Source organism: Hylemonella sp. GW821-FHT10B10 (genome assembly GCF_059415585.1).
On record NZ_JBWKNN010000002.1, the window covers coordinates 442,579 to 499,263 of the forward strand.

At 65.7% G+C, this 56,685-nt stretch carries 54 protein-coding genes (2 of these 54 cut by a window edge); 22 read left to right on the forward strand and 32 right to left on the reverse strand.

Annotated features, from left to right (window positions below; translation table 11 throughout):
• A protein-coding gene (locus AC07NT_RS12310; protein WP_498598757.1) for a formate dehydrogenase subunit alpha crosses the window boundary here: on the reverse strand, positions 1 to 693 show its 5' portion. It extends 2,268 nt beyond the left edge of the window; the window shows 693 of its 2,961 coding nt (coding positions 1–693); its start codon is at positions 691 to 693; its stop codon lies off the left edge, out of view.
• 26 nt (positions 694 to 719) lie between these two features.
• Positions 720 to 926: a formate dehydrogenase gene (locus tag AC07NT_RS12315; RefSeq protein WP_498598756.1), complete on the reverse strand. Its 207-nt coding sequence runs from the start codon at positions 924 to 926 to the stop codon at positions 720 to 722.
• Between the two features lie 429 nt (positions 927 to 1,355).
• Between AC07NT_RS12315 and AC07NT_RS12320 the strand changes: the two genes are divergently transcribed.
• Both AC07NT_RS12320 and AC07NT_RS12325 read left to right on the forward strand, forming a co-directional pair.
• On the forward strand, positions 1,356 to 2,741 hold the full coding sequence (locus AC07NT_RS12320; RefSeq protein ID WP_498598755.1) for a sigma-54-dependent transcriptional regulator: 1,386 nt from the start codon (positions 1,356 to 1,358) through the stop codon (positions 2,739 to 2,741).
• Entirely contained in the window at positions 2,738 to 4,849 is a 2,112-nt protein-coding gene (locus AC07NT_RS12325; RefSeq protein ID WP_498598754.1) for a sensor histidine kinase, read from the forward strand. The genes AC07NT_RS12320 and AC07NT_RS12325 overlap by 4 nt, the downstream gene beginning before the upstream one ends.
• Positions 4,850 to 4,853: 4 nt before the next feature.
• Here the strand turns inward: AC07NT_RS12325 and AC07NT_RS12330 are convergent, their stop codons facing one another.
• From AC07NT_RS12330 to AC07NT_RS12360, 7 genes are all read right to left on the reverse strand, one after another.
• A complete protein-coding gene (locus AC07NT_RS12330; protein WP_498598753.1) occupies positions 4,854 to 5,492 on the reverse strand; it encodes a TorD/DmsD family molecular chaperone in 639 nt (212 codons plus the stop codon).
• A gap of 12 nt (positions 5,493 to 5,504) precedes the next feature.
• Positions 5,505 to 7,601 (reverse strand): 4Fe-4S binding protein, encoded by a 2,097-nt coding sequence (locus AC07NT_RS12335; protein WP_498598752.1) that lies wholly within the window; start codon positions 7,599 to 7,601, stop codon positions 5,505 to 5,507.
• Complete coding sequence (locus AC07NT_RS12340; RefSeq protein ID WP_498598751.1) at positions 7,528 to 8,157, reverse strand: DUF3306 domain-containing protein; 630 nt, start codon at positions 8,155 to 8,157, stop codon at positions 7,528 to 7,530. The genes AC07NT_RS12335 and AC07NT_RS12340 overlap by 74 nt, the downstream gene beginning before the upstream one ends.
• A complete protein-coding gene (locus AC07NT_RS12345) occupies positions 8,150 to 8,710 on the reverse strand; it encodes a DUF3305 domain-containing protein (protein WP_498598750.1) in 561 nt (186 codons plus the stop codon). The genes AC07NT_RS12340 and AC07NT_RS12345 overlap by 8 nt, the downstream gene beginning before the upstream one ends.
• Before the next feature lie 159 nt (positions 8,711 to 8,869).
• Entirely contained in the window at positions 8,870 to 11,758 is a 2,889-nt protein-coding gene (gene fdhF, locus AC07NT_RS12350; RefSeq protein WP_498598749.1) for a formate dehydrogenase subunit alpha, read from the reverse strand.
• Positions 11,759 to 13,567, reverse strand: a complete 1,809-nt coding sequence (locus tag AC07NT_RS12355) for an NADH-ubiquinone oxidoreductase-F iron-sulfur binding region domain-containing protein (RefSeq protein WP_498598748.1) — start codon at positions 13,565 to 13,567, stop codon at positions 11,759 to 11,761. It abuts the gene before it with no gap.
• Between the two features lie 162 nt (positions 13,568 to 13,729).
• Positions 13,730 to 14,677 (reverse strand): LysR family transcriptional regulator, encoded by a 948-nt coding sequence (locus tag AC07NT_RS12360; protein ID WP_498598747.1) that lies wholly within the window; start codon positions 14,675 to 14,677, stop codon positions 13,730 to 13,732.
• Between the two features lie 178 nt (positions 14,678 to 14,855).
• Here AC07NT_RS12360 and AC07NT_RS12365 point away from each other — a divergent pair, with 178 nt between their 5' ends.
• The gene (locus AC07NT_RS12365) at positions 14,856 to 15,986 is read left to right on the forward strand and encodes an ABC transporter substrate-binding protein (protein WP_498598746.1); all 1,131 of its coding nucleotides are present in this window, start codon (positions 14,856 to 14,858) and stop codon (positions 15,984 to 15,986) included.
• Positions 15,987 to 16,014: 28 nt separating this feature from the next.
• Here AC07NT_RS12365 and apbC read toward each other — a convergent pair whose 3' ends face one another.
• Positions 16,015 to 17,106, reverse strand: a complete 1,092-nt coding sequence (gene apbC / locus AC07NT_RS12370; RefSeq protein WP_498598745.1) for an iron-sulfur cluster carrier protein ApbC — start codon at positions 17,104 to 17,106, stop codon at positions 16,015 to 16,017.
• 135 nt (positions 17,107 to 17,241) lie between these two features.
• On the opposite strand from apbC, the gene AC07NT_RS12375 reads away from it, so the two are divergent.
• On the forward strand, positions 17,242 to 18,516 hold the full coding sequence (locus AC07NT_RS12375; protein ID WP_498598744.1) for a patatin-like phospholipase family protein: 1,275 nt from the start codon (positions 17,242 to 17,244) through the stop codon (positions 18,514 to 18,516).
• 64 nt (positions 18,517 to 18,580) lie between these two features.
• A complete protein-coding gene (gene metG / locus AC07NT_RS12380; protein ID WP_498598743.1) occupies positions 18,581 to 20,644 on the forward strand; it encodes a methionine--tRNA ligase in 2,064 nt (687 codons plus the stop codon).
• Positions 20,645 to 20,650: 6 nt separating this feature from the next.
• Here the strand turns inward: metG and AC07NT_RS12385 are convergent, their stop codons facing one another.
• A complete protein-coding gene (locus AC07NT_RS12385) occupies positions 20,651 to 21,814 on the reverse strand; it encodes a GGDEF domain-containing protein (protein WP_498598742.1) in 1,164 nt (387 codons plus the stop codon).
• Between the two features lie 221 nt (positions 21,815 to 22,035).
• Here AC07NT_RS12385 and AC07NT_RS12390 point away from each other — a divergent pair, with 221 nt between their 5' ends.
• From AC07NT_RS12390 to panC, 9 genes are read left to right on the forward strand one after another with little or no spacing between them, the layout of a single operon-like run.
• Positions 22,036 to 22,809 carry a YoaK family protein gene (locus AC07NT_RS12390; protein ID WP_498598741.1) on the forward strand — a complete coding sequence of 258 codons (774 nt, stop codon included), beginning with the start codon at positions 22,036 to 22,038 and terminating at the stop codon, positions 22,807 to 22,809.
• Between the two features lie 42 nt (positions 22,810 to 22,851).
• Positions 22,852 to 24,546, forward strand: a complete 1,695-nt coding sequence (locus AC07NT_RS12395) for a SulP family inorganic anion transporter (RefSeq protein WP_498598740.1) — start codon at positions 22,852 to 22,854, stop codon at positions 24,544 to 24,546.
• A 59-nt stretch (positions 24,547 to 24,605) separates the two neighbouring features.
• Positions 24,606 to 24,815: a DUF3460 family protein gene (locus tag AC07NT_RS12400; RefSeq protein ID WP_498598739.1), complete on the forward strand. Its 210-nt coding sequence runs from the start codon at positions 24,606 to 24,608 to the stop codon at positions 24,813 to 24,815.
• Between the two features lie 33 nt (positions 24,816 to 24,848).
• Complete coding sequence (locus tag AC07NT_RS12405; RefSeq protein WP_498598738.1) at positions 24,849 to 25,706, forward strand: segregation and condensation protein A; 858 nt, start codon at positions 24,849 to 24,851, stop codon at positions 25,704 to 25,706.
• Positions 25,707 to 25,732: 26 nt separating this feature from the next.
• Positions 25,733 to 27,316, forward strand: a complete 1,584-nt coding sequence (gene nadB / locus AC07NT_RS12410) for an L-aspartate oxidase (protein ID WP_498598737.1) — start codon at positions 25,733 to 25,735, stop codon at positions 27,314 to 27,316.
• Positions 27,317 to 27,327: 11 nt separating this feature from the next.
• Positions 27,328 to 27,750 (forward strand): aspartate 1-decarboxylase, encoded by a 423-nt coding sequence (gene panD, locus AC07NT_RS12415; protein WP_498598736.1) that lies wholly within the window; start codon positions 27,328 to 27,330, stop codon positions 27,748 to 27,750.
• Between the two features lie 21 nt (positions 27,751 to 27,771).
• On the forward strand, positions 27,772 to 28,782 hold the full coding sequence (gene bioB, locus AC07NT_RS12420) for a biotin synthase BioB (RefSeq protein WP_498598735.1): 1,011 nt from the start codon (positions 27,772 to 27,774) through the stop codon (positions 28,780 to 28,782).
• A 34-nt stretch (positions 28,783 to 28,816) separates the two neighbouring features.
• The gene (gene panB, locus AC07NT_RS12425) at positions 28,817 to 29,707 is read left to right on the forward strand and encodes a 3-methyl-2-oxobutanoate hydroxymethyltransferase (RefSeq protein WP_498598734.1); all 891 of its coding nucleotides are present in this window, start codon (positions 28,817 to 28,819) and stop codon (positions 29,705 to 29,707) included.
• 10 nt (positions 29,708 to 29,717) lie between these two features.
• Entirely contained in the window at positions 29,718 to 30,557 is an 840-nt protein-coding gene (gene panC / locus AC07NT_RS12430) for a pantoate--beta-alanine ligase (RefSeq protein ID WP_498598733.1), read from the forward strand.
• 97 nt (positions 30,558 to 30,654) lie between these two features.
• Here panC and AC07NT_RS12435 read toward each other — a convergent pair whose 3' ends face one another.
• The 10 genes from AC07NT_RS12435 to AC07NT_RS12480 form a co-directional block, all read right to left on the reverse strand.
• A complete protein-coding gene (locus tag AC07NT_RS12435) occupies positions 30,655 to 31,596 on the reverse strand; it encodes an alpha/beta fold hydrolase (protein ID WP_498598732.1) in 942 nt (313 codons plus the stop codon).
• Between the two features lie 64 nt (positions 31,597 to 31,660).
• Positions 31,661 to 32,200, reverse strand: a complete 540-nt coding sequence (locus tag AC07NT_RS12440; protein WP_498598731.1) for a DUF1697 domain-containing protein — start codon at positions 32,198 to 32,200, stop codon at positions 31,661 to 31,663.
• Between the two features lie 12 nt (positions 32,201 to 32,212).
• Positions 32,213 to 32,602 (reverse strand): DUF488 domain-containing protein, encoded by a 390-nt coding sequence (locus tag AC07NT_RS12445; RefSeq protein WP_498598730.1) that lies wholly within the window; start codon positions 32,600 to 32,602, stop codon positions 32,213 to 32,215.
• Between the two features lie 42 nt (positions 32,603 to 32,644).
• On the reverse strand, positions 32,645 to 33,124 hold the full coding sequence (locus AC07NT_RS12450) for a cupin domain-containing protein (RefSeq protein WP_498598729.1): 480 nt from the start codon (positions 33,122 to 33,124) through the stop codon (positions 32,645 to 32,647).
• Positions 33,121 to 33,549: a hypothetical protein gene (locus AC07NT_RS12455; RefSeq protein ID WP_498598728.1), complete on the reverse strand. Its 429-nt coding sequence runs from the start codon at positions 33,547 to 33,549 to the stop codon at positions 33,121 to 33,123. Before AC07NT_RS12455 ends, AC07NT_RS12450 begins: the two co-directional genes overlap by 4 nt.
• Before the next feature lie 25 nt (positions 33,550 to 33,574).
• Positions 33,575 to 34,183, reverse strand: coding sequence for a GyrI-like domain-containing protein (locus AC07NT_RS12460; protein WP_498598727.1), 609 nt, complete (start codon positions 34,181 to 34,183; stop codon positions 33,575 to 33,577).
• 40 nt (positions 34,184 to 34,223) lie between these two features.
• Entirely contained in the window at positions 34,224 to 34,676 is a 453-nt protein-coding gene (locus AC07NT_RS12465; protein WP_498598726.1) for a YiiD C-terminal domain-containing protein, read from the reverse strand.
• 11 nt (positions 34,677 to 34,687) lie between these two features.
• Positions 34,688 to 35,302 (reverse strand): 16S rRNA (guanine(966)-N(2))-methyltransferase RsmD, encoded by a 615-nt coding sequence (rsmD, locus tag AC07NT_RS12470; protein WP_498598725.1) that lies wholly within the window; start codon positions 35,300 to 35,302, stop codon positions 34,688 to 34,690.
• Entirely contained in the window at positions 35,292 to 36,623 is a 1,332-nt protein-coding gene (locus AC07NT_RS12475; protein WP_498598724.1) for a M16 family metallopeptidase, read from the reverse strand. Before AC07NT_RS12475 ends, rsmD begins: the two co-directional genes overlap by 11 nt.
• Before the next feature lie 22 nt (positions 36,624 to 36,645).
• Entirely contained in the window at positions 36,646 to 38,031 is a 1,386-nt protein-coding gene (locus AC07NT_RS12480; protein ID WP_498598723.1) for a M16 family metallopeptidase, read from the reverse strand.
• Between the two features lie 29 nt (positions 38,032 to 38,060).
• On the opposite strand from AC07NT_RS12480, the gene ftsY reads away from it, so the two are divergent.
• On the forward strand, positions 38,061 to 39,020 hold the full coding sequence (ftsY, locus tag AC07NT_RS12485; RefSeq protein WP_498598722.1) for a signal recognition particle-docking protein FtsY: 960 nt from the start codon (positions 38,061 to 38,063) through the stop codon (positions 39,018 to 39,020).
• 98 nt (positions 39,021 to 39,118) lie between these two features.
• Positions 39,119 to 41,377 (forward strand): putative bifunctional diguanylate cyclase/phosphodiesterase, encoded by a 2,259-nt coding sequence (locus AC07NT_RS12490; protein WP_498598721.1) that lies wholly within the window; start codon positions 39,119 to 39,121, stop codon positions 41,375 to 41,377.
• Here AC07NT_RS12490 and selD read toward each other — a convergent pair.
• Genes selD through egtD form a run of 3 tightly spaced genes read right to left on the reverse strand, consistent with a single transcriptional unit; the run spans position 41,374 to position 44,363 of the window.
• Positions 41,374 to 42,435: a selenide, water dikinase SelD gene (selD, locus tag AC07NT_RS12495; RefSeq protein WP_498598720.1), complete on the reverse strand. Its 1,062-nt coding sequence runs from the start codon at positions 42,433 to 42,435 to the stop codon at positions 41,374 to 41,376. The two genes, AC07NT_RS12490 and selD, sit on opposite strands and share 4 nt — an antisense overlap.
• Complete coding sequence (gene senB, locus AC07NT_RS12500) at positions 42,432 to 43,394, reverse strand: selenoneine biosynthesis selenosugar synthase SenB (protein WP_498598719.1); 963 nt, start codon at positions 43,392 to 43,394, stop codon at positions 42,432 to 42,434. The genes selD and senB overlap by 4 nt, the downstream gene beginning before the upstream one ends.
• Before the next feature lie 3 nt (positions 43,395 to 43,397).
• Complete coding sequence (gene egtD, locus AC07NT_RS12505; protein ID WP_498598718.1) at positions 43,398 to 44,363, reverse strand: L-histidine N(alpha)-methyltransferase; 966 nt, start codon at positions 44,361 to 44,363, stop codon at positions 43,398 to 43,400.
• Between the two features lie 176 nt (positions 44,364 to 44,539).
• Here egtD and AC07NT_RS12510 point away from each other — a divergent pair, with 176 nt between their 5' ends.
• Both AC07NT_RS12510 and AC07NT_RS12515 read left to right on the forward strand, forming a co-directional pair.
• Positions 44,540 to 45,505 carry a Bug family tripartite tricarboxylate transporter substrate binding protein gene (locus tag AC07NT_RS12510; RefSeq protein ID WP_498598717.1) on the forward strand — a complete coding sequence of 322 codons (966 nt, stop codon included), beginning with the start codon at positions 44,540 to 44,542 and terminating at the stop codon, positions 45,503 to 45,505.
• A gap of 66 nt (positions 45,506 to 45,571) precedes the next feature.
• The gene (locus AC07NT_RS12515; protein ID WP_498598716.1) at positions 45,572 to 46,942 is read left to right on the forward strand and encodes an MmgE/PrpD family protein; all 1,371 of its coding nucleotides are present in this window, start codon (positions 45,572 to 45,574) and stop codon (positions 46,940 to 46,942) included.
• 13 nt (positions 46,943 to 46,955) lie between these two features.
• On the opposite strand, the gene AC07NT_RS12520 is transcribed toward AC07NT_RS12515, so the two are convergent.
• From AC07NT_RS12520 to AC07NT_RS12535, 4 genes are all read right to left on the reverse strand, one after another.
• A complete protein-coding gene (locus AC07NT_RS12520) occupies positions 46,956 to 47,444 on the reverse strand; it encodes a hypothetical protein (RefSeq protein WP_498598715.1) in 489 nt (162 codons plus the stop codon).
• 22 nt (positions 47,445 to 47,466) lie between these two features.
• Positions 47,467 to 47,895, reverse strand: coding sequence for a DUF2750 domain-containing protein (locus AC07NT_RS12525; protein ID WP_498598714.1), 429 nt, complete (start codon positions 47,893 to 47,895; stop codon positions 47,467 to 47,469).
• A gap of 210 nt (positions 47,896 to 48,105) precedes the next feature.
• Positions 48,106 to 48,429, reverse strand: a complete 324-nt coding sequence (locus tag AC07NT_RS12530; protein WP_498598713.1) for a VF530 family protein — start codon at positions 48,427 to 48,429, stop codon at positions 48,106 to 48,108.
• Positions 48,368 to 49,084: a ProQ/FINO family protein gene (locus AC07NT_RS12535; protein WP_498598712.1), complete on the reverse strand. Its 717-nt coding sequence runs from the start codon at positions 49,082 to 49,084 to the stop codon at positions 48,368 to 48,370. Before AC07NT_RS12535 ends, AC07NT_RS12530 begins: the two co-directional genes overlap by 62 nt.
• 80 nt (positions 49,085 to 49,164) lie before the next feature.
• On the opposite strand from AC07NT_RS12535, the gene AC07NT_RS12540 reads away from it, so the two are divergent.
• On the forward strand, positions 49,165 to 49,995 hold the full coding sequence (locus AC07NT_RS12540; RefSeq protein WP_498598711.1) for an urease accessory protein UreD: 831 nt from the start codon (positions 49,165 to 49,167) through the stop codon (positions 49,993 to 49,995).
• Positions 49,996 to 50,004: 9 nt separating this feature from the next.
• Here the strand turns inward: AC07NT_RS12540 and AC07NT_RS12545 are convergent, their stop codons facing one another.
• Entirely contained in the window at positions 50,005 to 50,901 is an 897-nt protein-coding gene (locus AC07NT_RS12545; RefSeq protein WP_498598710.1) for a LysR family transcriptional regulator, read from the reverse strand.
• Between the two features lie 136 nt (positions 50,902 to 51,037).
• Between AC07NT_RS12545 and ypfH the strand changes: the two genes are divergently transcribed.
• Entirely contained in the window at positions 51,038 to 51,727 is a 690-nt protein-coding gene (ypfH, locus tag AC07NT_RS12550; protein ID WP_498598709.1) for an esterase, read from the forward strand.
• Positions 51,724 to 52,506 (forward strand): dioxygenase family protein, encoded by a 783-nt coding sequence (locus AC07NT_RS12555; RefSeq protein ID WP_498598708.1) that lies wholly within the window; start codon positions 51,724 to 51,726, stop codon positions 52,504 to 52,506. Before ypfH ends, AC07NT_RS12555 begins: the two co-directional genes overlap by 4 nt.
• A gap of 24 nt (positions 52,507 to 52,530) precedes the next feature.
• Here AC07NT_RS12555 and AC07NT_RS12560 read toward each other — a convergent pair whose 3' ends face one another.
• The 3 genes from AC07NT_RS12560 to AC07NT_RS12570 form a co-directional block, all read right to left on the reverse strand.
• Positions 52,531 to 53,562 (reverse strand): hypothetical protein, encoded by a 1,032-nt coding sequence (locus tag AC07NT_RS12560; protein WP_498598707.1) that lies wholly within the window; start codon positions 53,560 to 53,562, stop codon positions 52,531 to 52,533.
• 95 nt (positions 53,563 to 53,657) lie between these two features.
• On the reverse strand, positions 53,658 to 55,109 hold the full coding sequence (locus AC07NT_RS12565; RefSeq protein WP_498598706.1) for a hypothetical protein: 1,452 nt from the start codon (positions 55,107 to 55,109) through the stop codon (positions 53,658 to 53,660).
• A gap of 219 nt (positions 55,110 to 55,328) precedes the next feature.
• Positions 55,329 to 55,469, reverse strand: a complete 141-nt coding sequence (locus AC07NT_RS12570; RefSeq protein WP_498598705.1) for a hypothetical protein — start codon at positions 55,467 to 55,469, stop codon at positions 55,329 to 55,331.
• Between the two features lie 151 nt (positions 55,470 to 55,620).
• On the opposite strand from AC07NT_RS12570, the gene AC07NT_RS12575 reads away from it, so the two are divergent.
• Positions 55,621 to 56,685, forward strand: partial view of a diguanylate cyclase domain-containing protein gene (locus AC07NT_RS12575; RefSeq protein WP_498598704.1) — the 5' portion only. Its footprint extends 774 nt past the window's final position; 1,065 of the gene's 1,839 nt are visible here — the first part of the coding sequence; it begins with the start codon at positions 55,621 to 55,623; its stop codon lies beyond the right edge, outside the window.

Genomic DNA, 56,685 nt, shown 5'->3' on the forward strand with positions numbered 1-56,685 from the left:
CTGCATGTCGTTGTACGAGTTGGTCATCGCACCATAGCCCCAGGTGTTGGCCACGCCGGCCACCGTGGTGGAGTGGCAGATGCGCGCCTGGTGGTCACAGTTGTTGGTGCCCCAGAAGCTGACGAACTTGCGCATCAGGTAGGCCTGTTCGTTGCTGTGCTTGGACGAGCCGACAAAGTAGACGCTGTCCGGGCCGCTGGCCTTGCGCAGCTCCATCATGCGGGCGGTGATCTCGTTGAGGGCCGTATCCCAGCTGATGCGCTCATACTTGCCATTCACGAGCTTCATCGGATAGCGCAGGCGGTACTCACCATGGCCGTGCTCACGGATGGAAGCGCCCTTGGCGCAGTGCGCACCCAGGTTGATCGGGGAATCGAACACCGGCTCCTGCCGCGTCCACACACCGTTTTCCACCACGGCGTCGATGGCGCAGCCGACCGAGCAGTGCGTGCAGACGGTGCGCTTGACTTCGATCTTGCCATCGCCCACGGCCACCTTGTCGGCAGCCCTGGCCTTCTTCACCAGGGTCAGCTGCGAGGCTGCGAGACCGACGCCCAGGCCCAGGCCCGAACGGCGCAGGAAGGCGCGGCGATCCATGGTGGGCAGGGCCTGCGACAGGCCGCGGCGCAGGCTGTGCACAAAAGGCGAGCGAGCGGTGGTCTCGGTCGCCGGGGATTTCTTGGTGAGCAACATGTCTCTCTCCAGCTTGGTTCTTCGATTCAGAGGCGAGTGGTCTGGTAGTACTGCTTGACGTGTTCCGTCAGCTGGTAGCCGCCACCTTTTTCAGGAGCGGGCTTGAGTTCCGGGGCGGCCTGCTCGGCCGGCTTGGGGACCGACATCAGGCCGGCCACCGCGGCCACGGCACCTGCGGTGCCCGCGCCTGCAAAGAGGGTGCGACGTGACAATTTCCCTTGGGGTTGACTCATGCTGGGTCTCCTGGATGGTTCCACATAGGAACTTAAATACATAACAAGCCTGCGCAGAATTTAGCAACGTGCATGGGTTTCAGCAAGGGAGACATCCCTCGGGCGGCAAAGGCACCGTGTCCGCAGTGTTGGATGCCACGCCCTTAATTCAGGCTTCACTGATATAAATGTGATGCGCTCTCACGCATCACATCAGGGCTCCGTCCGCATGGATCATGGGTTTGCACCATTGCTGCTGTGCAATAAGCCTCATGGGCCGGACAGCTTGACGCCAAGCCCGCGACAAGTTGTCGCACAGCGCACCCAGGCAGATAAGAATGCGTCCCAATACGAGAGTGGCCAACCTGTTGTGCCAGGGTCAAATCCAGTATTCCCGAGGAAATCACTCAAGCGCGATCGATAGAATCGGCGCAACCTTCATCGCACAACGTGACCCAGACGCAGCATTCTCCCGACGGCGGCAAGACAGCCGAGGGCTGGCCCTACTGGTCCATCCTGGTGGTCGACGACGAACCGGGCATGCGCAACTTCCTGGTCAAGACCCTGGCGCCACGCTGCCAGACCGTGATGGAAGCCGGCAGCGCCGAGGACGGCGCAGAACTGCTGCGCAACAACCACGTCGACCTCATCATCCTGGACATCGCCTTGCCTGGCCGCAACGGCGTGGAATGGCTCAAGGACCTGCGCGAACATGGCTACACCGGCCAGGTCATCCTGATCACCGCCTTCGCCGACCTGGACACCGCCATCGAGGCGCTGCGCGCCGGCGCCTCGGACTTCATCCTCAAGCCCTTTCGCGTACCGCAGATCCTCAACGCGGTGCGCCGCTGCTTCGAGAGCGCGCGCCTGTCACGGGAGAACTTCGTGCTGCGCCATGCGCTCTCACGCAGTCAGTTCGCCGACAACGGACTGGTCGGCAGTTCGGCGCAGATCGCCGAACTTTCACAGTCCGTGCGGCGCGTGGCCACCGTCAACAGCACCGTGCTGCTGCAGGGCGAATCGGGCACCGGCAAGGAACTGGTGGCGCGCGCCCTGCACGCCCTGAGCCCGCGCGCGCAAGGCCCCTTTGTGCCGGTGAACTGCGCCTCGGTCTCGCCCGAACTCATGGAAAGCGAGCTCTTCGGCCATGCCAAGGGCGCTTTTGCCGGCGCCACGCGCGCGCGCGACGGTCTCTTCTATTACGCCCAGGGCGGCACGCTCTTCCTGGACGAAGTGGCCGAGCTGCCGCTGCCGCTGCAGGCCACGCTGCTGCGCGCGCTGGAGGACCTCACGATCCGGCCCGTGGGCAGCCAGCAGTTGCTGCCGGTCAACGTGCGCATCATTGCAGCCACCAACCGCTCGCTGCAGCAGGAAGTGGCCGAAGGGCGCTTTCGCAAGGACCTGTACTACCGCCTGCAGGTGGTGGAGATGTCGCTGCCGCCGCTGCGCGAGCACAAGCAGGACATCCCCGAACTCGTGCAACATTTCATCGAACGCCTGGCCCCGCTGCTGGGCGCCCCACCGCTGCAGATCACGCCGGCCGAGATGGACTACCTGATGCAGTACGACTGGCCCGGCAATGTGCGCGAGCTGCGCAACCTGGTTGAACGCTCGCTGATCCTGGGCACGCTCAACGTCTCCGCGCTCTACGCCATGGACAAACGACGCAGCGCCGCCAGCAACACCGCCCTGCCCACCGACCTGCACGCCCTGGAAAAGCAGCACATCCTCTCCGTGCTCGACTCGGTGCAGGGCGACAAGACCCAGGCTGCCCAGTTGCTGGGCATCTCACGCCGCACGCTGGAGCGGCGTTGCGCCGAGTGGGCCCTGTCGTGAACCTGCCGCGCGTGTCCACGGCGGCGCTCGCACCGCGCTGGCTCACGCATTCCATCCGCAACAAGCTGCTGGCCATGGCCCTGCTTCCCTTGCTGGTGGTGCTACCCCTGCTCGTGGGTGCGCTGCTGCTCTGGGGGAATGCCGCCTACGACCGCCTGCTCATCACCAAGGTGCGCAGCGACCTGGCAGTGGCGCGGGGTTATTTCGAACAGGTGCTCGCCGAGGTCGGCTCGGGCACACACGCCGTGGCAGCCTCGCACGCCCTCTACCTGCCCCTGCAGCGGCGGGACAGGGTGGCGGTCCAGGCCCTGCTGGCACGTGAAAGCCAGCGTCTGGGCTTTGATTTCATCAACCTCTACCAGCTCGACGGCCGGCTCATCACGGCCGACTGGCTGCCCGCGGCCATTCCGTCGACCACCATCCGCGCACCGGCCAGCGGCGTCGCCGCCATCAGCGCCCGCGTCAGCACCGACCAGGCTAGTCTGGCACGGCTGGAGCCCACTGAACTGCTGGCCCTGGCACCGCACCTGGCCCCGCGCATCCACATCCCGCTGATCCCCACCCGCGGCGCCAGCCCCACCACGCGCAACGTGGAAGACCGTGCCCTGGTCATGCTGGCAACCACACCCGTGCGCGATGCCGACGGCACCATAGTGGCCCTGCTGCGCGGCGGTGTGCTGCTCAACCAGAACCTGCCTTTCATCGACCACATCAACCGCATCGTCTACCCCGAAGGCTCCCTGCCCTTCGGCAGCCACGGCACGGCCACGCTGTTCATGGACGACGTGCGCATCACCACCAATGTGCGCCTGTTCCAGGACGAACGTGCCATCGGCACACGCGTCTCGCAGGCCGTGCGCGAGGCTGTGCTCACGCATGGTGAAACCTGGCTGGACCGCGCCTTTGTGGTCAACGACTGGTACGTCTCGGCCTACGAGCCGCTGCTGGACGCGGCGGGCGAGCGCACGGGCATGCTCTACGTGGGTTACCTGGAAGAGCCCTTCCGCTACGTCAAGTACGGCATGCTGGCCTTGATCGTCGGCATCTTTGGGGTGGTGATGGTGCTGGCCGCCCTGTTCTCGCTGCGCTGGGCGCGCAGCATCTTCCGACCGCTGGAGCAGATGAACCTGACCATGCAGCGCGTGGAAGAGGGCGACACGGGCGCGCGCGTGGGGCCCGTGTCCGCGCGCGACGAGATCGGCGCGCTGGCCGGCCATCTGGACCAGCTGCTGGACGTGATCGACGACAAGACCCGCGCGCTGCAGCGCTGGGCCCAGGAACTGGATGCCAAGGTGATTGCCCGCACGCAGGAACTGGCGCAGAGCAACGCCTCGCTGCAGCAGGCGCAGCAGCAACTGGTCAAGTCGGAAAAACTGGCCGCCATCGGCCAGCTGACTGCCAGCGTGGCGCACGAGATCAACAACCCCATCGCCGTGATCCAGGGCAACCTGGACCTGATGCGCGAGACCCTGGGCGCGCAGGCCACGCCGGTGCAGGCCGAACTGCAGTTGCTGGACCAGCAGGTCGAGCGCATGCGCCTGATCGTCACCCAACTGCTGCAGTACGCACGGCCCACCGAATACGCCGGGTACGTGGAAGCCGTGGATGTGAACCAGACGCTGGAAAACTCGCTGGTGCTCGTGGCCCACCTGCTGGCGCGCACGCGCATCGAGGTGGAGCGGGACCTGTTGGCCACCGCACGCGCCGGCGTGAACCGCCAAGAATTGCAGCAGGTGGTGATCAACCTCCTGATCAACGCCCTCCAGGCCATGCCCGAAGGCGGGCGCCTGCGCCTGCGCACTCGCAACCGCGAGGACGGCAGGACCGGTGTGCTGCTGGAGATCAGCGACAGCGGGCCGGGCCTGAGCGAACGTGTCAAGGAACGCCTGTTCCGCCCCTTCTTCACCACCAAGAACGACGGCAACGGCCTGGGCCTGTGGATCAGTGTGGGCCTGGTAGAGCGTTACGGTGGCAGCATCGAGGGCCTGAACCGCCGCGAGCTGGGCGAGGACGTGGCGGGCGCGACCTTCCGTGTCTGGTTGCTGACCGAGCCATTGGCCCCGCAGGACGACGGCCCGACGGGCCCCATGGAAGCGCGCCGGGCTTAGCGCTCTAAGCCAGCATGTCGAAACCCTGCATTTCGACGCTGACGAAAGCGCGTGTGAATTCCGCCAGCCCCGCATAGAAGCGCGCCCGCGGGTGGGCCGCAATGGCATCGCACATGAGGTTGGCCCAGGGCTGGAGGTGGGCGGCGAAGAACTCGCGTTGTTTCGTCAGGTTGGCCACGGCCACGTCATCACCGGCGATCAGGTAACGCATGACCTCGCAGAGGTAGGCCATGTGGTCCTCGGTCTCGGGCATGGTCTCGTCGCGCGCCAGACCCATGGCCGCCAGATCGTCACGCAGCTTGGCCAGGGGTTTCTCGTTGAGGAAGCCGCTGAGGTAGTGCGACCCGAAAAGATAGATCTCAGGCTTGCCCACGCCGCCGAAAAGCGCGTTGTATTCCGTAGTGACAGTCTGCAGGTCCAGATCGCGCGCCGCACTGACCAGGCCGCGCCAGGGCTCTTCAAGAAAGCCGCCTTCGGCCGGCGCTTCGGTAGCGGCCACACGCAGCTGTTCGAACAATTCCTCACCGGGTGGTGCGTAATACAGCGCGGCCAGCAGGCCGTAGACCTCGGCGCGTGCGGTTTCCTCGTCAAGTGTGCCGCCTTGCGCCAGTTGAGCTTCGTTGGATTCAGTTTGGGTGCTCATGCGGGGCTCCACTCAGAGGTCGGTGATCTTCGATTCGTTCGGGTTGCTGTAGATGTCGATCACACGGCAGTCGCCGCACATCTTCAGCCGTTCCAGCGCTTCGCCCTGGAACATGGAGTGCCCTGCCAGCTTGCCCAGCATGCCCTCGATGGCCTTGAGCGTGCCGAAGGGCTTGCCGCAGCGCACGCAGGCATAGGGCTGCATCTCGTTGATGACCACGGGGTCCTTGCGTTGCGGCGTCAGACGCAGCTGCGGAAGCAGCGACAGCGCCTGTTCCGGGCAGGTCTTCACGCAAAGGCCGCACTGCACACAGTTTTTCTCGATGAACTTCAGCTGCGGCGCGTTGGGGTTGTCCTGCAACGCGCTGGCCGGACAGGCATTAACGCAGCTCAGGCACATGGTGCAGGTGTCTTTGTTGATGGCCAACGCACCCAGGGGCGAGCCCTGGGCGGGCAGGGCAATCACTTCCGGCTTGGGCTCGGCCAGCGGCGCGTGGGTCAGCAGGTGGTCCAGCGCCAGTTCCAGGGTGGCGCGTTTGTCGGCCTGCACGGCAAAACCGGCGGGTTTGGCCACGCCCTGTGCAGCGGGGGCCTGCAGTTCGGTGTCCAGTTCGCTCAGGTCGCGCGCATCGCGCGCGCGCAGGATGCGGAAATGTTCGCCTGTGTAACCCAGGCCGTTCAGGATGGCCTGCGCCACATCCATCTGCGCGCGCACCGCTTCCCGGTACTGCGGCGCTTCCTCGCCCGTCATCAGCACCCAGACATTGCTGGCACCGTAGGCCACGGCCGAGAGCCAGACGTCCACGCCCAGCGAAGCGGTGTGCCAGACCGCCACCGGCAACACACGGGCGGGCACGCCCAGCACATCCTGGTCCACACGCGCAGCGCGGCCCAGGTCGCCGATCAGCCGGGTGCCGGCCTGCTGGCTGTGCAACAGCAGCGCGGGCTGCTTGCCGCCTGCGCGCAGGTAGGTGGAAATCAGAGTCTTGAATTTCACGCCCTGTTCGCTGGCACGCGGGTAGGCAAAGGTCAGCGCGCCGCTGGGGCAGACCGTCGTGCAGGCACCGCACCCCACGCAGAGATTGGGATTCACCTTGATCTGCTGACGTTCGTAGTCGCTGCTGACAGCCGAAGCCGAGCAGACGTCGATGCAGGCATTGCAGCCCACCTTCTCGTTGCGGCTGTGCGCGCAGAGTTTCTGCTTGTAGACGAAGAACTTGGGTTTCTCGAACTCGCCCACCAGGCCGCGCAGATCAATCAGGGTGCGCTGGTTCTGTCCATCCCAGGGGAAATACCCCTGGGGCTTGGCGTGCTGCGTGAAGGCCGGTGCAGCGCGCAAATCCAGTACCAGGTCGTAGGTCTCGCTGTCGGCCTGCGGCTCGCGCGTGAAGTCGATCGCCCCGGCCACGCCACAGGCCTTGACGCAGGCGCGGTGCGATTTACACAGATTGCTATCAATTTGATAGTCGAAGCCGATGGCGCTCTCGGGACAGGCGTCAATGCAGGCATTGCAGCGCGTGCACAGGTCCAGGTCGATGGGGTTGGTCCGCTGCCACTTGAATTCGAAGGCGCCGAGCCAGCCCGTGAGCTGCTCGATCCTGCCGGTCATCACGGGGTAACGCCGCTCCTGCATACCACCGTCCGTTCCGGGGCCGGTGCTGAAAAGACTGACGTCCAGGGTATCGGCCAGCAGATCGGCGGCACGCTCGGCCGCATCCAGCGGGCCGATGATGAGCAGGCGCCCGGCGCTCTTGTAGGTGACGGTGGGCACGGGCTCCGGATCGGGCAGGCGCGCTGCGGCCAGCAGGGCGGCCATCTTGGGCATGGCCTTGGCGGCGTCCTTGCTCCAGCCCCCGGTCTCACGGATATTGACAAAACGGATCGGCACCGCCCTGGCACCTTCGGTCTGCCCGGCGATCTCGCCGAAGAGACGGGCCTCCTGCGTGCAGGCCACCACCACGTCATCGCCCTGGCCCAGCGCCTGCTGGAAGGCGCCGGCCTCGCGCCGGCACAGGGTGCTGTGCAGCGTCAGGTTTTCATTGAGGACCGCCCCCAGACCCTTGGGGTCCAGCGGCATGGTCTTGTTGCAATCGCAAATCAGGGTCGACATGGTCTTGATCGTTCAGGTGGGCCAACGCAGCTGGGTTTGGCGACTCGGCAGGCGCCACAGCCTTTGCGGGATTATCGGTTTGCACAGCAGGCGCCGGGCTAGGGGTCAGCCCTGCCCCGGGCTTGCGGTCTTTCTCTTCCTCGTCGTCGAAGAGGTTCAGGAATTTCGCGCTGGCCATCTGGCGCAGCATGGATTCCGGCAGGGGATCGGGCAGGGAATAGTCATCGATGTAGATGTCCAGCCGGTCCATCACGTTGAAGTGCGGGTCGGTGAACAGCTTCTTCATGGCCGCGTTCTTGACCTCGGGGTCCACGTCAGACACCATGAAGCGCTTGAAATCGGACTGCGGCGTCAGGGATTGCGTGTCCTGCAGCGTGGGCGGCGCTGGCGGCACTTCCTTCGCCGGTGTCGCCACCGGCACAGTGACGTCCGCTTCGCTGCGCGCGGACGCCGGCGAAGCGGGTGCCGTCACTGGCGCCACCGGCTCCTCGATGGCCTTGCCCTCGCGCACCGCCTGCTTGCGCTGCGCCCAGCGGCCCAGGAAGCCGTCAGCCATGTTCGCCTCCGCCGTATTTCTTCTGCGTGCTCACCGAGGCCGGATTGCCGAAGCGGTCCGTCAGCGGCTTGAAACTGTCAGGCCGCTTGCGCTTTTTGGGCTCGATCACGTAGTGTTCGTCGGCATAGGCCTGGAACCAGGCCACCACATCAAGCGGCGCCGGCACCTGCTCGACCGTCTCCTGCGCGTCGAGCCAGCGTCCGGCATCGTGGTAACTCACGGACACGGCGGCCGGGCGCGGGATGGGCTCGTCGGACACCGTGGCCTCTTCCTCCATGCGCCAGAGCACGAACCAGCAGGGCGCCGGCGTGGTGGCGTTGAGGTAATAGCCCTCGGCATCATCGCGGAACAGCTCCACCGTGAAGTTCGGATGCAGCCAGTGCTCGCCGTCTTCGTCCTTGCGCAACAGGCGGGGCGACTCGCCAAAGGCGGGCTCGTGCGCCACCACGTCGGCCAGCTCCCAGCGCCAGGTCTGCCAGCGGCTCATGGGGCCCTCGATGCGCACCTTACGCATGATGACGGCCACCTGGGTGGAAGGTTGTTGGGTACCCATACATCCGTCACTGTAGCGGATAGGAAAGCCCCTGCATCAGAGTGTGTTGCGACAATTTGTCGCAACTGCATTCCGCAAGCGCCAAAGAAAAAGGCCTTGCGATCACTCGCAAGGCCCTTGAGCTCATCCCGCTGGAAGCGGAAGAAGATCTGCCGCCGTTCAGCCCAGCATGGCCTCCGCCGCGCCAAAGCCCTGCGTCTTCGCAGGCTTGCCACCACGACGGATAGACACCGCGCAGTACTTGAACTCCGGGATCTTGCCCACGGGGTCCAGCGCCGCATTGGTGATCAGGTTGGCAGCCGCCTCATAGTAGGCGAAGGGGATGAAGACGGCGCCGCGTGGCGTGCCGTCATCACGGCGCAGGTGGATGGCCACCTGGCCGCGGCGCGAGGCCACGGTCACCACATCGCCGGGCTTCAGGCCCAGCTCGGTCATGTCGTCACCGCACATGGAGGCGGTGGCGATGGGCTCGATGGCATCGAGCACACCCGAGCGACGCGTCATGCTGCCCGTGTGCCAGTGTTCGAGCTGGCGGCCCGTGATGAGCACGAAGGGGAACTCGGCATCCGGACGCTCGTTGGCCGGGATGATGTCGGCCGGCACGAGCCTGACCTTGCCGTCCTTGGTATCGAACTTGTCGATGAAAACGGTGGGTTGGCCCGGGTCTTCAGCGCTCAGGCAGGGATAGGTCACGCTGGATTCCTTCTCCAGGCGCTCCCAGGTGATGCCCGAGATGACGGCGTGCATGGCCTGGCGCATTTCCTCGTACACCGCAGCCACGCCGGCGTGCTCGCCGGGGTAGTTCCAGTTCAGACCCATGCGCTTGGCGATCTGCTGGATGATCCAGAGGTCGGGCTTGGCCTCGCCGGGCGGCGTGACGGCCTGTTTGCCCATCTGCACCATGCGGTCGGTGTTGCTGACGGTACCGGTCTTCTCGGGCCAGGCGGTAGCGGGCAGGATCACGTCGGCCAGCCAGGCGGTCTCGGTCATGAAGATGTCCTGCACCACCAGATGCTTGAGCTCGGCCAACGCATGGCGGGCATGGTTCAGGTCCGGGTCGCTCATGGCGGGGTTCTCGCCCTCGACGTACATGCCATGGATCTTGTGCGGATCGCTGTCGTCGACCAAGGCCTTGTGCATGATCTCCACCACGGTATAGCCGGGCTTGTCGTCGAGCTTGCTGCCCCAGAACTTCTCGAACCACTGGTGCACTTCCTTGTTGTCCACGCGCTGGTAGTTCGGGAACATCATGGGAATCAGGCCGGCGTCGCTGGCGCCCTGCACATTGTTCTGGCCGCGCAGCGGGTGCAGGCCGGAACCGGGCTTGCCGATCTGGCCCGTCACCGCGCACAGCGCGATCAGGCAACGTGCATTGTCGGTGCCGTGCACGTGCTGGCTCACGCCCATGCCCCACAGGATCATGGAGGCCTTGGAGGTGGCGAACTCGCGCGCCACTTCCCGCAGCTGGGCCGCAGGAATGCCGCAGATGGGTTCCATGGCTTCGGGGCTGTAACCCTTGACGTTGGCCTTCAGGGCCTCGAAGTTGCTCGCGCGCTTCTTCAGGAACTCCTTGTCGACCAGGCCTTCCTCGATCACCGTGTAGATCATGGCGTTCAGCATGGCCACGTCGGTATCAGGCTTGAACTGCAGGGTGCGCCAAGCGTGCTTGCCGATGTCGGTGATGCGCGGGTCGGCCAGCACGATCTTGGTGCCGTTCTTCGCAGCGTTCTTGAACCAGGTCGCTGCCACCGGGTGGTTGGCCGTGGGATTGGAGCCGATCAGCAGGATCAGGCCCGAGTTCTCCACGTCATTGACCTGGTTGGACACGGCGCCCGAGCCCACGCCCTCTAGCAGGGCCGACACGCTGGAGGCATGGCACAGACGCGTGCAATGGTCCACGTTGTTGCTGCCGAAGCCGGTGCGCACCAGCTTCTGGAAGAGGTAGGCCTCTTCGTTGCTGCCCTTGGCCGAGCCGAAACCGGCCAGGGCCTTGAGGCCGTATTTGTCGCGCAGGCCCTTGAGGCCGCCACCGGCCATGTCCAGCGCCTCGTCCCAGCTGGCTTCGCGGAACATGCTCAGGATGACCGATGGATCCTCGCTCATCTGGCGGTTCAGCTCGTCGATGGCCTCCGGGTCCTTGGGCACGCCGGCCTTGCGGATCAGGGGTTTGGTCAGACGCTGCGGGTTGTGTGCATAGTCGAAACCGAAGCGGCCCTTGACGCACAGGCGGCTGTGGTTGGCCGGGCCGTCGCGCCCGTCCACGCTGATGATCTTGTTGTCCTTGACGTTGTAGGTCAGCAGGCAACCGACGCCGCAGAAGGGGCAGACCGAGTCGACCTTCTTGTCGACCTGCTGCGAACCCACACGGCTCTTGGGCATGAGCGCGCCGGTCGGGCAGGCCTGAACGCATTCGCCGCAGGCCACGCAGGTGCTGTCGCCCATGGAGTCACCCAGGTCGAACACGATCTCACTGTGGCTGCCACGCATGGCGTAGCCGATCACGTCGTTCACCTGTTCTTCGCGGCAGGCGCGCACGCAGCGGTTGCACTGGATGCAGGCGTCGAGGTTGACGGCCATGGCCGGGTGCGAGATGTCAGCCACCGGCTGCTCGCGGCGCAAGGCCTTGAGCGCGGGGCGCACGGTCACGCCCGCCTGGTCAGCCCACTGCGAGAGCTCACCGTGCTGCAGGGATTCGTCCTGCTCGTCCCATTTGTAACCCGTATCGGGCATGTCGGACAGCAGCATCTCGAGCACCATCTTCTGGCTCTTGACGGCGCGTTCGCTCTTGCTCTGCACCTCCATGCCGGCGGTGGCGCTGCGGCAGCAGCTGGGAGCCAGGGTGCGCTCGCCCTTGACTTCGACCACGCAGGCGCGGCAGTTGCCGTCCGGGCGCATGCCCTCCTTGTAGCAAAGGTGCGGAATCTCCATGCCCATGCGCTTGGCCACGGTCAGGATGGTTTCGCCGCCGTAGGCCTGGGCCTTTTTGCCATCGAGGGTGAACTCGACAACCTGGGGGGCGAGTTCGTTGAGCTTGGCAGGTGCGTTCATTTATGCGAGCTCCTGGGGGAAGTATTTCTGGACAGAGCGGATGGGATTCGGTGCAGCCTGACCCAGGCCGCAGATGGAGGCGTCGGCCATGACCTGGCACAGGTCTTCCAGCGTCTCGTTGTCCCACTTGGCGGATTCCATGAGCTTGACGGCCTTGGCCGTGCCCACGCGGCAGGGTGTGCACTGACCACAGCTCTCGTCCGCGAAGAAGCGCATCATGTTCACGGCGGCTTCGCGCGCCGTGTCCTTCTGGCTCAGCACGATGACGGCGGCCGAGCCGATGAAACATCCGTAGGGCTGCAGGGTGTCGAAGTCCAGCGGGATGTCGCCCATGCTGGCCGGCAGGATGCCGCCCGAGGCGCCACCCGGCAGGTAGGCGTAGAGCTCATGGCCGTCGAGCATGCCACCGCAATACTGGTCCACCAGTTCGCGGATGGTGATGCCGGCCGGCGCCAGCTTGACGCCCGGGTGCTTGACCCGGCCACTGACACTGAAGGAACGCAGGCCCTTGCGGCCGTTGGCGCCGAAGCTGCTGAACCACTGCGGCCCCTTCTGCACGATATCGCGCACCCAGTAGAGCGTCTCGAAGTTGTGCTCCAGTGTGGGACGGCCGAACAGGCCGACCTGGGCGATGTAGGGCGGACGCATGCGGGGTTCGCCGCGCTTGCCTTCGATGCTTTCGATCATCGCGGACTCTTCGCCGCAGATGTAGGCACCGGCACCGCGACGCAGCTCGATCAGGGGCAGCGGACAGGGCGGGTTGGCCTGCAGGGCAGCCAGTTCGGCCTCCAGCAAGGCACGCGCGCCGTGGTATTCATCACGCAGGTAGATATAACAGGCACCCACACCCACGGCGTAGGCCGCGACCAGCAGGCCTTCGAGGAAACGGTGGGGATCGCGTTCCAGGTAGGTACGGTCCTTGAAGGTACCGGGTTCGCCTTCGTCGATGTTCACGGCCATCAGCTTGGGGGCAGGCTGGTCGCGCACGATGCGCCACTTGCGGCCAGCCGGGAAGCCGGCGCCGCCCAGGCCGCGCAGGCCCGAGTCTTCCATGGCCTTGATGACCGGTTCAACTTCCTGCTTGCCGCTGAGCAGCTCGGCCGCCAGCTTGTAGCCACCCTTGGCCTTGTAGGCCTCGTAGCCCACGTAATCAGGCGAAACCTGCTGCTGCGAGGGTGCGGGGGAGATGGATTTGAGCGCCAGGGCCGCCGGGTCGAAGACGGCCTTGCCGGAGGACTTGGGCTGCGTGCTGATGCCGGACTTCACGGCCTTGGCCACGGATTCGGGCGTGGCGCGCAGCACAGGGTTCTGGTGCACCACGGCCACCGGGGCCTGCTCGCAACGACCCACGCAGGGCGCGTGGAGCACACGCACGTCGCCACCCAGGGTGGTCTGCAGCTTGCTCATGAGGCTCTGGGCACCATGCATCTCGCAGCTCAGGCCGTCGCAGACGCGCACGGTCAGGCCAGGGGCTTTCTCATCACCCTTGACCACTTCGAAGTGGTGATAGAAGGTAGCGACTTCATAGACTTCGGCCATGGGAATGTTCATTTCCTTGGCCAGGGCCACCAGGTGCCGGTCGTGCAGGCAGCGGTAGGCGTCGTTGAGCTTGTGCAGGTATTCGATGAGCAAGTCGCGGCGATGGCCATTGGCCGGCTTGGCACCGATCAGGGTGATCACTTCGGTCAGAGACTTGTCGTCGGCCTGACGGCCCTTGAGCTTGCTCTTGCGGCGGATGCGCTCCCGCAGGTCGTCGACCGTAGCGACGACGACGGCCTGGATTTCGCCTTTGCGGCCGGGATGGTTCATGGGTATGTCCCTCGGTTCATAACTATGCGCGCAGTGTCGGCCCGAGCCCCAAACCGGTCAAATTGGATCGGGACATGTCATCATTCAAAAAATAAATGATGCACTGCGGTAGATAACAGCGATTCTTATTGAACTAGGCCGATTGCTGGCCCCAGCCGGGGCTCAGGCGTGCAACAGACCGCTGTGGGCAGCTGCGTGGCGCAGCCAGGCCGCGTCCTGCGCCAGGGTCAGGGCCGCCTCGAGGGGGCGGGAGTGCCGCTCGGTCGTCTGCACCATGAAACCGATGGGAGTACGCACTTCAGGGCCGCTCAGCGGCCGGGCTTCGAGTTCGCGGTAGGCACGCACAGCACCGACCAGGGCACCGGGCATGACGCAGCAAACCGCCCCGCCTACGGCGCTGAGCGCCAGGGTCAGCAGGGAATTGGTTTCCAGCACGGGCCGCACCTTGGCACCAGCCTCGATGAAGGCACCGTCCACGATGTGGCGGTTGTACATCTCGGACGTCATCAGGCACAGGGGCAACTGAGCCGCATCCAGCCAGGTCATGGGTGGACCGAAATGCATGCCCTGCGCTTGGGGCGCCAGCGGCTGTGTGGCCTTGCGCACCAGGAAATAGTGCTCGGTGTACTGCGGCAGGGTCTGCAGGGACCCGGCGCGCACGCGCTCGGTGAAACCCAGGCCCATGTCCAGCGTGAGCTCCTCCAGCCCGGCCTCGATCTCCTGCGAACTCATGGAGCGCACCACGGGTGTGATGCCCGGGTGGCGCGCCTGCAGCATGGCCGCGAAACGCGCGGCCACCGGCTCGGCAGAGGGAACGACGCCGATGCCCAGACGCCCCTGGGGCTGGCCTCCCACGCTGCTGAGGTCCTGCTTGAGCAGTTGTTCTTCGCGCAGCATGAGACGCGCGCTCTCCAGCAGGCGCTCGCCCTCGGGCGTGAAACCCACGAAGGTGCGCCCACGCTTGACGATCGAGGAGCCGAACTCCTCCTCCAGCGCTCGCAGGGCGTTGGAAAGCGCAGGCTGCGTGACGAAGCAGGCCTGCGCGGCGCGCGCGAAGTGCTTGTGCTCGTCGAGTGCGACGAGGTAACGCATGGACACCAGGAGATTCATCGGACCGCCATCTTGCCAGAACGTGAACTTATGCACGCGCAGGCCAATGTCCTAGGGGAAACCACCAAAGCAGAAATTCAATTGATTCATTCAAATAACTATATTGAATAACTAAATAAGAGCATGAAGGCCACCGACGGCCTCTTGCACGACAGGGAGGACTCTTCAGGAGACCCATATGTTTCGACCCCTCGTACTGGCTATAGGATTGATGATGGGCGGCCTGGCCGCCGCGGGAGACCGCGGTGTCACACCCACGGAAATACGCCTGGGAGCCTCTGCCGTGCTGAGCGGACCGCTCGGTCCGCAGACGCTGGAATTCGGCGAAGGTTCGCGTCTGTACTTTGACGCAGTGAATGCAGCGGGCGGCGTGCACGGGCGCAAGATCGTCTACAGCACGCTCGATGACGGCTTCGACGTGAAGCGCGCCGTCGAAAACACCCGCAGGCTGATCGACGAACAGGGCGTGTTCATGATCTACAACAACACGGGCACGGCCCAGACCGGGGCCATCCTGCCCCTGGCGGAAGAAAGCCGCACGCTCATCTTCGGTCCGGTCACCGGCGCCACGGTCTTTCGCAACAAGGTCAACCCCTACCTCTTCCATGTGAGGGCGAGTTATGCCGACGAGGCACGTCGCATCGTGGCGCATCTGCAGGAAACCGGCATCAGCCGCGTCGCCGTGGTGTACCAGGACGACGGCCTGGGCAAGACTCTGCTGGCCGAGCTGCAGCAGGCCGCGGCGGCAGCCAAGATCCGGTTCGACACTGAGGTGAAGCTTGACCCCAAGGCCCCGGACTATCCAGCGGCGGCCGCAGCCACCGAACGGGCCCAGCCCCAGGCCGTGCTGCTAGGTACCGCCGGTGGCACGATGACGAACTACATCAAGGCAACGCTCCAGACCAGCTTGCGCCCCACCTTCTACGGATTTTCGGTCGCCAACGTCGACCTGATCCGGCGCGACCTGAAGGAACAGGCGCGAGGCATCGTGCTGGCGCAGGTCATGCCCCCGCTACGCAACACGACGATCCCGGTGGTGGCTGAATACCACCGGATCCTGCGTGAGAGGAACCCGTCGGTGGCCCCGTCGGCCTTCCAGCTCGAAGGTTTCGTCCATGCCAAGCTGCTGGTCGAGGGCCTGCGCCGTACTGGACGCAATCTGAGCACCGCATCGTTCATCAAGACCATGGAAGACGCGGGCGAAATCAGCTTTGGCCGCTTCGCAGCGAAGTACTCACCCAGCTCCCACAACGGATCGACCTACGTCGAACTGGCCATCATCGACAACGCCGGCCAGCTGCGCTACTAGGCCGCCCCACTCATCGGGCCGACACGGTTCAGGTCTCTTTCGAGATCTTGATGCTCGGGAATTTGCCGGAGAAGTCCTTGTTCTTGGCCGCGATGGACACGGCCACCTGGCGCGCCACAGCCTTGTAGATGCCAGCAACCTCGCCGTCCGGATCGGCGACCACGGTGGGTTTGCCGTTATCGGCCTGAACGCGGATCTGCATATTGAGCGGCAGAGCACCCAGGTAGTCCATGCCGTACTCGGCTGCCATCTTCTTGCCGCCGTCAGCGCCGAAGATGTGTTCGATGTGGCCGCAGTTGCTGCACACATGCACCGCCATGTTCTCCACGATGCCCAGGATGGGCACGCCCACCTTCTCGAACATCTTGATGCCCTTCTTGGCGTCCAGCAGGGCGATGTCCTGCGGCGTGGTGACGATGACCGCGCCCGTCATGGGCACACGCTGGCTCAGCGTGAGCTGGATGTCACCGGTGCCCGGGGGCATATCGACGATCAGGTAGTCCAGGTCCTTCCAGTTGGTCTGGCGCAGCAGCTGCTCCAGCGCCTGGGTGGCCATGGGGCCGCGCCAGATCATGGCCTCGTCCTGGGCAACCAGGAAACCGATGGACATGACCTGCACGCCATAGTTCTCCAGCGGCTCCATGGTCTTGCCGTCGTCACTCTCGGGCCGGCCGTCAATGCCCATCATCATGGGCTGGCTGGGGCCGTAGATGTCGGCGTCCAGGATGCCCACGCTGGCGCCTTCGGCGGCCAGGGCCAGGGCCAGGTTGACGGCCGTGGTGCTCTTGCCCACGCCACCCTTGCCCGAGGCCACGGCCACAATGTTCTTGACCTTGGGCAACAGGGCCACGCCGCGCTGCACGGCGTGTGCGACGATCTTGCTTGTGATGTTGATCGAAACGTTGTTGACGCCGGCCACACCTTTGGCGGCGGCGATCAGCGACTTGCGAAATCCGGGGATCTGGCTCTTGGCCGGGTAGCCGAGTTCGACGTCGAAAGACACGTCGCCGTCCTGGATGACCAAGCTTTTGATGGACTTGGTACTCACAAAATCCTTGCCCGTGTTCGGGTCCACCACCGCCTTGAGCGCCTCCATCAAGGCCTGTTCTGTCACTGCCATTCATTACTCCTGAAGTGCGCATAGTCTAGCGGCCGGCGTGAAAACCCCGCGGGTGTGGGCAAATTGCATAAGTACTGACTTTTTCTGCGCCACTCCCGGGTGACGTCAGCACTCACCCCGCCACATAATGGCCGCATGGTCAACGATGCCCCCACCGACACGAGCCCGCCGCGCATCGGCCTGCTGCTGACCGGCGGCGGCGCACGCGCGGCCTACCAGGTGGGCGTGCTCCAGGCCCTGGCCGAGTTGCGCCGCGCCCGCGCGCCCGGGGCGCCGGCCTCCAGCCCCTTCACCATCATCACCGGCACCTCCGCCGGCGCCATCAACGCCGCCTCGCTGGCCTGCGGCGCCGACGACTTCGACCTTGCGGTGCAACGCATCGTCTCGGTCTGGCAGAACTTCGAGGCCGGCCAGGTCTACGAAGCCGACCTGCTGAGCGTGCTGCGCAGCGGCGCGCGCTGGATGAGCCTGCTGTCCCTGGGCTGGCTGATCGCGCGCTGGCGCCGCATCAAGCCCCGCTCGCTGCTGGACAACTCGCCGCTCGACGAACTGCTGCACAGGATGGTGCCTCTGGAACGCCTGCCCCAGCTGATCGCCCAGGGCCACCTGCACGCCCTCGCCATCACGGCCTCCAGCTATAGCTCGGGCCACCATGTCACCTTCTTCGAAGGCAGCGAAGAACTGCAGCCCTGGGTGCGCTCGCAGCGCCTGGCGGTACGCGACCACATCAGCCACGAACACCTGCTGGCCTCCTCGGCCATCCCCTTCGTCTTCCCAGCCAAGGCCCTGGCCATCAACGATGGCGTTGAGTACTTCGGCGACGGCTCCATGCGCCAGACCGCACCGGTGGCACCGGCCATCCACCTGGGGGCCGAGCGCATCGTGGTGGTGGGTGCCGGCCGCATGAGCGAACCGCGCGACACCCTGCTGCGCGCCGCCCCCACCACCTACCCCTCGCTGGCGCAGATCGCCGGCCACGCCATGTCCAGCATCTTCCTGGACGCACTGGCGGTGGACATCGAACGCATACGCCGCATCAACCAGACGCTCAACCTGATCCCGCGTGAAGCCCGTCAGGCCAGCGCGCTCAAGCCGGTGGAATTGCTGGTGATCTCGCCCTCCGAGCGCATCGATCAGATTGCCGCCAAGCACGCAGGTGCCCTGCCGCACGCTGTGCGCGCGCTGCTGGGCGGCCTGGGCGTGTCGTCCAGCCAGGCCGACGTCAAGGGCGGTGCGCTGGCCAGCTACCTGCTGTTCGAAGCCGCCTACACCCGCGAACTCATGGCCATGGGCCACGCTGACACTCTGCGCCAGGAAGACGAGGTCTGCCGCTTCTTCAGCTGGAACGGGGCAGCAGCCACGCCCCCTTCTCGCCCGCAGGTCGAGCGGCGCAGCGTCGCGCGTGCCTGAGCCCGCCTGCGGCGCATGGGCCGGGGCGACTAAAATCGCGGGTTCCCCTGCGAAAGTGCCCCTCATGACCCGCAAGCTCTTTGTCACCACCGCCCTGCCCTACGCCAACGGCAACTTCCACATCGGCCACATCATGGAGTACATCCAGGCCGATATCTGGGTGCGTCTGCAGCGCATGCTGGGCCATGAGGTGAACTTTGTCGGGGCCGACGACACCCACGGCGCGCCCATCATGATCGCGGCCGAGAAGGCCGGCAAGACACCACAAGCTTTCGTGGCCGACATTGCCGCCGGCCGCAAACCCTATCTGGACGGTTTCCACATCGCCTTCGACAACTGGAGCTCGACCGACAGCCCCGAAAACCACCAGCTCGCCAAGGCCATCTACCTGGACCTCAAGGCCAATGGCCTGATCTCCAGCAAGGTGGTTGAACAATTCTTCGACCCCGAGAAGAAGATGTTCCTGCCGGACCGCTACATCAAGGGCGAATGCCCCAAGTGCCACGCCAAGGACCAGTACGGGGACAACTGCGAGGTCTGCGGCTCGGTCTACGCGCCCACGGACCTGATCAACCCCTACTCGACCCTGTCCGGCGCCAAGCCGGTGCTCAAGAGCTCCGAGCACTTCTTCTTCCAGCTGTCCGACCCGCGCTGCGTGGCTTTCCTTGAAGAATGGACACAGGACGGGCGCCTGCAACCCGAGGTGGCCAACAAGATCAAGGAATGGTTCGCCGTGCGCACCAACCCGGACGGCAGCAAAAGCGAAGGCCTGGGCGACTGGGACATTTCACGGGACGCGCCCTATTTCGGCATCGAGATCCCCGATGCACCGGGCAAGTACTTCTACGTTTGGCTGGACGCGCCCGTGGGTTACCTGGCCTCACTCAAGAACCTGCTGGACAAGCGCGGCCAGAATTACGAAACCTACATCGCAGATCCGAAGCTGGAGCAGTACCACTTCATCGGCAAGGACATCGTGACCTTCCACACCCTGTTCTGGCCGGCCATGCTGAAGTTCAGCGGCCGCAAGACGCCGGACAAGGTTTTCGTGCACGGCTTCCTCACCGTGAACAACGGCGAGAAGATGAGCAAGAGTCGCGGCACCGGACTGGACCCGCTCAAGTACCTCGCCCTGGGCATGAACCCGGAGTGGCTGCGTTATTACCTGGCTGCCAAACTCAGCGCACGCAACGAGGACATCGACTTCAACGCCGACGACTTCATGGCGCGTGTCAACAGCGACTTGGTGGGCAAGTACATCAACATCGCCTCGCGCGCGGCCGGCTTCATCGCCAAACGCTTCGGCGGCAAGCTCGGGGAGTACTCGGGCGACGGCGATGCCCTGCTGGAGCATCTGCGTGACGGCGCCGCCGGCCTGGCCGAATTGATGGCCGAACGCGAGTACGGCAAGGCCCTGCGTGAAGTCATGCTGCTGGCCGACCGTGTCAACGCTTATGTGGACCAGAACAAGCCCTGGGAACTGGCCAAGCAGGAGGGCATGGACAGCCGTCTGCACGACGTCTGCACCGTCTGCATCGAAGCCTTCCGCCTGCTGACCCTGTACCTGAAACCCGTGCTGCCGGCCCTGGCCGCACAGGTCGAAGCCTTCCTCAAGGTCGATCCCCTGCAGTGGAGCGACGCGGCCCGCGCACTGGGCGCTGGCCACGTCATCGGCGAGTACAAGCACCTGATGCAACGCGTGGACATCAAGCAGCTGGAAGCGCTGTTCGAAGCCCCTGCTGCGCCGGAGCCCGAGAAAGTGCTGCCGGGTGGTGAGGAGTTGGCTCCGACGATCAGCATCGACGATTTCGCCAAAATCGACCTGCGCATTGCCCAGATCGTCAACTGCGAAGCGGTGGACGGCTCGACCAAGCTGCTGCGCCTCACGCTGGACGTGGGCGAAGGCAAGACACGCAACGTCTTCTCTGGCATCGCCAGCGCCTACAAACCCGAAGAGCTGGTGGGCAAGCTCACCGTGATGGTGGCCAACCTGGCTCCGCGCAAGATGAAATTCGGCATCAGCGAAGGCATGGTGCTCGCCGCCAGCCACGCCGACGAGAAAGCCGAACCCGGCATCTATGTGCTCAACCCCTGGCCCGGTGCGCAACCCGGCATGCGGGTCAGATAATCTGGGTTACGCGGGACAGGGGGCAACGATGTAATGCGCCCGCCCGCTGCTCTTGACGCGGTACAGTGCCTCGTCGGCGCAGCGCACCAGGCTCTCGGGCACCAGCTCCTGCACGGCCACCACGGTGGCCACGCCGATGCTGACCGTCAGGTAATCCGCCACGGGTGAATCCTCATGCGGCATACGGGCCTGGACGATCTCGTCCATGCAGCGCTGCGCCACTGTCATGGCCACGTCGCCATCGGCACCGGGCAGCAGCAACGCAAACTCTTCGCCGCCATAACGCGCCACCAGTTCACCCGACCGCTGCGCGCAGTCATAGAGGATGGAGGCCACCTGGCGCAGGCAGGCGTCGCCGGCCAGGTGGCCATATCGGTCGTTGTAGCGCTTGAAGTGGTCGATGTCGAGCAGCAGCAGCGAGATGGGCTGGTTACTGCGCATGCTGCGCTGCCATTCGGTATAGAGGTGCTGGTCGAACTGGCGGCGGTTGGCCAAGCCGGTCAGGCCGTCGGTGGCCGAGAGCTGTTCCAGCTGCTGGTTGCTGCGCTCCAGTGCCATGCTCTTCTGCACCAGTTCGGTGACGTCCAGGCGCGCCATGACCAGGCAGCCCGAGGGCGTACTGATTTCATACAGGTGGGCCCAGCGACCATCGGGACGGGGCCGCAGCAGGGGCCGGTTGAGCTTGCCGCGCGCAGCCAGGCGCTCGCGCAGCCAGTCTTCTTCGCGACCCAGGGCGTCGGGGATGGCGCCGCGCTCCAGGGCACGGCGAAGTATGGATTCGAAGGACTGGCCGATGAGTTCACCGCCGTAGCGGTAGGGAGCCATTTCGGCCGCCGGGCGGTTGAAGAGCACCAGCCGGTCGTGCTGGTCATAGATGGCCACACCCAGGGGCAGGGCCTGGATGGCTTCCTGCAGACACTGGTGGTTCATTTCCAGGGCCTGGCGTTCGTATTCGCCGTTGAGCACATGGCGAACCACGGCCCGGCACAACACCATCAGGCCCAGGAGGAGCACCAGACCCATCCCGATGGCCATCCCGGTGGGCAGGCCGGGCGGTGCCAGCAGGATCACACTGCCGGTGAGGCCGGTGGCGGCCAGCAGGACGAGCAGGGCCAGCGACGTCAGCCAGCGATGGCCCGTCATGTCCACGAAATCCGCCAGATGCTTCACCGGGAACCTGATGAGTAAAGGGACTTGCGGCCCCAAAAAAGCCTGCGGGGCACACCGGCCATCTCATTACCGGTGTGCCCCTTGCCTGATGGCTGTGACAGCAGCCCCTCCAATGTAGGCAAGCCTGCGGGCGCTGCCTATCCCCCAAAAGGGTCATAGGGCAACACATTTCATCTCGCCAGGCGAAAAACTCACCCTTGGGCTGCCGCTAAACTGGACACATGCCCAGTCCCCGGCCGCCCTCCCACCCCCATTGGTGGGCCGACGTCCACCGCTCCCCGGTGGCCAACTTGCGCCTGGGCATCTGCCTGAGCTTCATTGCCGGGGCCACGAACGCCGGCGGCTTCCTGGCCATCGGCCAGTACACCTCCCACATGACGGGCCTGCTGTCCTCGGTGGCCGACCACCTGGTGCTGGGCCAGTTCGCGCTGGTCGCGGCCAGCCTGGCGGCCATCGCCGCCTTCGTGGGCGGGGCTATGACCACGGCCCTGATGGTCAACTGGGGCCAACGACGCCAGCTGCGCAGCGCCTTTGCCCGGCCGCTGGCGCTGGAGACCAGTCTGCTGTTGGTCTTCGGCCTGTCCGGTGCCGCCATCAATCTGCACGCCGAACTGTTCGCGCCGCTGACCGTGCTGCTGCTGTGCTACATCATGGGCCTGCAGAACGCAGTGATCACCAAGGTGTCGAACGCCGAGATCCGCACCACCCACGTGACGGGACTGGTCACCGACATCGGCATCGAGCTGGGCAAGCTGGTCTATTTCAACCGCTCGCCCGCGCCGGCCAAGGTGGTGGCCAACCGGCGCAAGCTGCGCATCCACCTCGCGCTGGTGGCGGCCTTCTTCGCCGGCGGCCTGCTGGGCGCCCTGGGCTTCAAGCTCTGGGGCTACCTCACCACCCTGCCGCTGGCCGCCCTGCTCGGCCTGCTGGTTTCAGGGCCGCTGCTGTACGACCTGCGCCACGGGCGCCTGGCGCCACCCGCCACACCGGGCTGAAAAAGGCCTCGACGCCGCGATGCGGGAGTAAACTGACCCGCCATGCGCGCTGCCGAATCCGTTCGAACACTGGCCGCCTTCCGCCCCAAGCTGTTCGACACCCTGCCCGGTTACTCACGCACGCATTTCGCCCGCGACCTAGGCGCCGGCCTCACCGTAGGGGTGGTGGCCCTGCCGCTGGCCATGGCCTTTGCCATCGCCTCCGGGCTCAAGCCCGAGGCCGGCCTGTTCACCGCCATCATCGCCGGCTTCATCATCTCAGCCCTGGGCGGCAGCCGGGTGCAGATCGGCGGGCCGGCCGGCGCCTTCATCGTCATCGTCTACGGCATCCTGGAGCGCTACGGCCTGGCCAACCTGATCATCGCCACGGCCATGTCGGGCGTGCTGCTCTTCCTCATGGGCCTGTTCCGCCTGGGTACGCTGATCCGCTTCATTCCCGTGGCCGTGGTAATTGGCTTCACCAACGGCATCGCGGTGCTCATCCTGTTGTCCCAGGTCAAGGATTTCCTGGGCCTGGAACTGACCAGCGTGCCGTCCAGCTTCTTCGCCCTGCTCAGCGCCCTGGGCCACGCCCTGCACACCACCAACCCCGCCGCCCTGGGCGTCGCCCTGGGCTCCCTGTTGCTGGTAGTGGCCTGGCAGCAAGCCATGCCGCGCCTGGGACCCGCCAAGCTGCCCTTCACAGGCAAGCTCACCGTGGTGCCCGGCTCCATCGTCGCGCTGCTGGCCGCCACGCTGCTGAGCCGGCTGCTGGACCTGCAAGTCGAGACCATAGGCAGCAAGTTCGGCGGCATCCCGGCCGCCCTGCCCGCCTTCGCCTGGCCGGACTTCAGCTGGAGCACGGCGCGTTTCCTGCTGATGCCCGCGCTCACCTTGGCCCTGCTGGGCGCCATCGAATCCCTGCTGTGCGCACGCATCGCCGACGGCCTGACCGAAGACCGCCATAACCCCAACCAGGAGCTCATGGCGCAGGGCCTGGCCAATTTCGTCACGCCCTTCTTCGGCGGCATGCCGGCCACGGGCACCATCGCCCGCACTGTCACCAACGCCAAGAGCGGGGCCTGCAGCCCAGTCGCAGGCATGGTGCATGCGCTCACTTTGCTGGCCGTGGTCCTGGTGGCGGCGCCCCTGGCCAGCCACATCCCGCTGGCGGCGCTGGCCGGCATCCTGGTCTACGTGGCCTGGAACATGGGCGAATGGCGGGCCTTCGCGCAACTGCGCCAGTACCGCTTGCCCTACCGCATCACCCTGCTGGCGGTCTTCGGCCTGACCGTCGTGGTGGACCTGACCGTGGCGGTGGAGGTGGGCCTGATCGCCGCCTGCCTGACCTTTATCTACCGCATCTCCAGCCTGACACGGGCCGAAGCGGTCAGTGCCCAGGACCAGCCCCTGCTGGCCGGCCAGGACGGCCAGGTGCGGGCCTGGCGGCTCTATGGCGCCCTGTTCTTCGGGGCGGTCAAGCTGGTTGAAGACATGGAACGCCAGCTCCCCGCGCGCGCGCTGGTGCTGGACCTGAAGAACCTGATCTATGTGGATTCCTCGGGCGCCGACACTCTGATGGACCTGGCGCGCAGCTGCCAGCGACACGGGGTGCGCCTGATCCTCTGCGGCCTCGCGCACCAACCCCTGGACATCGCCCGGCGCAGCGGCCTGCTGGAACAGTTGCCCTTGCAGGATGTCTGCCCCGACCTGGCCCGGGGGCTGGCGGCTGCGGCCGCCCCGGCTTCAGCCCACTGAACCGGCCCTCCCCAGGGACTGGCTAAAATGGCCGGTTCCTGTCGACAAGGTTTAGCCCCATGCATCTCTTCCGCCGCCCTGACTACCAGTCCGACGCCACCCAGTTCATCAACCAGCTCAAGACCGCCAAGCCGGATCTGGAAGCCCGCCAGCGCCAGGGCCGCGAGCTGCTCTGGGACAAGGCCGTGGACCGCCAGGCGCAGGAGGGCTACCAGTCCGCCCGCGTGGCGCAGACGCCCTACGTCTACCAGACCAGCGGCACCAAGTAATCGACGGGCCCCGCCCGCGAACCAGCCTTCTTGATGAGCGACCCCCACGACAGCGCCGGCCTGCCCGCCGCCGAGGCCCCGCACGCCGCGGTCATGCCCCAGGTGGTGGACCACGTGGCTGTGGCACGCCTGTATGGCGAGCCGCTGTTTGCCATGCCGCAGGATCTGTACATCCCGCCGGATGCGCTGGAGGTTTTCCTCGAAGCCTTCGAAGGCCCGCTGGACCTGCTGCTCTACCTGATCCGCAAGCAGAACTTCAACATCCTCGACATCCCCATGGCCGCGGTCACGCGCCAGTACCTGACCTATGTGGACCAGGTCCGCGACCGCAACCTGGAACTGGCCGCCGAGTACCTGTTGATGGCCGCCATGCTGATCGAGATCAAGTCGCGCATGCTGCTGCCGCCCAAGAAGGCGGCGGAGGGCGAAGAGGCCGAGGACCCGCGCGCCGAGCTGGTGCGTCGCCTGCTCGAATACGAGCAGATCAAGATCGCCGCCGCACAGCTGGGCAACCTGCCGCAGTACGGGCGTGACTTCCTCAAAGCCCAGGTCTACATCGAGCAGTCGCTGCAGCCGCGTTTCCCCGACGTGCACGTGGTGGACCTGCAGGAGGCCTGGGCCGACATCCTCAAGCGCGCCAAGCTCGTGCAGCACCACAAGATCTCCCGCGAGGAGTTGTCGGTGCGCGAACACATGAGCATCGTGCTGCGCCAGCTGCAGGGCCAGAAATTCGTCGAGTTCGAACACCTGTTCGATCCGTCCAAAGGCGTGCCCCTGCTGGTGGTGACCTTCATCGCCCTGCTGGAGCTGGCCAAGGAAACCCTGATCGACATCACCCAGGCCGAGGCCTTTGCCCCCATCTACGTGCGGCTGGCCTACACACCCGCCTGATCCCCCTCCTACTCCCCTGAACACCCGTGTCGCCGGCATCCCACTCCTTTGACGTCCTCATCGTCGGCAGCGGCCTGGCAGGCCTGAGCGCCGCCCTGCACCTGGCGCCCACGCACCGCGTGGCGGTCATCACCAAACGCCTGCTCAACGACGGCTCCAGCCGCTGGGCCCAGGGCGGCATCGCCGCCGTCATGGGCGAAGGCGACACCCTGGAATCGCATGTGCAGGACACCCTGGTGGCCGGCGCCGGCCTGTGCGACGTGGACGCCACGCGTTTTGTCGTTGAGCAAGCCCCCGTGAGCATCCGCTGGCTGCAGGACCTGGGCGTGCCCTTCTCGCAGGAACACGGCCACCTGCACCTCACGCGCGAAGGCGGCCACAGCGAACGACGCATCGTGCACGTGACCGACGCCACCGGCGCAGCCGTGCAGGACACGCTGATGAAGAAGGTGCGGGCCACACCCAGCATCACCCTGTTCGAACACCACATGCTGGTGGACCTGATCACCAGCGCCAAGCTGGGCCTGCCCGGTCAGCGCTGCCTGGGCCTGTACGCCCTGAACGAGGTCACCGACGTGGTGGACACCTTCAGCGCGCCGCACACCATCCTGGCCACGGGCGGCGCCGGCAAGGTCTACCTCTACACCACCAACCCCGACACAGCCACCGGCGACGGCATCGCTGCGGCCTGGCGCGCCGGCTGCCGTGTGGGCAATATGGAATTCATCCAGTTCCATCCCACCTGTCTCTACCACCCGGACGCCAAGTCCTACCTGATCAGCGAAGCCGTGCGCGGCGAAGGCGGCAGGCTCATCCTGCCCGACGGCACACGCTTCATGCCCGCGCACGACGAGCGCGCGGAACTGGCTCCGCGCGACGTGGTGGCCCGCGCCATCGACTTCGAGATGAAAAAGCGCGGTCTGGACTGCGTGCACCTGGACATCTCGCACCAGCCCAAGGCCTTCCTGCTGGAGCACTTCCCCACCATCTACGCGCGCTGCCTGGAGCTGGGCATCGACATGGCCAAGCAGCCCATCCCCGTGGTGCCGGCCGCGCACTACACCTGCGGCGGCGTAGTCACCGACCTGGACGGCCGCACCGACCTGCAGGGCCTGTACGCCGTGGGCGAGACCGCCTACACCGGCTTGCACGGCGCCAACCGTCTGGCCAGCAACTCCCTGGTGGAATGCATGGTCTACGCGCGTGCCGCCTCCCTCTCCATCACCCGCGAAAAGACCGCTGCGCCGCCCGCCCTGCCGGCCTGGGACGACAGCCGCGTGACCGACGCCGATGAGGCCGTGGTCATTTCGCACAACTGGGACGAGTTGCGTCGTTTCATGTGGGACTACGTGGGCATCGTGCGGACCAACAAGCGCCTGGAACGCGCCGCGCACCGCATCGATCTGCTGCGCTCGGAAATCCAGGAGTTCTATTCCAGCTTCCATGTCACCCGTGACCTGCTGGAGTTGCGCAACCTCGTGCAGGTTGCAGACCTGATCGTGCGCAGCGCACAATCACGCCATGAAAGCCGCGGCCTGCATTTCAGCCGCGACTATCCCGCCACAGCCGCCACAGCCAACCCCACCATCCTGGTGCCGCCCGCGCACTGAGGAGCCACGCCATGTACCGCACCCTGCTCAAATCCAAGATCCATCGCGCCACCGTCACCGACTGCGAACTGCACTACGAGGGTTCCTGCGCCATCGACGAGAACCTGCTGGAAGCCGCCAATCTGATGGAGAACGAACAGGTTCACATCTGGAACATCAACAATGGCGAGCGTTTCATCACCTACGCCATCCGCGGTGAGCGCGGCTCCGGCATCATCTCCGTCAACGGCTCGGCCGCGCGCCGCGCCGCCGTGGGCGACCTGCTCATCATCGCGGCCTTCGCCCAGGTGCCCGAAGAGAAGTGCAAGGGTTTCGAGCCCAAGCTGGTCTTCGTGGACGACAAGAACCGCATCAAGGAACAGCGCAGCCACATCCCCGTGCAGGCCGCACACGAGCCGGTGCACGCCGACCACCACGGCGGCGACAGCGCCTGAAACCGGAGCCGAGGAAACGCCATGACCGAACAGACCATCACCCTGCACCGCGCCCCCAAGGCGCCTGTACATCCCAAGGCCGAGCGCTGGAGCGTGGACGCCATCGAAGCGCTGTTCCAGCTGCCCTTCCCCGAACTGCTCTACCGCGCGCAGATCGTGCACCGCGAACATTTCGACCCGACCAAGGTCGAGTTCGCCACCCTGCTCTCCGTCAAGACCGGCGGCTGTCCCGAGAACTGCGGCTACTGCCCGCAGTCGGCCGAATTCGACACCGGCGTCAAGGCCAGCAAGCTCATGGAGCTGGAAGAAGTGCTGTTCGCGGCCCAACGCGCCAAGGACGCGGGCGCCACCCGCTTCTGCATGGGTGCCGCCTGGCGTGCCCCCAAGGACCGCGACATCGAGAAAGTCGCCGAACTCGTGCGTGGTGTGAAGGGCCTGGGCATGGAGACCTGCGCCACCCTGGGCATGCTCGAAGAGGGTCACGCCGAACAGCTGCGTGACGCGGGCCTGGACTTCTACAACCACAACCTCGACACCGCCCCCGAGTTCTACGGTGACATCGTCTCCACGCGCGACTACCAGGACCGCCTGGACACCCTGGCCCGCGTTCGCGGTGCCGGTGTCAAGGTCTGCTCGGGTGGCATCGTGGGCATGGGCGAGACCGTGCGCCACCGCGCCGGCCTGATTGCCGAGCTGGCCAACCTCGACCCCTACCCCGAATCCGTGCCCATCAACAACCTCGTGCGTGTTGAAGGCACCCCGCTGGCTGACCAGGCGCCGCTGGACCCCTTCGAATTCGTGCGCACCATCGCCGTGGCGCGTATCACCATGCCCAAGGCGCGTGTGCGCCTCTCGGCCGGCCGCCAGCAGATGGGTGACGGTGTCCAGGCCCTGTGTTTCCTGGCTGGCGCCAACTCCATCTTCTATGGCGACAAGCTGCTGGTCACCGGCAACCCCGACACCGAAGCCGACGTGCAACTGCTGCAACGCCTGGGCATGAGCCCGGCCCAGCAACCGCCCGGCAAGACCTGAGCTTTTTCTCACCCCAACGAGACTGGAGACCACCGTGAGCGACCCGACCTCCACCCCCAACAACGGCGCCTCTCCCTACGGCACCCTGCCCCCGGCCAGCCCGCTGGCCACGCGCAAACCCGTCAGCCTGCCGCGCCTGCAGGAAATGCACGCGCGCGGCGAGAAGATCACCATGCTCACGGCCTACGACGCGACCTTCGCGGCCACGGCCGATGCGGCCGGCGTGGAATGCATCCTGATCGGCGACTCGCTGGGCATGGTCTGCCAGGGCCTCTCTAGTACCGTGGGCGTGACGCTGGAGACCATGCGCTACCACGTCGAGAGCGTCACACGCGGCATCCGCCGCGTGCAGGGCACGGCCTGGGTCATCGGTGACATGCCCTACGGCACCTTCCATGAATCGAAGGAACAGGCCTTCCGCAACGCCTCCGTGCTCATGCAGGCCGGCGCCCACATGGTCAAGATCGAAGGTGGCGGCTGGACGGCCGAAGTCACGCGCTTTCTGGTCGAGCGCGGCATCCCCGTCTGCGCCCATCTGGGTCTGACACCGCAGACCGTGCACGCACTCGGCGGCTACCGCGTTCAGGGCCGCGGCGACGAAGCTGCCGCCACGCTCAAGCGCCACGCGCTCGAACTGCAGGACGCCGGCGCCAGCCTGCTGGTGCTGGAGATGGTGCCCGCGGCCCTCTCGGCCGACATCACGCTGGCCATGCCGCGCTGCGCCACCATCGGCATCGGTGCCGGCGTGGACTGCGCGGGCCAGGTACTGGTGCTGCACGACATGCTGGGCATGAACCTGGGCAAGATGGCCAAGTTCGTGCACAACTTCATGGCCGACGCCGGCAGCGTACGTGGCGCCATGGAAGCCTATGTGAAGGCCGTCAAGGAAGGCACCTTCCCCGTCAACGCCCAACACGCCTGGTGAAGACGCGTCGATGAAAGTCATCCACACCATCACAGAGCTGCGCGCGCACCTCGCCAACTTCGGGCGCCCGGCCTTCGTGCCCACCATGGGCAATCTGCACGACGGACACATTGCACTGGTCAAGCAGGCCAAGCCGCTGGGTGATGTGACCGTGGTCAGCATCTTCGTGAACCGCCTGCAGTTCCTGCCGCATGAGGACTTCGGCACCTATCCACGCACGCTGGAGGCCGATTGCCAGAAGCTGGAAGCTGCGGGTTGTGACGTGGTTTTCGCGCCCAGCGAACAAGAGCTCTACCCCGAGCCCCAGGGCTACAAGGTGCAGCCGCCCGCCGAGCTGGCCGACATCCTCGAAGGCCATTTCCGCCCCGGCTTCTTCACAGGCGTGTGCACCGTGGTGCTCAAGCTCTTCAACATCGTGCAACCGCGTGTGGCCCTGTTTGGCGCCAAGGACTACCAGCAGCAGATGGTGATCCGTCGCATGGTGGCCCAGCTCGGCCTGCCCATCGAGATCGTCACCGGCGCCACCCTGCGCGCCGACAGCGGCCTGGCCCTGTCCTCACGCAATGGCTACCTGAGCGCCTCAGAGCGCGCCGAGGCCGTGCAGCTCTCGCGCACCCTCAAGGGCATGATCGTCGCGCTGCAGAACGGCGAGCACAACATCGCCGCCCTGGAGCAGCACGCCATGCACACCCTGGCCCACCGCGGCTGGAAACCCGACTACATGACCGTGCGGCGACGCCACGACCTGCAGCCCCCACAGGCCGACGATCTGACGCACGCCGACCGCCTCGTCGTGCTCGGCGCGGCCAAGCTCGGCACGACCCGACTGATTGACAACATCGAAGTGTGAATTTCGATATTGCGGCGGACGCTAACAACTACCCGCAGGGTTTGTTATGTCAAAGCTACAACATTGAGGTGTAGGCCTCCATATTGCGCAGAAGAAATCAGCGCAAGAATGCCTGTACAGCCGCCAGCGTCGCCACCGGATCCTCCTCCTGCGGCACATGGCCCAGGGCATCGAACATCACCAGTTTCGAGCCGGTAATGTCGGCGGCAAAACGCTGGGCATAGACCGGTGGGATCAGCCGGTCCTGCCCGCCCCAGAGGATGAGCGTGGGCAGCTTAAGCGCCTTGATGTCCTGCTCGCGCCCGGTGTTGCGCTGGGCCAGGCGCTGACGTAGAGCCGCCCGGTTGCCCTCGCGTCGGGTGATATCGGTGTACAGCGCCACCAGTTCCGGCGTGACGCGCGCGGGGTCGCCATAGACGTTGCGCACGGATTTCTCGATCAGCCCCGGCGGCAGCATATTGGCCATCAACGGACGGAGGGCCGGCATGCCCGCGAGGCGGAAACCCAGCGGCACCGATTTGGGTTCGTACCAATAGCCCGCCGCGTCCACCAGGATCAGCTTGGCCACGCGTTGCGGCTGCGCATGCGCCACGGCCCACGCCACCTCGCCGCCAAGGCTGTTGCCCGCGATGACAAAACGCTGCACACCCAGTTGGTCCAGCAGCGCGGTGACGAAACGCACATAGACGTCGATCGAATAATCGTTGGCTGCATTCGGTCCGGTCAGGCCGAAACCCGGCAGATCGAAACGGATCACACGGCGCGTCTTCCTGAGCTCGCTGGCCCAGCCCTCCCAGGTGTGCAGGCTGGCCGCGGTACCGTGCACCAGCACGATGGGCAGCGGATCATCACGTGGCCCCTCGTCGCGCAGGTGCACCTGCAGGCCCTCCACGTCGATGAACTGCGAGGGCGGCTGCGCCCAACGGGCCTTGAGCTGATCAACCGGGACATCGGGCGCCCAGGACCAGGCGATGAAAGCGGCCACCAGCAGGACCAGGGCCAGCACGACGTAAGCGAGGAAACGCAGGATTTTTTTCATGCGCAGATCCTAGAGCCTGGGGGCCGCCGCACTCTGCAACGTGCGCGACAGAAAGCCCCCTGGCTCAGCCGAACTTGCCGACCAGGCGGGTGACGGTGCTCCAGCTTCGTGTGGTGGCCGGCAGGCCCAACAGCTTTTCCAGGAAGGCATTGGGGCTGCCGGGCGACTTGCCGATCTTGCGGCTCAGGCTCAGCGCCTCGCCCGCCGTGAAGCGCAGCACTTCCACGTCCCCGCGGCTGGACATCAGCGGTACCGTGCCCGGCGGCTGAGCATCCGGGTGCAGAAAGGACACGCAGCATTCATAGACGGAGCTTCGGTCCACGGCGGCAAAAGGCTCAGTGGCGAGCAACTGGATAAGCTCGGGCAGGGAACGGATGAAACCGGGCTCGACCAGGCCGCAACTGGCCTCGAGCAGCTTGCTGGCCCGCTGCAGCAGACGCTGTGGGCTGGCGCGCGCACCGGCGGCAAACACCAGCGTGCCATTCGTCAGGAAAGAAGCCGCCTCCCGCGCGCCAGCCTCCAGAAAGGCCTGCTCGAACTGGGTCTTGTTCGGGCAGCGGGCGCGCCCGAGGTTCAGGTTGCGAAAGAAGGCGGCGTAACGCATCCGACTCCCGGTTCAGCCCGCCACCCGGGCTCCGTGTTCCTTCAACAGTTCGCGCAGCACCGAGCGGTGGCAATGCGACTCGTCCTCGCAGTAGCAGCCCACGGAAAAATGGCTTTGCTGCGAGAGCGTGGCCAAGAGAGCCAAGGCGTGGCTGGCCTCGGGGGCGGCCATCTCCTTACGGTAACGCTGGGTGAAGGCCTTCCACTGCGCGGGGGTCTCTGCCTCCTGCCCCAGCTTCATGGTCTCCACACTGGGCGCCAGGTTGGGAAACCAGACGTCGTACCAGTTCTGGCGCGCAAATTCCGTCTTGGGCACGCCGCGCGGTGGGCGGCGTACGGTGCCGATGCGGGTGCCTTCATCGGGCAGGCGCGGGCTGCCGAGGCGGACGATGTGAACGGTCATGGCTGGTTCTCCTCTGACTGGTCCTTGCAGCAAGCCTGTATCCTAATAGGGCCTGCCGTCCTTGTGCACGAACTTCCACTGCCCGTCGACCAGCAGGGCCTGGAGATCGTCGTCCGGGTAGCTGCCCTGGTCACCTGGTGTCCGGTCGCCAATTTCGAGGTACACCACCTCTTGCGAAGTTTCATTCATCAGGCGGTGCCCGTTGCCCGTCCCCGCCTTGAAGCCCGCGCACATGCCGGGTGACAGGGGCGTCATCCCCTCATCGGTGTGCAGCGTGGGGTTGCCTTGCAGGATGTAGATGAACTCATCCTGTTTCGTGTGCGCGTGCCGCAGGGCCGAAACGGCCCCGGGGGCCAGGCGCGTGAGGTTGACGCCGAAGTTGCCCAGGCCGAAAAGATCACCGAGTGGCTGCTTCTGCCGGCCGGTCATCCGCGAGGCAAAGGGCTCGGGGTAGTTGGAGGGCTTCACGCGCGCCGGTGCGGCAGAAGCGTGGATGGCCGTCGGATAGGTGTTCTTGTTCATGTGTGTCCGTTCATCGAGCCAGGAAAAAAGCGTCGGACCAAGACCAGCGCTGTCGCCAGAAGCAGCAGCAGGCCCGTGACGGCCTCGGACCAGATCGTGAGGTTGGCCAGCAGGGTGTGCTCGGAACAGAGCGCCAGCGTGTAATGCGCCAGACCGTCCAGGCCGAAGGCACCATAAGCCCCCAGCAAGCCCAGCGCCAGGGTGCGGGCGCCGAAGCGGAGCAGCACGAAAGCCGTCAGGCCTAGGCCCGTGATGCCGAACCAGACCCCATAGACCTGCTCACGCGTCAGCCAACCGGGCATGCCCGGGTAGTAGGCGATGTACTCGGCGTTGTGGGTGAAGTGGGCCAGGCTTGCGAGGAAATACGCAACCACCAGCACCGTGATATGTCTGGGCAGAGCTGCAAGCCGATTTGACGGGGTCATGTGGTGGTTGGTGTTTGGGCAGCCGTCACTGCATAGGCTGGCGAATGATGGTTTTCCACTTGGCGGGATCGGCTCGCCGCATGTCCGTCAGGTAGATCTCATGGTGCTTGCCGGTCAGGGCCGCCCGGGCCTTGATGTAGGCATGCAGGCGTTCAATGGTGGGACCTTCTTCGGTGTAAGGGCCAACGTGCAGGATTTGCGCACACGTCCCCTCGGCGTAGGTCTCGAGGCGCAGCCGGTCGATGGCAGGCAGAGATTTCTTCTTGCGGACTTCGGCGATGGCCGCCGAAATGAGTTCGCCTGGAACAAAGTTGGGCTGCATGATCATCATGGTCCACTTCCAGCGGGACCTGTCGTCGGTGATGAAGGCGGACATGTCATCCGCCCACCACAACCCTTCCAGCGGCATGACCGCGTAGTCCGTTGCCTGGGGCCCCTTCTTGACCATGAACTTGGCCGTGTAGGCAACGGAATACAGCGCCTCGATGGCCTGCGCATATTCCGGCGTAGTGTTTGGATCACCCTGGCCATCGACCATGAGGAAGGTGAGCGCTGGCACATCCACCTGCACAACCTCCTTGGCTGATGCCTGGTACAGCTGCTTCAGCTCTTTCTTCAAGTCGATTTTCGTCATGGCGGGACCTGGCTGCGGCTAACACTTGACGGAAGGGATGTCAGATTTCTGCTGTTCCGAGGGCAACAAATTCTCCCTCGAAGTGTCCGACATCTTGCCCTTCGTACACAAGGGTGGATGACACCGATATTCTGGCGCGGCCTTTGCGCTCAAGCATGCGCGTGAACGCCTTCCATTGCGCTTCGGACGGTGACGAGGCGTGAGCGGTGAAGTAGCCAAGAATGGCTTGTTCATAACTCATGGCGTTGCGTTGGATGACCAGGCGTGTCTTGTAACCGCCAGTCAACAGCTTGACGTGGAGCAGCGACCAGGCGGAAAGGATGGCAAGTGCCGACGCGCTGCCACCGAAAACCGTATCTCTGTGATTGATGTTCGGACGCAGAGGCGCGCCCAGGACGACTTGATCAGGATTGGCCACTTCCACTTGAACCTGCATCGCCGCAGACAGTGGAATGTGTTCATGCAAATAGGTCTGGATTTCGCTCGGAGTCACGCGCTCGCTCCTCAAGCGCGTCGTAGGAGATGCGCGTGTACCGCACCGGCCTTCAGATGCCGGTAAGGCGTGAGCCCCAGCGGTGCCAACTGTTCATCATTCCAGGCGCCTGGCGCTTCCAGGTAGATGTAGCCATCCACCGCCACGGCACGCGCAGCGGCCTGCAGTGCGGCATCGAACAAGTCCGCATCAAAAGGCGGATCGAGAAATACCAGGTCTGCACTGGCGGCCGGCCAGGCTTTGAGCGCGCCGATGCCGTCGCCGCGCTGCACCGTCACGGCATCCGCCTGCAACTGTTCCTTGGTCTTGCGGAGTTGGGTCACGAGGGCCGTGTCCTGCTCCACCAGAGTCACCTCTTTCGCACCGCGTGAGGCGGCTTCGAAACCGAGAGCGCCGGTGCCGGCGAAGACATCCACACAGGTCCAACCTGTGAGGTCCTGGCCCAGCCAGTTGAAGAGAGTCTCGCGCACGCGATCGGGTGTGGGGCGCAGCCCGGGTTTGTCGGCCACGGGCAGCTTGCTGCGTTTCCACTGGCCGCCAATGATGCGCACCTCACCGGCCGGGCGGGGCGGCGTCTTGGTCGCGGGCTTCGCGCTCGCTTTTTTCACCAGTGCCTTACTTGCCATCACGGCCTCCCACCACCACGGTCACCATGCGCTCGGGCTGCAGCTTGCGTGCGAAGGCGGCCTTGATGTCGGCCACCGTGACCTTGGCCACCTGCTGGGTCCAGGTGTCGAGGTAATCGAGCGGCAGATTGTGGGCGGCGATGTTGGCCACGTTGTCGAGCAGCTTGCGGTTGTTGTCGATGCGCAGGGCGAAACCGCCGATGAGGTTGTCTTTCGCAGCCTTGAGCTCGGCTTCGGTCGGTCCGTTGGCGACAAAACGGCGCAGCACTTCGCGCGCCACCTGCACGGCCTGGGCCGCTTGGTCGGGCCGGGTCTGCAGGCCGATGGTGAAGGAACCCGCGTGCAGGCCGGGGTTGAAGTAGCTGTAGACGCTGTAGCTCAGGCCACGCTTCTCGCGCACCTCGGCGGTCAGGCGCGAGACAAAGCCGCCGCCGCCCAGGATGTAGTTGCCCACGGTCAGCGTGAAGAAGTCCGGATCGTCGCGCTTGAAGCCGGGCTGGCCGATCAGCACGTGGGCCTGAGCCGATTCAAAAGGGATCAGCTTTTCCGCGGCGGCGCTCAGCGGCTGCACCTCGGGCACGGGCGGCAGGGCCTCGCATGCAGCCGCAGGCAGGCGTGCCAGCAGCTGCGTGACCAGCACATCGGCCTGGGCGCGCGTGACGGCCCCCACGATGCTCACCTTGGCGCGGCAGGGTTTCAGATACTGCGCATGCCAGGCCTGCATGTCGGCCACGCTGATGCGCGCCAGGGTCTGCTCATTGGTGTCATTCCCGTAGGGGTGGCTGCCGAACACGGCGTGGTTGTAGCTGCGGGCGGCGATGGTGGCGGGGCGGGTGTTGGCTTCGCGCAGGGCGGCCACCATGCGCTCGCGTTCGCGGGTCCAGACGGCTTCCGGGTAGGCCGGTTCGGCCAGCTGGCGTGCGGCCAGGGCCGCCGCGCGGGCCAGCAGGTCGGGATAGGTCAGAGAGCGCAAGGAGAAGCTCATGCGGTCGCCGCTGTCACCGCCGCCGAAGGAGGCACCCAGATCGGCCCAGGCCTCACCCAGGGCGTTTTCGTCGAGCGCCGGATCACTGCCTTGGGCGCGGACGCCCTTGCTCATCAGGCCCACGCTCACACTGGCCAGACCGGACTGCCCCGCCGGGTCGCGCCGGCCGCCGGCGTCGAAATCAATGCGCACGTCCACCATGGGCACGGTGGGGCTCTCCACCAGCCAGACGCCGGCGCCGCTGGCCTGGGTCCAATGCTGGATGGGAATGCCAGCCTGGGCCAAACTCGCCAGACTGAACAGCAATGCAACAGCTACGTTTTTAATAGCAATCATTTGGACTTTCATGGTTGCCACGTCAATGACGACCACCGGCGGCGGGCTGGCGGCGCGGACGGTTCGGGTCGGGTGGCTGGGGCAACAAGTGGGCCACCGTGAGCTGGTCATCACCGAAATAACGTGCCGCCACGGACTGCACCTGGGCAGCCGTGACGCCACGCAGGCGGGCCAGCAGTTGGTCGTTGGTGTCCAACGGCAGGCCCAACACCCAGTAGCTGCCAATCTCGCGGGCCTGGTTGAAGAGCGAGTCGCGCTTGTAGACCTCACTGGCAATCCATTGCGTTTTCACACGCTCGAGTTCAGTTGCGCTGATGCCTTCACGCGCCACGCGGGCCACCTGCTCGCGCAAGGCGGCTTCCACCTGGGCGGCGGTCTTGCCCGCAGCGGGCACGCCGTCGAGCACGAACATCTGCGGGCCGCGGCCCATCAGGCCGTTGCTGGCGCCTGCGCTGTCGGCGACGCGGTCGGCACCCTGGGTCAGGTTACGGTCCAGACGCGCGCCGCTGTAGCCGTCGAGCACGGCAGCCAGCACGGTGAGTGCCAGTGCATCCTCGTTGGCTGGGTCGGTGGCGCTGAAGGAGCGCAGGCCCGGTACCTTGAAGGCCAGGGCCACATAGGCCTGGTCGGCCGGGGCCTTGACTTCCACACGGCGCAAACCGGCCTGCATCGGTTCGATACGCGGTTTGCGCACAGGTATGGCGCGTGGCGTGATGCGCCCGTAATAGGTGTCGGCCAGGCGTTTGACCCGGACCGGATCCACATCCCCCACCACCACGATCACTGCGTTGGCCGGCACGTACCACTGGCGATAGAAGGCCCGTGCGTCATCGGGAGTCATGCTGTCCAGGTCACTCATCCAGCCCACGATGGGCCGGCGGTAGGGCGAGGCCGTGTAGGCCGTGGCATTGAGCGTCTCGTACAGCAGGGAACGCGGGTTGTCTTCGGTGCGCATGCGGCGCTCTTCCTTGACCACCTCGATCTCTTTCTTGAACTCGGCATCGGGCCAGCGGTTGTGGGCAAAACGATCGGCCTCCAGCTTCATCACGTCTTCCAGGCGGCTGGCCGGGATCTGCTGGAAATACCCGGTGTAGTCCGTGCTGGTGAAGGCGTTTTCACGCCCGCCCAGGGCCGCCACACGGCGCGAGAACTCGCCGGCCTGGAGTGTGTTGGTGCCCTTGAAGAGCATGTGCTCCAGCACGTGGGCCACGCCACTGGTGCCGTCCACCTCGTCCATGGACCCCACACGCAGCCAGACCATGTGCACGGCCGTGGGGGCGCGCCGGTCGGGCTGGACGATGAGCGTCATGCCGTTCTGGAGGGTGTATTGCCGGGCGCGGGGACCGTCCTGGGCCAGGGCTGGCAAAGCCAGCAGGGCGAGGAAAAACAGGGGGAGTAGGCGTTTCATAGAATGCTCTGATTCTAAGAACGCCCCATATGTTCAGTTTTTTCAAGAAAAAAGTCCCTGCGGAAGCGATTCCGGGCCCCACGGAACCTGGACGCCAGGGCTGGTTGGGCAAGCTGCGCGCGGGTCTGCGCAAGACCGGCGCTGGCATCAGCACCGTTTTTACGGGCACAAAGATCGACGAGGCGCTCTACGAGCAACTCGAAGAAGCGCTGCTCATGGCCGACACTGGCGTGGCGGCCACGCAGTTCCTGCTGGACGATCTCAAGCGCCGCGTGAAGGAGAGCAAGGCCACCGAGCCGGTTGCTGTCAAGGGCCTGCTGGTCGATGCACTGGCCGATCTGCTGGCGCCACTGGAAAAGCCCCTGGCCATCGGTGCGCATCAGCCCACGGTCATCATGGTGGCCGGTGTCAACGGTGCAGGCAAGACCACGTCCATCGGCAAGCTCACACACCACCTCTCCAACAACGGCGCCAGCGTGCTGCTGGCCGCAGCCGACACTTTCCGCGCCGCGGCGCGCGAGCAGCTCATGGTCTGGGCGGAACGCAACACCGTGGAGATCGTGCACCAGGAGGGTGGCGACCCGGCCTCGGTGTGTTTCGACGCGGTCAGCGCCGGCAAGGCCCGCGGCAAGGACGTGGTGCTGGTGGACACGGCCGGGCGCCTGCCTACGCAACTGCACCTGATGGAAGAGCTGCGCAAGATCAAGCGTGTGGTGCAGAAGGCGGATGCAACCGCACCCCACGAGGTGCTGCTGGTGATCGATGGCAACACGGGCCAGAATGCGTTGGCCCAGGTTCGCGCTTTCGACGAGGCTCTGGGCCTGACCGGCCTGATCGTCACCAAGCTCGACGGCACGGCCAAGGGTGGCGTGCTGGCGGCGATTGCACGTGAGAAGCCGATCCCGGTGTATTTCATCGGCGTGGGCGAAAAGCTGGACGAGCTGGAAACCTTCAGCGCGCGCGAGTTCGCGCAGGCCCTGCTGGACTAGGACGCGCGGACGGCGGCCCCAGCAACAAGACCACGGGAAGCGACATCGTGAAGCCCGCCGCAACACCGGATCAGCGCGAACAGGAAATCGCCGCAAGCATGCTTTCTTGGCAGCCTACGCAGGCCTTTCTGCGTTACGCCATCCTGACCATCGTGGTCGGCTCGACCTGCTATGTGGCCGCCGTCCTCGGCTTCACACCCGAGCACATTGCGCGGGCCTACGGCCCTATTGCCTTGTCGGTGCTGGCCCTGTTCGCGGCCTGGCTGCTCAAACGGGGCAAGGTCCATGCCGCCATCGTGCTGCTGGTCTCGGGCATCTGGCTCATCACGCTCGGAATCGCCATCTTTCGCGGCGGTATCCAGGCCCCGATCTACTACGTGCACCCCCTGCTCATCTTCCTGCTGGGCTGGCTGGTCAGCGCACGTGCGGCGGCGATCACCACGGTATTGACGGTGGCCAGCACCATCGGCCTGGTCGCCGCCGATGCAGTAGGCTGGTTGCCACGAGTCGTGCTGGCCCCACCGGCCATGTACGGCATCGTGCAGATCTTCATCTGCATCCAGGCTGCCGCCATGGTGATCTACCTGGTGCGGGCCTACCGTCGGCAACTCGATGCGGTGCAGCGCGCCAATGTGGTTCTGAAGCAATCCGAACTCAAGTTCGCCACCGCCTTCACCTCCAGCCCGGTGGCGGCCTCGATCGTCACGGCCAGTGAGGGGCGCATCCTGGCCGTCAACGACAATTTCCAGCGTGATTTCGGCTGGGCCCGGGCCGAGATGGAAGGGCAAACGGCCATCGAGGTCGGCCTGTGGGTGGATCCGCTGCAACGGCAGCAGTGGGCAGAGATGCTGGGGCGCCACGGGCGAACGCTGAACTTTGAAACCATCTGGCGCCACCGCAATGGCGAGCTGCGCAACGTCAGCATTGCGGGCGAACGCATCGAGCTCGACGGCGAACCCTGCATCCTGGCCTATACCACCGACATCACCGAGCGCAAGGCAGCCGAAGAACAGATCCAGCGCCTGGCCTTCTTCGACCCTCTGACCACCCTGCCCAACCGCCGCTTGCTGATGGACCGACTCGACCAGGCCATGGTGTCCAGCGGGCGCCACCAGCGCCAGGCGGCCCTGCTCTTCATCGACCTGGACAATTTCAAGACCCTCAACGACACCCATGGCCACGACAAGGGCGACCTGCTGCTGCAACAGGTGGGGGCGCGCCTGGTGCACTGTGTGCGTGAAGGTGATACCGTCGCGCGGCTTGGGGGCGACGAGTTCGTGGTCATGCTGGAAGATCTCAGCAACAACGCCATCGAGGCGGCCACACAGGCCGAGATCGTAGGGCGCAAGATCGTGGGAGCGCTGGGCGAAAGCTACGCGATCGGTCCGCTGAGTTTTTCCAGCACGCCCAGCATCGGCGTGACCCTGTTCGGCGCCCAGCACGAAAACATCGAGGAACCGCTCAAGCGCGCCGACCTGGCCATGTACCAGGCCAAATCGGCCGGCCGCAACACCATCCGCTTCTTCGACCCGCGCATGCAGGCCATGGTGGCGGCACGCGCGGACCTGGAGCGCGACCTGCGCAGGGCTCTGCAGCGCAATGAATTCACACTGCACTACCAACCGCAGGTGCAGCGCGGGGGCTTGGTGTCCGGGGTCGAGGTGCTGCTGCGCTGGGCGCAGCCGGAAAGAGGCATGGTGGCACCGGCCGAGTTCATACCACTGGCGGAGGAAACGGGACTCATCATCCCGCTGGGTGCCACCATCCTGGAGCTGGCCTGCCAGCAACTGGCGCGCTGGGCCGGCAAGCCGGGCATGGCCCACCTGACACTGTCGGTCAACGTCAGCCCGCGGCAATTCCAGCAGGAAGACTTCGTCCAGCAGGTGCTGGATGTGCTGGAACGCACCCGCGCACCGGCGCAGCGGCTCAAGCTGGAAATCACCGAAAGCCTGTTGATCGCCAACGTGGACGATGTGATCGCCAAGATGACCGCGCTCAAGGCGCGTGATGTCGGTTTCTCGTTGGACGATTTCGGCACCGGGTATTCATCGCTGTCCTACCTCAAGCGCCTGCCGCTGGACCAGCTCAAAATCGACCAGAGCTTTGTACGCGACATCCTGGAGGACCCCAACGACGCTGCCATCGCACGCATGGTGATCGTGCTGGCGGAAAGCCTGGGCCTGGAAGTCATGGCCGAGGGCGTGGAAACGATCGAACAGCAGCAGGCCCTGCACGCGCAGGGCTGCCATGCCTACCAAGGTTATCTGTACAGTCCCCCGCTCTCGCTCGAAGACTACGAACGGTTTGCGCTGCGTCCGGGCTGGCCGGTCATCAAACCGGCCCGCTTGACGGGCTAGCGAACGACCAGGCGACCGGCGCTCTCGTCCGTGATCCCGCCGATTTCGGCCGCGGCGTCGAAGCCGTGGCGGCGGAAGATGGCCAGCACCTGAGCCACGCTCTCGGGCGTGCAGCTTACGAGCAGGCCGCCGCTGGTCTGCGGGTCGCTGAGCAGGGCCTGGTCCACCGCCGCGAAACCGGAGGGCAGCGTGACGGAAGCGCCGTAGCCGGCCCAGTTGCGGCCCGATGCGCCGGTGACCATGCCCTGGGCCGCCAGTTCGCGCACGCCATTCAGCAAAGGTACACGCGCCCAATCGATCTGCACCGTGCAGTTCGCGCCGCGCGCCAATTCCAGGCCGTGGCCGGCCAGACCGAAACCCGTCACATCGGTCAAGGCATGCACGCCAGGCAGTTCGGCCAATTCGGGGCCGGGCGTGTTGAGCTTTGTCGTGGTGGCGATCATCTGCGCGTAGCCGGCGGCGTCGAGTTTTTCCTTCTTGAGCGCGGCCGAGAGCACGCCGACACCCAGGGGCTTGCCCAGGATAAGCCTGTCGCCCACGCGCGCATCGGCATTGCGCTTGACGCGCTTGGGGTGCACCAGACCCAAGGCCACCAGGCCATAGATGGGCTCCACGGAATCAATGGTGTGGCCCCCGGCGATGGGGATGCCCGCAGCCTTGCACACGTCCTGCCCGCCGGCCAGGATGCGGCCGATGGTGTCGGTGGACAGCACGTTGATGGGCATGCCCACCAGGGCCAGGGCCATGATGGGCTTGCCGCCCATGGCGTAGACGTCGGAGATGGCGTTGGTGGCGGCGATCCGACCGAAGTCGTAGGCATCGTCGACGATGGGCATGAAGAAATCGGTGGTGGCGATCAGTGCCTGCTCGTCATTGAGCTGGTAGACCGCCGCGTCGTCGGCGGTCTCGATGCCCACCAGCAATTCGGGCGGCATGGGCAGACCGCTGCTGCCTTTGAGAATGTCGGAGAGCACACCGGGCGCGATCTTGCAACCGCAGCCGCCGCCATGCGAAAGGGAGGTGAGGCGGGGTTCGGCGGGTAGGGTATTGGCGTTCATATCAGGTCCTGGAGCAGTGCGAGCAGAGACTCGCGTTCGGCGGCTGGCGCGAACAGGGGCGCGCGGAGCTGGCATTGTGCCCGCAAGGCGGAAACCCTGTCGGCCTCATCCCTGCACTGTCTGAGCAACTGCGCCAACGCCGCCGCATCGCCCACAGGGAAGTAGCCCCCGTAGTCGGCGCCCAGCATGCCCACATTGCCGGGAATGCGCGAGGCCAGCACGGGCGTGCCGCAGCAGACGGCCTCCATCAGCACATGGGCCCCGCCCTCCATGCGGCTGGCGTGCACGAGGAGGTGCGCGCGCTGGATGCGCCGGCGCACCTCCTCGTGGTCCAGGCCGCCGAACCAGTGATAGTTCGGGCAGGCGGCCATGGTGGCGCGCGCCTGCTCGCCCAGCACCGGGTCCAGAGCCTCGCCGATATGGTCGATGTGGATGTCGGGCCGGTCCCGCAGCAGGTGTGCGGCTTCGTACAGAGTCTGGGGCGATTTCTCCTCGCGCAGGTGGCCCACCATGAGGGCGCGCAGATGGCGCTGGGTTTTCTTCAGCGCACGCCGCTCGGTGGTCGACTGGAAAATCACACGCGTACGCTCGCGGTAGGGCGCAGACAACTCCAGCAACCCCTGGTCCTGCAGCACCACCAGCCGCTGCGCCAGCGCCAGCGAACGGCGGGCGCTCACGTCTTCGTGGATGTCGCGGTAGAGGTCGGTGCCCGTGAGCACCACGGCCAGGCCGTGCCCCGGGTGGGCTTGCGCCCAGGCGGCAATGGAAGCAGCACTGCGGCGCGCATGCAGGGCCAGCATCGCCGCCGCCTCAGCGTGCTCACCAGGGTGCCACTCCTTGACGATCTGTGTGCGCATGTGCCCGGCCAGCAAGCGCGACCAGCGCCAGGCAGTCTGCCAGTTGCCGTTGTTGGCATCGGCCAGCGCCGGGCTGACGATGAGGACCAGCGGCAGAGCCACGCCTCAGCCTTGCGCCCAATACACGGCGAACCAGCCGCGCTCGTCGGTCCAGGCCTGCACCTGCGCAAAACCGGCCGCCGCCAGCAGCGCCTGGAAGCTGTCCAGGCGGTATTTGTAGGAATTCTCGGTGTGGATGCGCTCCCCGCGCGCGAAATGCCGCTCGCCCCCTGACCAGCGCACCGTGAGCTCATGCCTGGCCTGCAGGTGCATCTCGATGCGCGAGGCCGTTTCGTTGAAGAGGGCCACGTGCTGCCAGTCCTGCAGGGCAAAGTTGCTGCCCAGCAAACGGTTGAGGTGCAGCAGCAGGTTCTTGTTGAAGGCAGCGGTCACACCCAGCGCGTCGTCGTAGGCCGGCTCCAGCACCTCCGGGGGCTTCACCAGATCCACCCCGATCAGCAGGCCGCCACCCTGCGCTGCCGCACGTACCTGGCGCAGAAAGGTCAGCGCCTGCTCGGGCGTGAAATTACCGATGCTCGAGCCCGGGTAGAACAGCAGGCGCGGGCCTGCGCCCACTTCGTCGGGCAAGCTCAGCTGCGCCGAAAAATCCAGCCCCACGCCCAGCATGTCCAGCGTCGGGAACTGCCGCTGCAGGCAGGCCAGTGCATGACGCAGGTGGTCCACCGAAATGTCCACCGCCACATAACGTGCAGGCTGCAGCAGCTCGAAAAGCCGCCCGGCCTTTTCGCAATTGCCCGCGCCCAGGTCCACCAGGGTGGCGCCCCGGGGCAGGTGCCGGGCGATGGCGGCGCCGTGCGCCTGCATCAGCGCGGTCTCGGTACGGGTGGGGTAGTACTCGGGCAGTTCGGTGATGGCGTCGAACAGGCGGGAGCCCAGAGGGTCGTAGAAATACTTGGGCGAGATCTGCGCCGGCTGGGCCTGCAGGCCCGCGACCAGCTCCTGGCGCAACGCCGCCGGGTCTGCGCGATGCAACTGGACGAAGCGGGGCTGGCGCAGCTCGGGGAACGACATGGGCCTCAATATATAGCAGGGATCCCCCGGGACAGGCCATCCGCCTGCCCTGGACACAGCCAGAGGCATTGTGGTTTTTACGGTTGGCGGGCGCCTTGCTCTGGCGCACAATGCCCGGACGTTATGTTTACACTACGCGAAGAAGTGTAGACAATTTACAGACCCGGAGACAACTCATGCAACGCCGTACCCTGCTGGGCGCAAGCCCCCTGCTGCTGGCCCCCACCCTGCTGCACGCGCAAAGCTATCCCAACAAGCCCATCCGCTACATCGTGCCTGTGGCTGCGGGCGGTGGCAGCGACATGGTGGGCCGCACCGTGACCGAGCGCTGGGGCAAGGCACTGAACCAGACCTTTGTGGTGGACAACCAGGGCGGCGGCGGCGGCGTGATCGCCTGCCAGAACACGGCCAAGTCCGCCCCCGACGGCTACACCCTGCTGCAGGGCTATGTGGCCACGCACGGCACCAGCCCGGCCACGCGCAAGCTGCCCTATGACCCGATCAAGGACTTCACGCCCATCGGCATGATCGGCGGCACGCCCAATGTGCTCGTGGTCAACGCCGCGCTGCCGGTCAACAACGTCAAGGAATTTGTGGCCTACCTGAAGGCCAACCCCGGCAAGGTGAGCTATGGCTCGGCCGGCGCGGGTTCACTCACCCACCTGACCATGGAGCTGTTCAAGCAGCAGATCAACTCCTTCATGGTCCATATCCCCTACCGCGGCATTGCCCCGGCCTTCACGGATCTGATCGGCGCCCAGACCAACGCCATGTTCCCCGGCCTGGCGGCGGCCATGCCGCACATCCGCTCGGGCCGCGTACGCGCCCTGGCCGTGACCGGCGGCGCACGACATCCGCAGCTCAAGGACACGCCGACGCTGGACGAGCTGGGCTACAAAGGCTTCGACGCCATGCAGTGGTATGGCGTCGTAGGCCCGGCCGGTATGCCCGCCCCCATCGTCAAGCAACTCAACGAATCCCTCAACACGGTACTCAAAGCCCCCGACCTGCGCGAGAAACTCTCGGTGGAAGCCGTGGAGCCCCTGCCCATGAGTGTCGAGGCCTTCGCCAAGTTCATGCGCGAGGACATCACGCGCTGGACCAAGCTGGCCAAGGACCGCAACATCCAGCTCGACAGCTAAACTTTCCCCTTTGTGACCCGGTCATTGCCGGGTTGCTCTTTTTTTGATAGCAACCGAAGATTTTTCATGGCTCGCAATACCCAGGTCACCGCCGATCACAACGCCCCCGCCGTCACCCAGACCCTGGCCCGTTATGTGGCCACCCATCCCTCACGCGGCTGGAGCGACGCTGTGGACCACGAAGCCCACCGCACTTTCATGAACTGGCTGGGCTGCGCCGTGGGCGCCGCCCAGCACGAGTCGGCGCACGCCGCACTCGGTGCAGTCGCCATGCTGCAGCCGGCGCAGCAGGCCAGTGTGCTGGGCCGCGCCGACAAGGTGGACATGGCCAGCGCCGCGCTGGTCAACGGCATCACCTCGCACACCTTCGACTTCGACGACACGCACCTCAAGACCATCATCCACCCGGCCGGCCCCGTGGCTTCGGCCGTGCTGGCCCTGGCCGAGCACAAGGGCCTGAGCGGCCGCGCAGTGATCGACGCGCTGGTGCTGGGCATCGACGTGTCCTGCCGCGTGGGCAACACCATGTACCCCGAGCACTACGACCGTGGCTGGCACATCACCGGCTCCACCGGCACGCTGGGCGCCGCCGCCGGCTGTGCACGCCTGCTGGGCCTGGACGAGAAGAAGACCGCCATGGCGCTGGGCATCGCCGCCTCGCAGCCCGTGGGCATGCGCGAACAGTTCGGTACCATGACCAAGCCCTTCCACCCAGGTGGTGCGGCACGCGCCGGCCTGATGTCCGCGCTGCTGGCCAGCCAGGGCTTCACGGCCAGCCCCAAGGCGCTGGAAGCGCCGCGCGGCATGATCCAGACCATCTCCACGAAGTACGCCTGGAACGAGATCAGCGATGAGCTCGGCAAGCGCTTCGAGATCTCCTTCAATAGCTACAAGCCCTTCGCCTGCGGCATCGTGATCCACCCCAGCATCGACGCCTGCAGCCAATTGCGCGCGCAGGGTGTCACCGCGGACCAGGTCGAGCGCATCGAACTCAAGGTGCACTCGCTGGTGCTCGAACTCACGGGCAAGAAGGAACCGGCCGACGGCCTGCAGGGCAAGTTCAGCGTCTACCACGGCTGTGCCTGCGGCCTGATCTTCGGCAAGGCCGGTGAAGACCAGTACGCCGACGACATCGTCAACCGCCCCGACATGGTGGCCCTGCGCCGCAAGGTGGTGGCCACGGTGGACGACGGCATCGACGAAGCCAGCGCCGACGTGACCGCCGTGCTCAAGGACGGCCGCCGTGTGCATGTGTTCGTGAAGCACGCCATCGGTTCGCTGGAGAACCCCATGACCGACGCCATGCTGGAAACCAAGTTCCACGACCTGTCCGACCCGGTGATCGGCAAGGGCAAGACCGGCGAGCTGATCGCCGCCTGCTGGAAGCTGGGCAGCATGAGCGACGTGCGCCAGCTCACCGCACTGGCACGGCCCTGAGGCCTCTCAACCTTCAGCAGCAGCGGGCGGCGGGCGCAGCGTCCGTGCCCCGCTGCGGTGCCAGGCGCAGGAAGACGCCCAGGGCCATCAAGAGCATGGCCGAGCTCACGATGATGGCCACCGGGTAGTACAGATTGCCGGCCAGGTCCAGCTGGCTGTACTTGATGACCATCATCAGGCCTTCGAGCGCAAGCGCCACGCAGACCGTGCCGATGAAGCGTGGCAAGGTACGCCGGAGCATGACGACCACGTCATGCTCCGGCTCGGCGCCGTAGCCGTATTCCTTGCTGATCACCAGCGCCACCTCGAACACCGCCATCGAGATCACGCTGGCGTTCACGATCTTCACGATGATCTGTGTGACCTCGTCGCCGTTGAGCACATGACCCACGGCCGCCACCAGCGTGGTGATGATGATGGTTGCGGAAATCGCGAAAAACAGCAGCGTGAATCCGCGGGCGAAAGCCTTCTGGGAAGCGAGTACAAATTTATCGTTGGTCATGCAAATCCTGTGGTGGTGCCGGTCACAGGCTGGCCGGCATGGATGAAGTAATGGCTATCAGTGCAAGTTGCTCACGCAGGCGCAGCTCCAGTTGCAAAGCCGAAACCCTGTGGCCGCGACGCCCCGTGACGGGGAACACGTCCACCTGCACGCCCAGCTCGGCCATATCGGGCAGCCATCGGCTGAGGAAAGCCGGCACCTCGATGCAGGCCGGCACATAGGCCTCCCAATCGCCACTGGCGCAGGCCGCGGCATAGGCAGGATGCGGCCAGACCGGCAAACCGACCTGCCCTTGCGGGTCGGTCAGCGTCACCCAGCCACGTGGATCCAGCAGGCCCCAGACCCGTTCGGAATTCGCCGCCTGGCGCAGGAAATGCAGGTAGCGCTGATCCTCGGGCAGGGATTGGACCGCGAGGAGCTTCGGAGGCAGTACCAGGTGTGCGCCCGGCATCACGGATCCCCGGCACGGCGGCTGACCACCCACGTGTAGCGCATGTCACGCCGTTCGCGTGTGCAGACCCTGTCCATAAGCATCGCCCTTCATCGGAAACAGGGCACCAGCTTAGGTCGCACGCGGGCAGGGCGAAAGCAAAAAAATATTTTGTTGCTTCCGTTACGGCAACCGCCACGAAGTAGCAAAACGACGAAACACGGGCCGGATCTAGCCTGCGGCGCGCCGTTGCTCGCGCAACATGTACAGGTACAGCCCCTCGACCTTCTCACGTGCCCAGGGCGTCTTGCGCAGGAAGGTGAGGCTGGACTTGATGCTGGGGTCCGCACTGAAGCAGCGCACCGGGATGCGCTCGGCCAGGCCGGGCCAGCCGTAGTGGGCCACCAGTGCCGTGACGATGGCCTCCAGTGTCAGGCCGTGCAGGGGATTGCGCGGCTGAGCAGGTGACGTGGTCACGGGCAAACCGCGGGGTTCAGCTGGCAGCGGCGCCAGCCTCGGCGCGGCGCTTGTGAGCCAGTCCGGCCTTGAGGACATCGCGCTCGTGCACGCCATACATGTCGGCGAATTCGCGTGCACTCTTGCCGCTGGCCTCGAAGGCCTTGAACAGCGCCTCCTGGCGTGCGATCTTCTGCGCGCTTTCCGTCATCGCTTCGTCCAGCAGGGCGGCGATCTTGTCGTCCGGGGGCTGCACACGCTCCAGATAGTCCTGACGGCTCAGGCCCGAGGCTTCAAAGGCAACCGACAGCTGGGCCCGCAGCTTCGGGACCAGATCGTCCTGGGTGCGGGCCTGACGACGGCGGTGCAGCTCCACCACGGCCTGGAAGAGATGCTCGGGCGCCACCTGTTCCACGATCGCGCCGTCCAGGTCATGCCGGGCCTTGCCCGCTGCGATGCATTGCAGGTAACGCGTGGAACGCGCATGCACGGCCAGCGCGGCCTTGAGGCTGTCGCGCTGGAACACGTCCGGATGCCGGGCCAGCAGGTCCTGGAAAATGCCGCGCTTGAGCGGCAGGAACTCGGCCCCGAAGAGTTGGGGGTAATAGGTGTAGAGCTTTTCCAGCACGGGCAGCGCTGACTGCTTGCGCTCGGCCAGCTTGCCCTTGCCCTCGGGTTTGGCGGCAGGCACGTCCGCAGGGGCGGCCTGCGTTTCGGTCGGGTGGTCGGTAGACAGGATGGAGCTGGTCGTCATGGGTTTCGAATTTCGGTGAAGCCCCGATTGTCGGTCACCCGGGCCTACCCTGCGCGTCTGACGGGCTAGACTCGCTGCCTATGACTTGGCACGCCTCGCTGCAACTCGACTACATCCGCGACGGCGCACGCAGCCTGGCGCATTTCCGCCATGAGGGCCCGCTGCGCATCCTGCAAAGCCTCTACCCCGAAGGCGACAGCATCTGCCACAACGTGCTGGTGCATCCGCCCGGCGGCCTGGTGGGCGGCGACACGCTGGACATCAGACTGACCGTCGCTCCCGGCGCGCACGGCCTGGTCACCACACCTGGCGCCACGCGTTTCTATCGCAGCAGCGGAGAAGTCGCGCGTCAGTGGGTGCATGCTCGCATCGAGGCCGGCGCACGCCTGGAATGGTTGCCGCTGGAAGCCCTGGCTTACAACCAATGCAGGGCCGAGAACAAGGCGGTATTTGAACTGGCCCCGGGCGCCGAACTCATGGGCTGGGACGTGACCGCCCTGGGCCTGCCGATGGCCGACCGGCCCTTCAGCGAGGGCTCCTTCGCTCAGCACCTGGAAGTACCCGGTGTCTGGCTGGAGCAGGGCCGCATCGCAGCACATGACACACGCCTGATGGACGGCCCGCTGGGCCTGGCCGGCCAGCGTTGCCTGGCCACCCTGTTTTTCGTGGCGGGCGAGCCCATCACGCGGGACCGGCGCGAAGCCGCACTCGAAGGGGTGCGCGTGCTGATCGATGCACACGCCCTGCGTGCCACCGCCGGCGCCACCAGCCCGCACCCGCAGGTGCTGGTGGTGCGCGTGCTGGCCCCGCTGGTGGAACCCGCCATGGACCTGCTCAAGAGCCTGCGCGCGGCCTGGCGCCGGCAGCTCTGGCAGCTGGACGCCGTGCCGCCACGCATCTGGGCCATGTAAGCACCCGGCTTACACCCGCCCGGCCTGCGCGAAGGCCGCCCCCAGAAAGTCCACCATGGCACGCACCTTGTGCGACAGGTGGTGACGGCTGGGATAGACCACGCTGATGTCCATTTCCGGCCCCGCGTACTGCGGCAGGATTTCCACGAGGCGGCCGGACTTCAGATCCTCCCCCACCAGGAAGCTGGGCTGGAACACGATGCCCTGGTCGGCCAGGGCCGCGGCGCGGCACGTATCGCCGCTGTTGCTGCGCAGGCGCGGGTGCACCTCGATGCTGCGCGCGCCCTGGGGCCCGTTGAAATGCCACTGCTCACCGGTGGCCAGGTAGGTGTAGGCGATCACGTCGTGGTCGGTGATGTCGTCCAGCGCCAGGATCGGTGCCGCCTGCCGCAGGTAACGCGGCGAGGCGCACAGCACCAGGCGCGTGCCGGCGATGCGCCGCGCGATCAGCGTGGAGCTGCTCAGCAGGCCGATGCGCACCGCCATGTCGTAGCCCTCCTCGATCAGGTCCACCACACGGTCGTTGAGGTTCACCTCCAGCTCCACACGTGGGTGGATGCGCAGGAACTCGCCCCACAGCGGCGCCAGGTGGCGGATGCCGAAAGTCAGCGGCGCACTGATCTTGAGCACCCCCTGAGCCTGCACGGCCGTGGCGCTGACGGCGGCGTTGGCATCGTGCAGTTCGCCCAGGATCTGCACGCAACGCTGCAGGTATTCGGCCCCGGCGTCGCTCAGTGCCAGCCGGCGTGTGGTGCGCTGCATCAGCCGCACGCCCAGGCGGGCCTCCAGTTCGCTGACGTTGCGCGAGACCATGGCCTTGGAGATGCCCAGCCGGTCGGCCGCCTTCACGAAACTGCCCAGCTGCGCGACTGCCACGAAAGATTCGAGCTCTTTGAACTGGTCCATGCCACTTTTTCTGGGTGATAGGCCTTATTGTTTCATTTCATTGTCCAATGAGTCAACCAATAGGCTATTTATCAAATAAAGATAGACCAATAAAGTACATCCAGCGCGGCAAATTGCGGCGCAGACAGGACCCACCATGAACCAGCCCCAAGCCCTCATCCTCCAGCAGCCCAGCAAGGCAGCGCAGCTCATCCTGCTCTTCCACGGTGTGGGCTCGAACGCGCAGTCCCTGGCCGGGCTGGGCCAGGCCTATGCCCAGGCCTTCCCGCAGGCCATGGTGGTCGCGGTGGACGCGCCCTACCCCAGCGAACTTGCCCCCGGCGGCCGGCAATGGTTCTCCGTGACAGGCGTGACGGAAGAAAACCGCGTGGAACGCGTGGACGCCGCCCTGTCCGCCTTCGAATTTGCCGTGCGTCACTGGCAGGAACGCTGCGGCGTGGACACTGCAGGCACAGCGCTGGTGGGCTTTTCGCAGGGCGCCATCATGGCGCTGGCCTCGGCGCTGCGCCCCGAACCGGTGGCGGCGCGCGTGGTGGCCATCAGCGGGCGCTTTGCGCGCCTGCCCGAGGAGCCGCTGCACGAAGGCAGCACCATCCATCTGCTGCACGGCAAGGCCGACACGGTCATGCCTTACAGCCACGCCATCGAAGGCGCCATGCGTCTGAAATCGCTGGGCGGAGACTTCACGGCCGACGTGCTGCCCTTCATCGGTCACGAATTGCATCCTGATCTGGTGGAGCTGGCGGTCGAGAAGCTGCAGCAACACGTGCCGGCGCGGCTGTGGCTCAACCCTGGCGAAGAAAACACCGAAAAGGAAAAATCATGAACACCCTGCCCAGCCTTTTCGTTTCGCACGGCGCACCCCTGTTCGCCGTGGACGCCGGCAGCACCGGCCCGGCCCTGCACGCCTGGGCCCAGGCGCATGACAAGCCCAGCGCCATCGTGGTGATGTCGCCGCACTGGATGGCGCGCACGCCCATGGTGATGGGCACGCCTGCGCCGCAGACCTGGCACGACTTCGGTGGTTTCCCGCCTGAGCTCTATCAGCTGCAGTACCCCGCGCCCGGCCAGCCCGCGCTGGCCCAGGAGGTGGTGGACCTGCTGCAGACGGCCGGCATCGAGGCCGGCCTGGACAACCGCCGCCCCTTCGACCACGGCACCTGGGTGCCACTGCTGCACATGTACCCCGAGGCCGACGTGCCTGTGCTGCAAGTGGCCCTGCCCGCGAGCTGGGGCCCGGCCCAGGTCTACGCCTTGGGCCGCGCGCTGCGCGCCCTGCGCGAACGCGGCGTGCTGCTCATGGGCACGGGCAGCATGACACACAACCTCGGTGAATTCTTCGGTGGCGAGCGTGAGCCCGCACCCTATGTCGTCGAGTTCAGCCGCTGGGTGGAAGAGAAGATCACGCAGGGCGACACCGCCGCCCTGCTGGACTACCGCCGCCTGGCACCGCACGCACAACGTGCGCACCCGACGGAAGACCACTTTCTGCCGCTGTTCTTCGCGCTGGGCGCCGCGACCGATGGCGCGCGACCGGACTACCTGAGCCGCGAGGTCATGTACAGCATGCTGGCCATGGATGCGTTTGCGCTTGAGGCGGCCTGAGCATGCCCTGCGCTCAAGCCTGCCTCAAGGATAGCTATCAATTTCGTAGCAACCACCAGGTTGGCGCAACATGCCGCGGCCGAGTGTGTTGCGGCAATCCGGCGGAAACTCGATCTTGTCCACGCCGCAGCGGGCCGATGGCGAAACCGGCGTACCACTTCCAGCCGGCGGTGACTTGCAGCAGAACTGCCCCGCCGAATCACACAACGCCGATGGCGTCGTCGGGAAGGAAGCTGGATCGCATTGGGGGGTAGCAATCCATCGCAGGCCAGCGAGCAAGGGCGCCGGCTGGCACTGCAACGCCGTAGCGGGCTGAGTGCGGGCCGTGAACGTTGCCATGACCTGTACTGGCGCCATGCCGTCCAGCGTGAACTGGCAGGCCTGCCCGGCACAATTGCCGCTCCAACCGTCGAACCGGGTTGTGTTCAGGTCGTTGGAGCCCGGATTGAGCGTGACCTGACCACGACCAAAGTCGTGGCTGCATTGCGTCATGGGCCGACCCTGGGCCGTCGTGCCGCATTCGATGCCGGGCGGGTTGCTGGTCACATGGCCATTGCCAGTGACCGAGACGGTGACCGTGAACACCTTGCGCTGCGCCAGCATCACGATCAGGGCATCGCTGTCGGTCACATCGTTGCGCAGGCTCTTGTTGACGATCTCCACATTGAAATTCGCCGGGTCCATCATCGCCAACGGCGCGCGCAGCTGCACCGTGTACAACGGCGGGGTCACCGACGCATTCACATTGAGCACCTGGAAATACCCCAGTTCGCTCGACACCGAGGCCGGCGCACTGGTTTGCGGCAGCGGCGTGAAGGTACCGTCCGGCTCGCGCAGGCCCAGACTGAAGGTGCTGCCGATGGGCGCGCTGAACCACACTTTCATCACGCGGCCCCGGGTCGGCAGCACTTCCATGGGCGGCGAGCTGGAGTAGGTGGTCCAGCCGCCGGTTGTGCTGGGGATCTCCAGCACGTTGTAGACCGGCTTCGCGAGTTGACCGCTGCGCGGCACGCTCGGACAGCCGGTCAGCAATGTCAACGCGACGCAGGCTGCCACCAACCATCGGAGGCTTCCCACATTGCCATGCACAACGGCAGCATGTAACCATGTCGCTTTCATCATCGTCACTCCTTGAAGGTTGAGCCACACCCTCAGGGTGGCGGTCGGGCGTCGTCGCGAAAGGGTCTGGTGCCAATCACCATGCTGTCGATGGTGGCCTGGCGGGAGGTATCGGAACTGCGCGTCAGAAGTCGCGACAGATCGAACAGGGGCGAATAGGTGCCCTGCATGCCTGGCAACCACTGCTGGGGCATGGAAACGATACGGCCGGAAAAAATGACCTCCAGCCTGTCGTTCCACATGGTGTAGACGAGTTCGTTTTCCTGCGGCCGCTCGCGCATCGGGCACAGACCGGCCCCGATACGGAACGGGAAACCGGCGCCACCACTATGAGCGCCATTGAGCGCCAGCACGTCCTCCGCCGCACGCCAGGAACCCCCGTTGGCCGAGAAACGCACCGCGTGCCAGAGCCGGGTGCTGCTTCCGTTCTGGGCCACGAAGAACACATGCAGGGCCCGCGGACGAGCCACGATGGCAACGTCGATGATGTTGCCGAAACCGCCGCCCAGCGCCTGCCCGACATCACCCCAGGTCGATACCGCGTTGAAGCGATTGAAGGTCAGGCCCGTGCTGCGCGTGGCGGTCCCGAAACTGTTGGCCATGCTGTGATGGAGCACGCCGTTGCGGATGGCCACCATGTGCAGCTCGCGGGTACTGACGTCGTCCTCGAATTGCGTCATGGCGCATTGCACCGTGCCTTCCCGCACCGGCTGGCCTGGGCGGTTCGTGATCCTGGGCGTCGGCGGGACGTTCGGACCCACGCCTCCCAAAGGCACCGAAGGGTTGCGCACGAAACGGTCGTCCCCGTTGAGCAGATCCTGAATGACATTCGCACGGCTGGGGGTAGAAGCCGCGGCATTGGCCGGCACCACCTCGATCAGCATGGTGGTACGCACGGCGTTGTCGTCCGAGCGCATGCCGGCGCAGCCGAAGACCTGGGGCGTCGCCTGACCCACCGGCATCAACTGGGGTACCGTCATCCCCCCGACAGGGGGCGTGTCGAATTCCTCGCCCGCGTTGGCGCTGCTGGCTGCAATCGGACCCGACCAAGCCCCTGCCGCATCCTGGGTGTTGATCGTCCAGCCGCTGGCGTTGGCGTCCCCCGCCACGGGGCGTCGTGCCGGATGCGCCTGGGCCCGTACCACCACGGATCCGGCCGAATTGCGGGTCCAGGCCTCGCTGAACCCGTACACATCCACGGTCAGGCCCGGTATGGTGCTCGCGGCAGGGTTGCCACGCGGCCCAGCAATACCGCGGAAACGGGTGAAGCCATGGGTGGTGGCGTAGCTGGGATTGGGGTCGGTTCGCTCGGAAACCAGCGCCAGATCTGTCTGCGGATTGACAGAGAAACTCACCGCATGAATGATGCACATGGGTGCGACCGGCACGGTGGCACTGCCGCCACCGGTCGAGCCACAACCCGCGATCATGATCACACCCAGGGCGACCAGGCCCTGAACCCCTGTCGAGACGGTCTGCTTCATGCTCACGGTGGACTCCTGTGCAAGGGCCGATGCGAGGAAGGAAGCCGCTGGGTTCGCCAGACAGCGAACCCTGGGCCTCCTGCATGGTCAGGATGCTAGGGAGTCTTCATGAGGGGCGCCATCCCATGAACAGGGGATGAGTCCTTCCTGTTCAGCGCACTGGACAGATAAGCCGTCACCGATCCTTCATGCACGCAGGACCGGGACGGCTGGGGGCGTTCAGCCCAGCAGCCGGTACAGGCCGTAAGCGGCCAGCACGCCGGACAGTACCAACAGCAGGGTCTTGACCATGCGCGTGGGGACCAGCGCGCCGATGATGCTGCAGATGAGGATGGCGGCAAAGATGTAAGTCATTTTCATACCGCAATGGTAAGACTTCACGAAACGGGTCTCAAACCGCAGCAGCCAGCCCTCTTTCGTTCACCACGGCGCACCGGTGTTGGCTATGATGGGTTGCAGCCTGTCCCCAGCCACCACCCGGATCTGTCCCCATCAGGGAAGCACAAACCTCATGACGCTGGACCTCATCTACAGCACGGCGCTCCTGCTGGCCCTGTCGGCACTGTACGAGTTCAATATGCGCATCTGGGGGGGCCACCGACGGGCCGCCAACCTGGCTGCCGGCGTGATCTTCGGGGCCATCTGCATCTTCGGCATGCTGCACCCGGCCAACCTGGCGCCGGGTGTCATCTTCGATGGCCGCTCCGTCATCCTCGGCGTGACCGGCATCTTTGCCGGCCCCTTGGCCGCCCTCGTCGCCGGTCTCATGGCCGCCGCCTACCGCCTGTGGCTGGGCGGCGCTGGGGCTCCTGTGGGTGTGGCCGTGATCACCACAGCCGTGCTCAGCGGCCTGGCCATGCGAGTGGCGCTGCGCCGGGGCTGGGCCCAGCCCAAGCTGCTCGACTTCCTGATGTTCGGCCTGCTGCTGCACATTGTCTGCCTGGGCTGGTTTCTTCTGCTGCCCACCCAGCACCTGCAAAAACTGCTGGACGCTGTGGTCACCCCTTACCTTTTCGTGCTGACGCCGAGCACGGCCCTGCTGGCCCTGCTGCTCAACGACCTGCAGGTGCAGCGCAGCGCCAAGGAAACACTGACCCGCAGCGAAGCCCTGCGCCGTGCCATCACCCGGGCCTCCCCCGATCTGCTGCTGGTGCTGGACGAAGACGGGCGCTATCTGGAGGTGATCTCGCCCGAAGGGCAGCTGCTCTCGGGCCGTCCCGACCAGCTCATCGGCAAACGCCTGGAAGAGGTGCTGACGGCGCCGCAAGCCGAACGCCTGCAGGGCTTCCTGCGCCAGACGCTCCAGTCCGCCACGCTGCAGAGGATCGAATACGAGATGGACGGCGAGGACGGACGGCATGTGCTCGAAGGGCGCGCCCAGGCGCTGGACATCCTCGTGGGAGGCAAACGCGCCGTGCTTTTCGTGTCGCGTGACATCACCGAACGCGTAGCGGCCGAGCAGGACCGCCGTGTTGCTGCCGTCGCCTTCGAGTCACGCTCGGCCATGCTGGTCAGCGACGCCGCCACCGTGATCCTGCGCGTGAATCAGGCCTTCGTGGACCTGCTGGGCTACAGC

Bases quoted from the DNA above. Each gene is read 5' to 3' on its own strand.
- AC07NT_RS12315 (WP_498598756.1), bottom strand. From the start codon at position 926: ATGAGTCAACCCCAAGGGAAATTGTCACGTCGCACCCTCTTTGCAGGC.
- AC07NT_RS12330 (WP_498598753.1), bottom strand. From the start codon at position 5,492: ATGAGCACCCAAACTGAATCCAACGAAGCTCAACTGGCGCAAGGCGGC.
- AC07NT_RS12335 (WP_498598752.1), bottom strand. From the start codon at position 7,601: ATGTCGACCCTGATTTGCGATTGCAACAAGACCATGCCGCTGGACCCC.
- AC07NT_RS12340 (WP_498598751.1), bottom strand. From the start codon at position 8,157: ATGGCTGACGGCTTCCTGGGCCGCTGGGCGCAGCGCAAGCAGGCGGTG.
- AC07NT_RS12345 (WP_498598750.1), bottom strand. From the start codon at position 8,710: ATGGGTACCCAACAACCTTCCACCCAGGTGGCCGTCATCATGCGTAAG.
- fdhF (WP_498598749.1), bottom strand. From the start codon at position 11,758: ATGAACGCACCTGCCAAGCTCAACGAACTCGCCCCCCAGGTTGTCGAG.
- AC07NT_RS12355 (WP_498598748.1), bottom strand. From the start codon at position 13,567: ATGAACCATCCCGGCCGCAAAGGCGAAATCCAGGCCGTCGTCGTCGCT.
- AC07NT_RS12360 (WP_498598747.1), bottom strand. From the start codon at position 14,677: ATGAATCTCCTGGTGTCCATGCGTTACCTCGTCGCACTCGACGAGCAC.
- AC07NT_RS12365 (WP_498598746.1), top strand. From the start codon at position 14,856: ATGTTTCGACCCCTCGTACTGGCTATAGGATTGATGATGGGCGGCCTG.
- apbC (WP_498598745.1), bottom strand. From the start codon at position 17,106: ATGGCAGTGACAGAACAGGCCTTGATGGAGGCGCTCAAGGCGGTGGTG.
- AC07NT_RS12375 (WP_498598744.1), top strand. From the start codon at position 17,242: ATGGTCAACGATGCCCCCACCGACACGAGCCCGCCGCGCATCGGCCTG.
- metG (WP_498598743.1), top strand. From the start codon at position 18,581: ATGACCCGCAAGCTCTTTGTCACCACCGCCCTGCCCTACGCCAACGGC.
- AC07NT_RS12390 (WP_498598741.1), top strand. From the start codon at position 22,036: ATGCCCAGTCCCCGGCCGCCCTCCCACCCCCATTGGTGGGCCGACGTC.
- AC07NT_RS12395 (WP_498598740.1), top strand. From the start codon at position 22,852: ATGCGCGCTGCCGAATCCGTTCGAACACTGGCCGCCTTCCGCCCCAAG.
- AC07NT_RS12400 (WP_498598739.1), top strand. From the start codon at position 24,606: ATGCATCTCTTCCGCCGCCCTGACTACCAGTCCGACGCCACCCAGTTC.
- AC07NT_RS12405 (WP_498598738.1), top strand. From the start codon at position 24,849: ATGAGCGACCCCCACGACAGCGCCGGCCTGCCCGCCGCCGAGGCCCCG.
- panD (WP_498598736.1), top strand. From the start codon at position 27,328: ATGTACCGCACCCTGCTCAAATCCAAGATCCATCGCGCCACCGTCACC.
- bioB (WP_498598735.1), top strand. From the start codon at position 27,772: ATGACCGAACAGACCATCACCCTGCACCGCGCCCCCAAGGCGCCTGTA.
- panC (WP_498598733.1), top strand. From the start codon at position 29,718: ATGAAAGTCATCCACACCATCACAGAGCTGCGCGCGCACCTCGCCAAC.
- AC07NT_RS12435 (WP_498598732.1), bottom strand. From the start codon at position 31,596: ATGAAAAAAATCCTGCGTTTCCTCGCTTACGTCGTGCTGGCCCTGGTC.
- AC07NT_RS12440 (WP_498598731.1), bottom strand. From the start codon at position 32,200: ATGCGTTACGCCGCCTTCTTTCGCAACCTGAACCTCGGGCGCGCCCGC.
- AC07NT_RS12445 (WP_498598730.1), bottom strand. From the start codon at position 32,602: ATGACCGTTCACATCGTCCGCCTCGGCAGCCCGCGCCTGCCCGATGAA.
- AC07NT_RS12450 (WP_498598729.1), bottom strand. From the start codon at position 33,124: ATGAACAAGAACACCTATCCGACGGCCATCCACGCTTCTGCCGCACCG.
- AC07NT_RS12455 (WP_498598728.1), bottom strand. From the start codon at position 33,549: ATGACCCCGTCAAATCGGCTTGCAGCTCTGCCCAGACATATCACGGTG.
- AC07NT_RS12460 (WP_498598727.1), bottom strand. From the start codon at position 34,183: ATGACGAAAATCGACTTGAAGAAAGAGCTGAAGCAGCTGTACCAGGCA.
- rsmD (WP_498598725.1), bottom strand. From the start codon at position 35,302: ATGGCAAGTAAGGCACTGGTGAAAAAAGCGAGCGCGAAGCCCGCGACC.
- AC07NT_RS12475 (WP_498598724.1), bottom strand. From the start codon at position 36,623: ATGATTGCTATTAAAAACGTAGCTGTTGCATTGCTGTTCAGTCTGGCG.
- AC07NT_RS12480 (WP_498598723.1), bottom strand. From the start codon at position 38,031: ATGAAACGCCTACTCCCCCTGTTTTTCCTCGCCCTGCTGGCTTTGCCA.
- ftsY (WP_498598722.1), top strand. From the start codon at position 38,061: ATGTTCAGTTTTTTCAAGAAAAAAGTCCCTGCGGAAGCGATTCCGGGC.
- AC07NT_RS12490 (WP_498598721.1), top strand. From the start codon at position 39,119: ATGCTTTCTTGGCAGCCTACGCAGGCCTTTCTGCGTTACGCCATCCTG.
- selD (WP_498598720.1), bottom strand. From the start codon at position 42,435: ATGAACGCCAATACCCTACCCGCCGAACCCCGCCTCACCTCCCTTTCG.
- egtD (WP_498598718.1), bottom strand. From the start codon at position 44,363: ATGTCGTTCCCCGAGCTGCGCCAGCCCCGCTTCGTCCAGTTGCATCGC.
- AC07NT_RS12510 (WP_498598717.1), top strand. From the start codon at position 44,540: ATGCAACGCCGTACCCTGCTGGGCGCAAGCCCCCTGCTGCTGGCCCCC.
- AC07NT_RS12515 (WP_498598716.1), top strand. From the start codon at position 45,572: ATGGCTCGCAATACCCAGGTCACCGCCGATCACAACGCCCCCGCCGTC.
- AC07NT_RS12520 (WP_498598715.1), bottom strand. From the start codon at position 47,444: ATGACCAACGATAAATTTGTACTCGCTTCCCAGAAGGCTTTCGCCCGC.
- AC07NT_RS12525 (WP_498598714.1), bottom strand. From the start codon at position 47,895: ATGCCGGGCGCACACCTGGTACTGCCTCCGAAGCTCCTCGCGGTCCAA.
- AC07NT_RS12530 (WP_498598713.1), bottom strand. From the start codon at position 48,429: ATGTCCTCAAGGCCGGACTGGCTCACAAGCGCCGCGCCGAGGCTGGCG.
- AC07NT_RS12535 (WP_498598712.1), bottom strand. From the start codon at position 49,084: ATGACGACCAGCTCCATCCTGTCTACCGACCACCCGACCGAAACGCAG.
- AC07NT_RS12540 (WP_498598711.1), top strand. From the start codon at position 49,165: ATGACTTGGCACGCCTCGCTGCAACTCGACTACATCCGCGACGGCGCA.
- AC07NT_RS12545 (WP_498598710.1), bottom strand. From the start codon at position 50,901: ATGGACCAGTTCAAAGAGCTCGAATCTTTCGTGGCAGTCGCGCAGCTG.
- ypfH (WP_498598709.1), top strand. From the start codon at position 51,038: ATGAACCAGCCCCAAGCCCTCATCCTCCAGCAGCCCAGCAAGGCAGCG.
- AC07NT_RS12555 (WP_498598708.1), top strand. From the start codon at position 51,724: ATGAACACCCTGCCCAGCCTTTTCGTTTCGCACGGCGCACCCCTGTTC.
- AC07NT_RS12565 (WP_498598706.1), bottom strand. From the start codon at position 55,109: ATGAAGCAGACCGTCTCGACAGGGGTTCAGGGCCTGGTCGCCCTGGGT.
- AC07NT_RS12570 (WP_498598705.1), bottom strand. From the start codon at position 55,469: ATGAAAATGACTTACATCTTTGCCGCCATCCTCATCTGCAGCATCATC.